Below are 56,820 nucleotides of genomic sequence, written 5' to 3' on the forward strand. Positions count from 1 at the left end.
GAAATCGCCGGGTCACAGGATATTGCCACCTCACCGACGCTTATCGCAGGCTATCACGTCTTTCATCGCCTCTGACTGCCAAGGCATCCACCATGTGCACTTCATTACTTGACCATACAACCCCAAGTAGTCTTGGTGTCATAAGGGTAATGTGTAACGATTCACCTATGTTTACGCTTGATTCAGTTCTCTTTACTTTATCCGATCATCATCAATACTAAAAGTTTTAACTTTATATGCTTGATGTGGAGTATGATCGGAATGGTTAATTATTTGTTGGAATTAAATAATTAACCCAGACTCATAGTTACGTTGTTAAATAATGTAATTAACTTCATCAGTTAATTGTAAGTTATCTACATAAAGTAGAAGTAAGAAATCTAATTTACTGGTGTTTAATTTGATTGCTTAGTTCTAATTTATTGTAAGTGGTGGAGTTAAGGAGAGTCGAACTCCTGACCTCCTGCGTGCAAGGCAGGCGCTCTACCAACTGAGCTATAACCCCATAAATGGTGGGTCTAATAAGACTTGAACTTATGACCCCCGCCTTATCAAGGCGGTGCTCTAACCAACTGAGCTATAGACCCAATTTAACTTACTTTACTAAGAACAACTTGTTGTGAATTCTTGCCAATCAGATAATCTCGTTAAGGAGGTGATCCAGCCGCAGGTTCCCCTACGGCTACCTTGTTACGACTTCACCCCAGTCATCGACCCCACCGTGGTGATCGCCCTCTTGCGTTAGGCTAACCACTTCTGGTGAGATCAACTCCCATGGTGTGACGGGCGGTGTGTACAAGGCCCGGGAACGTATTCACCGCAGCATTCTGATCTGCGATTACTAGCGATTCCGACTTCATGGAGTCGAGTTGCAGACTCCAATCCGGACTACGATTGGCTTTTTGAGATTAGCATCACATCGCTGTGTAGCAACCCTTTGTACCAACCATTGTAGCACGTGTGTAGCCCTGGTCGTAAGGGCCATGATGACTTGACGTCGTCCCCGCCTTCCTCCAGTTTGTCACTGGCAGTATCCTTAGAGTTCCCACCCGAAGTGCTGGTAACTAAGGAAAAGGGTTGCGCTCGTTGCGGGACTTAACCCAACATCTCACGACACGAGCTGACGACAGCCATGCAGCACCTGTATGTAGATTCCCGAAGGCACTCTCGCATCTCTGCAAGATTCCTACTATGTCAAGACCAGGTAAGGTTCTTCGCGTTGCATCGAATTAAACCACATGCTCCACCGCTTGTGCCCCGTCAATTCATTTGAGTTTTAACCTTGCGGCCGTACTCCCCAGGCGGTCTACTTATTGCGTTAACTGCGTCACTAAGTCTTCAAGAGACCCAACGACTGGTAGACATCGTTTACGGCGTGGACTACCAGGGTATCTAATCCTGTTTGCTACCCACGCTTTCGAACCTCAGTGTCAGTATGATGCCAGGAAGCTGCCTTCGCCATCGGTATTCCTCCAGATCTCTACGCATTTCACCGCTACACCTGGAATTCTACTTCCCTCTCACCTACTCTAGTCACCCAGTATCAGATGCAGTTCCCAGGTTAAGCCCGGGGCTTTCACATCTGACTTAAATGACCACCTACGCTCGCTTTACGCCCAGTAATTCCGATTAACGCTTGCACCCTCTGTATTACCGCGGCTGCTGGCACAGAGTTAGCCGGTGCTTATTCTGTGGGTAACGTCAGGGCTTGTGGGTATTAACCACAAGCTTTTCCTCCCCACTTAAAGTGCTTTACAACCAAAAGGCCTTCTTCACACACGCGGCATGGCTGGATCAGGCTTTCGCCCATTGTCCAATATTCCCCACTGCTGCCTCCCGTAGGAGTCTGGGCCGTGTCTCAGTCCCAGTGTGGCTGATCATCCTCTCAGACCAGCTACAGATCGTCGCCTTGGTAGGCCTTTACCCCACCAACTAGCTAATCCGACTTAGGCTCATCTATTAGCGAGAGCTAAAAGCCCCCTTTCTCTCGTAAGACGTATGCGGTATTAGCGTAAGTTTCCCTACGTTATCCCCCACTAATAGGCAGATTCCTAAGCATTACTCACCCGTTCGCCACTAATCCGTCTAGCAAGCTAGACTTCATCGTTCGACTTGCATGTGTTAAGCCTGCCGCCAGCGTTCAATCTGAGCCATGATCAAACTCTTCAGTTTAATCTGTTTTTTGCCTATTAACTTATTAAGATGATAAACATTTTAATTAGAAGTTAGGGCTTTTTGTTTTTGGCTCATTTATCGTGTACGTTATGTACTTACTAGCAATATTTGATATTTTAAAAATATCAGCTCATCGTGTAAATGAATTAACTTTGAGTATTTTTGCTTGATAAATGATAATTTTTGTATTATCTTGTATTAGCAAAAATCCACACAAGTTGTTCTTAGTATGTTTTTAAATAGTGATTCGTCTGTCGTCCAGCGAATGAGTGCGTATTATACGCTGTTTAAATTTAATGTCAAGCATTTTTTTTCAAAATTTTTAAAGTTTTTTATGATGTTGTTTTGACATCTTTTTATTAACTTTAAGTTATTGAAAGTAAACAAGTTTTTTATTAGCTTGTCTGCTTGAGTGGTGCGTATTATACAGGATAGTTTTGGGTTGTAAAGTCTTTTTGTAGTAATTTTTTAAAAATATTTATAAGATATTGATTTTTATAAATATTTAATCCCTTGTCTTGACATCAATCAACTCAATCTCAAACACCAAATCAGAATTGGGCGGAATCTTACCCACCGCACGCTCGCCATAGCCCAAAAAAGCAGGGACAATAAGCCGTCTTTTTCCGCCAACTCTCATCGGCTCGCACGCTGGCAAATCCACGCTCATACCCCATTTGGCAAGCAGTTTTTCACCAATCTGGCTCCCCAATACGCCCAAATCCCAGCCCTTAATCACACGTCCTGTCCCAATGACAGTCTCAAAGGCTTGCCCACGGCTGTGCGATGAGTCAAACTCACTACCGTCTGTGAGCGTGCCTGTGTAATGAGCCGTGATTAACGCCCCACGCTCGCACGCTTTGCCTGTACCGACAACAAGGTCAATGATTTCAAAATTCATGGTAATTCCTTAATAAGCTCAAACCGTGGCAAGGTCTTGCCGTCAATCGTTACGCTTTCACAAAACATAGCCAACGGGCGTACCCAGACCCCATAATCGCCATATAAGGCACGATAGACGACAAGCGTCTCTTCGGTCTCGGAATGGCGGGCGGTGTGTAGGACTTGGTAAAGGTTGCCTTTGTAATGGCGGTAGATGCCTGTTTTTATTGCATGGTCTATTTTTGTCATATAAATTACTTAAAATTTTCTAAATCACGGTATAGCATTTGTGTTATCTTGCTTTCGTCATAACCTAATATCACAAATGATTTCTTGATTCGCTCTAAGGCTAATAATGCCAATTCTTTTAACTCTGGATTGATTTTTCCCATAATCTTAATTTGACCAAATGCCGTTGCGATAATAACTTGGTCAAGTTGTGTAATAAAATCGCTGTCATTGTCTAGCAATTCTTTTAATGCGGTTTCTTGGGTATTTTCATGAGTAGGCGGAATATAATATTGATAACCCCAACTCATCATGACTTTGTAGGGAAATTCTAAAATATTTTTATCACCATGCTTTCTAATATACTCTTCTAAATCAGCAAAAGTATCCGCCCCTGCGTCATTGCCAAAAGGAGATTCTTCACCATAGCAAGATAAATATATCTCATCTTTAAAATGAGCGGTAAAATTGGGGTGGCTTGTTTTTTGATTTAAACCATATTCAATATCATCAAAATAAAGATGATTGATAAAGTCAAAATCCTTATCTAATACATAACCTTTTTTAATTTTACTATCAATGAGTTTTTGGGCTTGTTTTTGGCATTCTTGATTGTCATCAAATTCTTTGATTTGATACTTACCTGCTGTGCCAACCTTTCCAAAATTAACCGAAAGGTCTTCGCTAACATCATCATAATCAATTACCCAAAATTTATGGGATTTTTCATCTTTAAATACATACGCACGTTTCATAACAGTCCTTATTTATGTTTACCAATCTAAATATATAATATTTTGATATGGATAAATTTATCAAATTTTAGATAAGGGCGAATATGACTCACCCCTATCGATATGCAACATCTCTTTTAAGGGTTTTTAATTCACACTCACCCTAGCATACGCCTTTTTCCCTGCTTGTATCACCACCGTCTGCCCCACACTTAGGGCAAAACTTGCGTCCACGACTTGTCCGTCCACTTTGACCGCCCCACGAGAGAGCATATCTTTGGCTTGGGCGGAGTTCTTGGCAAGGCTGGCTTGATTGAGCACTTGGGTGATAAAGAGCTTGTCCGCACCGTCAAGAGACAGCGACACTTCGGGCAAATCAATGGGCAACTCCCCGTCCGCCAAGCGGTTGCCTGCCGAGCGGTGGGCGTTGTCGGCAGACTCTTTGTCATGAAAACGCTCAATCAGCTCATGGGCTAGGATTTTCTTTAATTCTTGGGGGTTGCGTCCGTTCGCCATTTCATCAAGCAAAGCATTCACTTCACTCATCGGCTTAAAGCTCAAAAGCTCAAAATAGCGAGCGATGAGCGTGTCGGGCATGGATAGGATTTTTTGGTACATCACGCCCGCAGGTTCGTCAATGCCAATGTAGTTACCAAGCGATTTGGACATTTTTTGTACACCGTCCAAGCCTTCCAAAAGGGGCATGGTCAGGCACACCTGTGGCTCTTTGCCGTAGCGACCTTGCAGGGTACGCCCCATAAGCACGTTAAAGGTCTGGTCAGTACCGCCAATCTCCACATCAGCTTCCATGGCAATGCTGTCATAGCCTTGCACAAGGGGGTATAAAAATTCATGAATGGCGATTGGGGTTTGGCTATTGTAGCGTTTTGAAAAATCATCACGTTCAAGCATACGAGACACGGTAAGCTGACTGGCGAGCTGGATCATATCCCCTGCACTCATTTTGCCAAACCAGTCCGAGTTAAACATAATGGTCGTTTTGTCTTTGTCTAGGATTTTAAAGACTTGCTTGGCGTAGGTTTCGGCATTTGCTTTGACTTGCTCTTCGGATAGCGGTGGGCGGGTGGCGTTTTTGCCAGACGGGTCGCCAATGCGAGCAGTATAGTCGCCAATCAAAAACAATACTTCATGTCCCAAATCCTGAAAATGACGCAATTTATTTAACACAACCGTATGTCCAAAATGCAAATCAGGAGCGGTAGGGTCCATGCCAAGTTTGATACGCAAGGGGCGACCTTTGGCGAGTTTTTTTAATAAATCTTCTTCGGAATAAATCTCAACCACACCACGTTTTAGAAGTTCAAGTTGTTCGGCAGGAGATAAGAAATTTGACATGAGACACCTTTTTATAAAAAATTGTGCTATTATAACAAACTAATTTTGATTAAAACACTTTGAATATTTATTTTACAAAAAAATAGTCCCAATTGGGACTATTTTTTGAGTATGGCGTATTAACCTTTGATTTTGTTAATGCTAACCACTCGGCAATCTTTGTGCATGATCTCGCTGGCAGGGTCTTGAATGCTTGCCAAACCTACTCTGTGGTAATTACCAAGCGTTAGAGCATCCACACCGAGTGTGTAGCTGTCTTCTTGACCAAAGAAAGTACCTGACACGTCTGAACGGGCAAGATTGATGGGCATGAAGCGATTTTTGCCACCAACAACTGCCTCAGCATAAGTTGGTTGGCTTTGCTCATTAAAGCCATATTTGACTGTCAATCTACCACCTGTGGCACAGGTATAATTTACTTGACGCACTTTTGTGGTATCTCTGACGGCTTGTTTGTGGTCTAAGATATCACTTGCGTGCGAAACAGTAGCAACCAATGCTAGGGCAGGAACAAGAGCCTTTAAAAATTTCATGATTTCTCCTTGGAAAATGAAAAGTGTCTAATAAAATCACCTTAGATGTTAGGTGTCCTAAGTTGATTGCATTAATATATCATCAGCTCATTTAGAATAATACATTATAATAGTAAAGAATTGTTAAAAATTTGATAACATCATTGCTTTTTTAGCGTCTATTCAATGAATTTTATCGTTTTTGACATATTTTGTTACATTTTAAAACCCAATCACATACTTTAAAGTTTGGTATGATGGATATTTTACAACCCATGTTAACCAAATAATCAGTTCAACCTAAGGATAAACATGATCTGTAATACCGCCTTTGACGTGGATTTGGCAGACCGCTACTATATTGGCATGATGAGCGGAACAAGTCTTGATGCCCTAGATGCTGTGCTGTGCGACTTTGACGGTGATACGCCCAAAATTATTGCCACTCATAGTAAGCCCTTTTGTAACAAATTGCGGGCGATTTTATTGGCACTGTGTACGCCAAATGGCATATCACACCTTGATATGGGTGAATTTGACCGATTTAGCGAGCTTGATTTTTGGGGTTTGGCAAGCCATCTGTATGGTGAATTTGCCAGTGAGATTGTCAATGAACTGCTTGCCAAAACCGAGCTGACAAGCGATGACATCACCGCCATTGGCTGTCATGGGCAGACGGTGCGACATCGTCCCGAGTGGCGGTTTAGCCTGCAACTGCTTGACCCCAATATCCTAGCTGAACGCACAGGCATTGCGGTGGTGTCAGACTTTCGTAGACGAGACATGGCGGTGGGCGGTCAAGGAGCTCCCTTAGTCCCCGCCTTTCATCAAGCCATTTTTGGACAAGATGAGACAGCCGATGACAGTCAAACCGTGATTTTAAATTTGGGCGGGATTGCCAATATCACCGTACTGGGCGATGACGTAACAGGCTATGACACAGGCGTGGCGAACCTGCTTATGGACGGCTGGATATGCCGTCATCAGGGGGTCGGCTATGACAAACATGGCGACTGGGCAAAATCAGGGGCGGTGGATTTTGCCTTGCTTGACAAGCTCATGACTCACCCCTTTTTGGCACAATCCGCCCCCAAATCCACAGGGCGAGAAGCCTTTAATATGGCGTGGCTTGATGAGATGTTGGCAGATTTTGACATCACGCCTGTGGACGTGCAAGCGACTTTGTGCGAGTTTACCGCCCTATCGGCAAGCCGTGAGATTGCCAAATTTTCCAAAACCCACAACACGCTCTACATCTGCGGTGGCGGTGCGTATAACACTCATCTACTGGCACGGCTTGGTTATCATCTGCCGAACTTTATCATACATAGCACCGACACGGTGGGTATCAGTCCCACTTGGGTGGAAGCGGTTGCCTTTGCGTGGCTGGCTCGCCAAAATATGCTCATGCAAACAGGCAACCTGCCTGCCGTAACAGGGGCAGAAAAAGGCGTGGTATTGGGCGTGGTGTGTTTTGGGTGATATGGTATTTTACAAATTAAGGAGAATTTTTATGACAAGATTATCATTGCTGTGTTTTATGACACTGGGTATCTTATGCCAATCATGCAGTGCCGAGACCCAAACGCACTTTTCACAAAAAATCGCTGACTTTGGCGATACGGTGACTTACACCGCCACAACTTATAAAAATGACGTGGTGAGCTATGTCGCCCACAAAGTTGATGATTTTGAATACAATCCCAATCAAGGCAGTAGCACCATCGTCAGTGATGAGATAATCATCAGCGATGGTGATTTGTTATTTGGTCATGGCGATGACACCGCCACCCCAAACAAAGACGGACTTATCAACATCGTGGCGGTGGGCGATATCATGATCGGGTCGTCCTTTCCCAATGTGGGCTTTTTACCACCCAATGACGGACGTGATAGCTTTAAATACGTCAAACCCCACCTAAAAGGCGATGTGGTCTTTGGCAACTTAGAAGGGGTACTACTAGACGAAGGCAACTCCACCAAATGCCCTAACACGCCTGCCATAGACCCCGAGACAGGTCAGCCCAAACCCATGACCTGCTATGCCTTTCGTATGCCAACCCGCTACGCCAAAATCATCAAGGACGCAGGGTTTAATGTGTTAAGCCTTGCCAATAACCACACAGGCGACTTTGGCGATGTCGGACGCACCAGTACCAAAAACACGCTCGCTGATGTCGGTATCTACTATGCTGGACTGCTGTCCAAGCCCACGACCACATTCACCAAAAATGGCGTAAAATACGGCATGGTCGCCTTTGCCCCAAACATCGGTACGCTCTCTATCAATGACTTAGAGACCGCCAAACGCTATGTCAAAGAGCTGGATAAAAAAGTGGACATCGTCATCGTCTCGTTTCATGGCGGTGCCGAAGGGGCAAATCATGTGCGTGTTCCCAAAACCACCGAGATGTATCTAAATGAAAATCGTGGCGATGTCTATAAATTCTCGCACAGTCTCATTGATGTGGGGGCGGACATCGTCATCGGGCATGGCCCCCACGTAACTCGGGCGGTAGAAGTTTATAAAGACCGCTTTATCGCGTACAGTTTGGGGAATTTTAATACTTATGGGGTGTTTAATGTGCGTGGACTAAACGGTATTGCCCCCATTGTCAATGTCACCATGCAAACTGACGGCAAATTCGTCTCGGCAGATGTGGTGTCCATTTATCAGACCAAAGAAAATGGGCTGATGATAGATAAAAATAACCGTGCCTTTGGTGAATTAAAACGCTTAACCGAACTTGATTTTCCTAATAGCGGTTTGGTATTTCGTGATAATAAGATTACTCGCTCATCAAAATAAGGCGTGATTAATCATATCATGACCCTAACGGGCTTAATATTCGCCATACGCTTTGAAAGGCTTACTTTGGACAGCCTTTGACAATTTTACAAGGCGTGCTCAGCACGCCCCTACACCCTTATATTATTGAGCTTGTAATGATTTGCCATACACTAAATGGCAAATTTGATTTTTAATTTAAAAATAACCATAAAAATGGGCAATCTCCCGCCCATTTTTATTGCCGTCTTTGCAGTAGATAAATCCCCACGCCAGCACTAATAATAATCGGCAATAACGCCATAAAAAACGGGGAAAGCCCTGTCGCCAATGCCACAAACCCTGTCAAATCGGTCAAATAGCTAAATAACAGCCCTGTCAATAACGCCATGACAATCCGCAAGCCAAGCCCTTGCGAACGCAACGACCCAAACACAAAGGACGACGCCACCAGCACCAATGACAGCACAGTAAAGGGGGATAAGAGCTTTTGCCAAAAGGCGACTTCGTGGCGTAACGAGCGTTTGCCTTGATGACTCATGAGCTGATGATGAGCGTATAGGTCGGTCAAGGACAAATCTTCGGCTTCTTTGGTCAAAAGATGAACATCACTCGGAGCAAGGGGCAGTGATAAGGTCTTGTGCGTGTCAAAACTGCGAGAGACACCCGTATCGCCTACGGTCAGCTGTGCCACGTCAGTCAGTTGCCACTGATAATCATCGCCTGCCTGCTCGTGGAACGCGCCACTGCCTGCACGGGTCGCCCCCGTCAGATTCGCCCCTTTATCCAGATAGTAACGTTTGGTTGCCCCCAGTTTGCCGTCCGAGTCAGCATAACTGATATAGACAATCTCTTGCCCTTGCTCGGTGTCATTCACTGCCCAGTAGCCATTGACCGTAAAGAGCTTATCGGTCGTGGCGGTATGCGTGGCTATCTGCGACGCTTTTTGGTTGGTTGTGGGCAGGATAAATTGATTGACCGCCAATGAGATGACCACAAATAAAAACGCTGGCAACATCGCATACCCGATAATGCGGTACACGCTCACCCCAGACGCTCGCATGACCACAAGCTCGCTGTTGCCCGCCAGCAGTCCAAGCCCTATCACCGCCCCCAGTAATGCCCCCGTGGGGATAAACTGCACCAAAAAATAAGGCGAACGGTATAAAATAAAGCGTAACGCGTCAAGATACGTATAAGTCTCGGATAAGTTTTCAAGCTCGGACAGATAGGCAAAGATGATTTGCAATAGCCACAAGCCCACCACCGCTCCCATCATGGCAAACAGTGCCGAGCGGATGACATAACGGGGTAAAATCCATGCTTTCATGACACCCCCTGCCCTGACTGCTGATGACCTTGGCGACTGATACGATTTCGGCGAAGCTGTGCCATGACACGGTCATGATAATTTAGATACAAGGCAAAGGCGATGAACAGCACCAATGCCACAGGATAGATGTACACGCCAATCTTGCCTTTGGCAATACTCTCTTTTAGAGAAATCAAAATCAGCACGTTCGCCACGAAAATAAACATCGCAGGGATGAGTTTGAGCCATCTGCCTTGACGGGGTCGCACGGTCGCAAGCGGTGTGGCAAGTAGCACAGCGATAATCATCAAAAAAGGCAACGACAGACGATAACCGAGCTCAGCACGCACCTGCTGTGGGCTAAACGTATTTTTTAGGGTTATCTCGCCTTGCACCCCACGCACGCCCAAAAGCTCGCTTGTGGCAATGCCTTCTATCTTCATCGGGCGTCCTTGGCTCTCGCTTTTGCCCGTCAGATGAATGCGATACCGCCCAAAGCCCACTTGGCTGTACTGACGACTGGCGGTATCCACTTCATAACGTCGCCCTTCGTGCAAATCAAGCACCACCGAGCCATCATGCGTAGCGGTCGGCACTTGGGTTGCGGATTTGGCTAGGATAATGGTGTCTTTGTCGGATAGTAGCTCGCTTGGGATTTTGCTCGTGTCTAGGTTATCAGCGTGTAGCGGGTCGCCCTGCTCTATGGCTCTCTGCGTGGTTGGTGTGCTTGGGTTATCTGCCTGCTTACCATCATTCATCTGAATGACGATGACGTCTTTTAAAAACTCACGCTCATCGCCCACTTCGCCCACATACAGATGATAGTCGCCACTACTGATGAACTCTTTGGTGCGAATCAAATCAAAAATCTCCACCACCGACTGCTCTTGCCAAATGTTGGTCGCCTTTGCCACGCCCCACGGCTTACCGATGAGCGTGATAAAACCCTGCATGACAAACACCACCACCACCAACGGCAAAATCCGCCTTGACACCGCCCCACGACTTATCCCACCTGCGTTTAGTACCGCCATCTCATGGTCGGCATACAGTCGCCCAAACACCAGCATAAGCCCGATAAAAAAGGACAAAGGAAAAATCAATTCCAAAAAATAAGGTAAGTTATAGCCGATGAGCGTCCACAGCACCCCAACATCAAGCCCCCCTTCGGCAGCCATACCAAAATAACGTATCAGGCGACCACCCAAGAGCATGACCACCAAAAACCCCAAAACAAGGGCGGTTGTTGTGGCAACTTGGCGTATCATGTAAGTGCGTAAAATCACGGTGTGTTTTTCTTAAAATATAAACCGTCTATTATATCAAATTTTATTCTGTTTAAAAATGAAAAACCACCTTATTTGGTGGCTAACTATCAACCCGTCAGTCGGGCAAATCACCAACATCATCGTACACCAACGGCGTAATGACATCGCCACCTAAGGTAATCTTGCCAAATTTATCGTCTTTTTTGGCAATCAAAACCCCATCATCAAATACCAACCCTTGATAATTAAAATCCACAACCACACCACCACGCCCATCTATCACGCCATAGCGGCAATACCCTAACAGTTCATCACTCACAAACCCTGCCAAAAAAGGTGAGCAATCCTTGATAGCCACATACAGTCCCTGCTCATCAATGGGCGATAACATGGCATAATCAAAGTCAATTACCGTCTGATTTTGCCGATTGATGACGCCCACCTTGACATCATCGTTCACATATTTTAGTGCTACCTCTTCATTACTATCAGCAAAACACCCCAATTCTAGATAAGCTACATCAATAACAACCTTACCCGACTTATCCAAACAACCTTGCATGCCCTTAAACGGATGTCCGCTTGGGTGATTTTTTGAGATCCTCACTAGCCCACCATGAAAATCCCAAACCATGTCATACTCCGACACATCAATAACAACCCTATCTATTTTGTCAATAAAGTAACTGTCATCGCCCAAACTGACATTGGCAACCCCCTCACTAAATTGACGGGCATAATCATATTTCAAGGGAACAACAAGCCTGCCTGTCTTGTCAATAAATCCAAATCGGCTCAGATTAGGAGATGTGTCATCATATACACTAACCCTAGCCAATCCTTCTGAAAAACAGCTCACGTACTCATAATGCCCTTTTAACACAGTATCAACCAACTCATCTCTTTTATCGCAGTTGTTGACATTGGGACTATTTACCACATCGGGCACATCTGCCCACACCAGATTTGCGACAAGTGACAATGCCAACAGACCAGTAATTATAATAACATTTGAGATTTTCATGGTTTTTGAATCCTAAGACTTACTTTATTGGTGATGTTGGCTTAAAAACTATCCTCAGGCACAAACACCTGCCCCACCATCAACCGCCGTGCCGAACGGCTCATGGATACCTTACGAGCGAGCCATTTACCATTTACACACTCGGACTGACCGCCCACCGTGAGCGTGCCTGATGGGTGTCCAAAGCACACCTCATTTAGCTCTTGACCGCCTGCCACGTCATTAACAAGCGTGCCAACGATTGTGCCTGCCGTGCCGATTGCCACAGACGCTGTTCCCATCATGGCGTGGTGCAACTGCCCCATGCTCATCGCTCGCACCAGTAGATGAATGTCGTCCGCCTTGACGGTTTTGCCACTTGATGAAACATAGTCGGCAGGGGGTGCAACCCAAGCGATTTTTGGGGTGTGCTGGCGTGTTTGGGCTTCATCAATGTGGCTGATTAAACCCATTTGTACCGCTCCATAGGCTCGGATTTTTTCTAATTTGGCTAAAATCTCGCCATTGGAATTAATGTCTTTTTGCAATTCCGTACCTGTAAAACCCAAATCAGACGCTCTTAAAAATATCGTGGGAATGCCAGCGTTAATAAAGGTAACGTCAAATTCGCCCACATCAGGCACGCTAAGTCTGTCCTTTAAATTGCCTGTAGGGAACATCTCGCCGTCATCGTCCACAGGGTCAATAAATTCTATCTTAACTTCACTGGCGGGGAAGGTTACGCCGTCAAGCTCAAAATCGCCTGTTTCTTGGACTTGTCCGTCCTTGATAGGAATGTGGGCGATAATGGTTTTGCCAATGTTTTGCTGATAAATCTTGACCGTGCAAATGCCGTTATCAGGGATTTTATCCGCCTGTACCAAGCCATTGGTAATGGCAAACGCCCCCACCGCCCCTGTCAAATTACCACAGTTGCCTGACCAATCAATCATCGCTTTATCAATCGCCACCTGCCCAAACAGATAATTGACATCGTGCGTGCCGTCCGTACATGGCGACAAAATCACGACTTTGGACGTGCTTGATGAACCATTGCCCATACCGTCAATCTGCTTGCCATAGGGGTCAGGACTGCCCACGACACGGAGTAAAAATGCGTCTCGTGCCTGCCCTGCCACTTGGCAAGGCTTTGGCAAATCCGCCAAATTAAAAAATATGCCTTTTGATGTGCCACCACGCATATAAGTGGCGGGGGTTGGGGTTTGCATTTTAAGTTCCTTATTCCTTTTGGTGTGGGGCGTAAGGTGCGTATTACGCACCGTTTTGGGGATTTTGATTTTCCATTGCAAAATAATCATTGATAAATTTGGCTGTATGGTTTTTTGTATTTTGCAAATGATAACCTTTGATGTGTACAGTTAATAGTCCTTGTAAATGATTGTCATTTAAACCTAAAAATTTTAGCAAATTTAAAAGATATATAAGTTCCAACAGATAGTTGAAAGCCAAAATATTGTAAGCTAATTTTTGACCCATTTGAAATTCATTGTTTGAGTGAATGAAGTGGTTTCTAAGTTTCACTATATTTGGAACAAGACTTTTAATTTTTGCAATATCAAATAATTTCATTTCAAGAATATCAGTTACTTCAAAAAGTTTTTCTAATCTTTCTTTTAAGATTATTTTTTTATTATCAATAGCTAACTTATGAAATCCTTCCAAAGCCTGTGTTAGCCATACAAAATGTGTATCAATATGCACATTTTTTGCCGATTTTTTATTAATATATAAATTCAAGCTATTTGATAAATGGTCAAAATTATCAAACCAAGTTTTAATAATGTCAATATTGTTTTCTTTAAGTTTAATAATGCTATCCAAACCAAAGCAGAAATCAGATTTTGAGACATCTTTTAACTCACTTATAAAAGGAGATGATGTATAATAAATAGGAGAAAAATAATTTTCCACATAACCGACCTGTACATTTGTTAAAGACGAAATTTTTCCTGCATCTATTAAAATAAAACCAATAAATTTATAAATTTTCTCAAATAAGAATTAAAAATTAGAGCAATTATCATTTAAAATACTAATTTGTATATATGGTTTTTCTATAATTGATGAAGTATAGTCATTTATTTGTTCATTATGTTTGGTTTGGTAGAGAAAATTTACAGATATTTCAAAATCTTGATTTGAAAATAATACAACATCATTTCTTATAGGAAATTCTAAAAAAACTTTTTTATTTTCATAGGAAATTTCATTTTCAATTACCTTAAAGTTATTTTTTACCCAAGTATATATATTATCAAATGAAAATTTAATAAATTTAGGTTTTGAAAAATCATAATTAGGCAAAGTGTCAAAAATAGATTTTCCTATTTGAAATAATACAAAATTATTTCCAACTGTTTGAATAAAGCAGTCAAGAAATACTGAAAATTTATTATTACAATCCCCATAAATAATAATATTTTCTTTTTGTTGCCAAAACTTATCTTGGAATTCTTTTAAATTAGCATAATCATCTACTTGAATTTTTAGCGTAGAATTTCCCCCATTTTTGACTGTTACAGTTCCAGAAAACTTTTTATTTTGCTCGTCTTTTAGCCAAAAATAGCCTTCTTGTGAAAAATCATCAACTCTCATTTCAGTTTCCTATATTTTAAAGACAAGGACAATTCTACCACAAAATTGCCTTGTCCTTATGCGATTTACAAATTTTTAGTTGTCCAAAAATTCCCCCGCAAATTGCTGTAACACCCCCCCCCCCGCCTTATAAGTTCTCACATCACTATCGCTATCAAGGCGACATAAAACAGGCACGCTTTCTACCTTGCCATTTTTGCGTTCTATGATTAGACTTAATTCCGAGCGAGCCGAGATTTCTCCTTGCACCGAATAGATTTCTGTACCGTCAAGGGCGAGCGTATGGCGATTAATACCGTCTTTAAATTGTAGCGGTAGCACACCCATACCAATCAGATTGGTGCGATGAATGCGTTCAAAACCTTCTGCGACAATCACTTCCACGCCAGCCAGTCGCACGCCTTTTGCCGCCCAGTCTCGGCTTGACCCTTGCCCATAGTCCGCCCCTGCAATAATGATTAAAGGCTGACCCCGCTCCATATAGGTCTCAATTGCTTCCCACATTCGCACAACCGTACCGTCTGGTTCAATGCGAGCCCAAGAGCCTTGACGCACCGTGCCGTCTTCGTTTCGCACCATTTCATTAAAGAGTTTGGGATTTGCCAAAGTCGCCCGTTGTGCGGTCAAATGGTCGCCCCTGTGCGTGGCATAGCTGTTAAAATCTTCTTCTGGCACGCCCATTTTGGCAAGGTACTCGCCTGCCGCCGAATTTTTGACAATGGCATTGGACGGCGACAAATGGTCGGTCGTGATATTATCAGGCAATATCGCCAAAGGTCGCAAGCCTGTCAGCGTCCGCTCCCCTGCTAACGCCCCTTCCCAGTAGGGCGGACGGCGGATATAGGTGGACATGGGTCGCCAGTCATAGAGCGGACTGGTTGCCTGTTTTGACTTATCCAAATCAAACATGGGGATATACACCTGCCGAAACTGCTCAGGTTTTACGCAGTTGGCGACAATCTCATCAATCTCATCATCGCTTGGGTAGATGTCTTTTAGGTACACAGGCTTGCCGTCATGATAGCCCAGCACGTCATTTTCAATGTCAAAACGTATCGTCCCTGCAATGGCATACGCCACAACCAACGGCGGACTTGCCAAAAAGGCTTGCTTGGCATAAGGGTGAATGCGTCCGTCAAAGTTACGGTTGCCTGATAGAATGGCTGTGGCGTATAGGTCTCGGTCTATGATTTCTTGCTGAATCTCTGGTCGCAACGCCCCACTCATGCCATTACAAGTCGTACAGGCAAAGCCAACAATACCAAAGCCCAACTTTTCAAGCTCAGGGAGTAACCCTGCTTCATTTAGATAAATTTCGGCAACCTTAGAACCGGGGGCAAAGGACGACTTCACCCACGGTTTACGAGTTAAGCCTAATTCATTTGCCTTTTTCGCCAAAAGCCCTGCGGCAACGGTATTTCTTGGGTTAGAAGTATTGGTACAGCTTGTAATGGCGGCGATAATCACCGCACCGTCAGGCATCAGACCGTCATCACGCTCTTCTACCGTCCCTGCGATGCCTTTTTGTTTTAGCTCGCTCGTTGCCACTTTGGCGTGTGGATTACTTGGGCCTGCGATATTGCGAGTTACGCTTGACAAATCAAACGTCAGCACTCGCCCATACTCCGCCCCTGCCAAATCGTCCGCCCATAGCCCAACGGTTTTGGCATAATTTTCCACCAATTTGACCTGCTCGCTCTCACGTCCTGTCAAGGTCAGATAATCCAGCGTGTTTTGGTCAATATAAAACAGCCCTGCGGTCGCCCCATATTCTGGAGTCATGTTGGCAATGGTCGCTCTATCGCCCACCGACAGACTGCTCGCCCCTTCCCCAAAAAACTCCAAATACGCCCCCACCACTCTCTCAGCTCGCAAAAACTCAGTCAAGGCAAGCACAATATCAGTCGCACTAATCCCTGCCTGTCTTTTGCCTGTCAAATGCACGCCCACGATGTCAGGTGTTCGCATCATGGACGGCAAGCCGAGCATCACGCATTCGGCTTCAAGACCGCCCACGCCCACCGAAATCACGCCCAATGCGTCCGTGTGCGGTGTGTGGCTATCCGTCCCAACGCAAGTATCAGGGAACGCTATGCCGTCTCGTGCTTGCACCACAGGCGACATTTTTTCAAGGTTGATTTGGTGCATAATGCCGTTGCCAGCAGGGATAACGTCCACGTTTTTGAAGGCGGTTTTTGTCCATTCTATAAAGTGAAAACGGTCGTCATTACGTCTGTCTTCTATCGCACGGTTTTTGGCGAAAGCATCAGGGTCATCGCCCCCATGCTCCACCGCCAGCGAATGGTCCACGATAAGCTGAGTTTGTACCACAGGATTGACTTTGGACGGGTCGCCCCCTTGCTCGGCAATGGCATCACGAAGTCCTGCCAAATCCACCAATGCCGTCTGCCCCAAAATATCATGGCACACCACACGGGCAGGATACCACGGAAAATCCAGCTCTTGTTTGTTATCAATAAGTTGCCCCAAATAATCGCCCAATTGTGGGGCATCGTGGCAGTTTCGCACGAGCTGTTCGGCAAGCACTTTGGCGGTGTAGGGCAAGCGTTCATAAGCATTGGGGCGAATGTCGTTAATCGCTTGTTCTACATCATAATAATGTAGCTCGGTATTGGCTAAGGGTTTACGGTAGTTTTTCATTGCTAAGTTTCCTTTTCTTTGGCTGTGAAAAATTAAATAATAAACGCTATTTTGGGTTTTGGGTAAGGGTTATGCCTTGATAAAATTGGCGTTATGAACCCAAATACCGTCTTTACCAACAAAATAAGTATGATAGTCTTCTACTTCTAAATTATATATAGAAGCTTTGAATTTATTGTAAGTATGTGAAAGCAAGTTATTAAATGGATTTTGATTACTACAAGAAATTTTTGGAAAATCATCAACATAAATATATTCTCCGTTATAAGTCTCTTCTAGGCTTTCTCCATTAAGATCACTAATATAGAATGTTTTTAAACCTTCTGATGAACTTATTACAATACCTTGATCCCATTCATCATTAAAGTCTTTATTGTGAACCAAACCAACTACATCTCTTGTTTTAGTAGCTACTTCAAAAACTTCAACAGCTCCAATCAAATACGCATTTATGTCTTGGGATTTAAAGCTAAGTTTTGAACCTATTTGTAAATCAATGGTTGAAGTCCATTTATTATCGGATTGAACCCATACCAAATGATTGTCTGTTAAATAGATTGATTTGATTATTAAAGGCTCTGTTTCGGCAATATAGGAAATTTGTGTAATTGCGTTTTCCCTTAAACAAACAGTTTTTAAAACACACTTATATTCCGTTGGAGTGTCTTTATCGCCCAATTCAGGACGAGATAACACCATATCACCCACTTTAATCTCTTGAATTGGCACTAATCCTTTATCGGTATGTACCAAATTACCAGCAGGAAAACCTTGATTTGACATTATGACTGTCCTATTTTTAAAGAAATATTGATTAAAAAAAGCATTATAATCGTAAGCGTAAGGTGTGTATTACGCACCGTTCTGAATTAAATCTATTTTATAGCCTTTTTTGAATACAAAATATCCATAGATAAGTCAATGCTAGGATATTTATCTTGTAATTCATTGAGTAGCGATATAAAACTTTCATCTTGAAACTCTTCTGATAGGTCTTCAAATATCTCGGATATCCAATAAACTTCTTCTTGTGAAATCATCTTCAAATAAGCAAAAGTTAACTCTTTGTTTTTAGTGAGAATTTTTATCATTTCATACCAAATTTCATAGATTATAGGGTCATTCAGCATTAATGCTTTTTTCTTTGCAATTAAAAGATTTATATCATTTTGTATTTGTTGCATTATGTCTATTACTCCTAAGGTTGTCTAGATTGTTAAATAAAATCCAAATAATAATCATCAAAATGTTCTAATCTTGGTTCATCACAAAATTCAACAATTCTTTCTCCATTTGGAAAATAAGAATATTCCTTGCACATTCCACCAATATCATTATCAAATTTAAATAATTCATAAAACGCCAATTCGCCATTTGGATAAAACCAATCACAGCGAGACAATTCGTCTTTAATAATCCAACCACCACTTTGTGAATGTAGTTTGACAAATTCGCCATTCACTTTTTTATAATCTGTCCAACCACTGTCGTGTTTTTCATTATCACGAAAATGATATTCACGATAAGCAATAATTTTGGTTGGGTCTTTACCAAATAGCACATCACAAATATTTCTGCCAGTCTTATCATATTCAGAAATTAAATCTTGAATAATGTTATTATTCAAATCCAAAATTGTAACCCTAATTGCCACATCATCGGCATTGCGATAATAAACGACTTTATGATTTCCATTATCACAAATTTCTAAATTTAACATTAATATTCCAAATTTTAAAAACAAAGGCACATTTTCCCAATTAAAAATATGCCCTTGTTTTATTTAATTACCGCTCATTCATCGGCACAAATGCCAAATCCTCAGGGCCTGTATAATTGGCACTTGGGCGGATAATCTTACCGTCCGCACGCTGTTCTAGGATATGAGCCGACCAGCCTGCCGTGCGTGCGATGACAAAGAGTGGGGTAAACATCGCCGTTGGCACGCCCATTTTTTGGTAGGACACGGCAGAGAACCAATCCAGATTTGGGAACATTTTTTTCTCGTTCCACATTAAGGTCTCCAACCGCTCGGCAATGTCAAACAGTCGCATATCGCCTGTTTCTTCGGATAGGTCTTTGGCGACTTGCTTGATGACGACATTGCGTGGGTCGCTAATGGTATAAACAGGGTGTCCAAAACCGATGATAATCTCTTTTTTGGCGATACGTTCACGAATGTCCGTCTCGGCATCGTCAGCGTTGCGATAGCGTTTTTGAATGTCATACGTCACTTCGTTGGCTCCGCCATGTTTTGGGCCTTTTAACGCTCCGATAGCTCCGCTAATGCACGAATACATATCCGACCCTGTCCCTGCAATCACACGACTGGTAAACGTGGACGCATTAAACTCATGCTCGGCGTACAAAATCAGCGAAATGTGCATTGCCTTGACATGATACGCCGTGGGGCGTTTGCCGTGCAACAGGTGCAAGAAATGACCGCCAATGCTGTCTTCTTCGCTCTCCACGCTAATGCGTTTGCCATTGTGGCTGTATTGATACCAATACAAAAGCATAGAGCCAAAGCAGGCGATGAGCTTATCGGCAATATCACGAGCTTCACTGGCAGGCATACTCTCACGCTCTGGGTGTACACAGCCAAGCATGGATACGCCCGTACGCAACACGTCCATAGGGTGCGTGTGAGCAGGTAGGCTCTCTAACACTTCAATCACACGGATTGGCAAGCCACGCAAGGTTTTGAGTTTTTGCTTATAGGCGATGAGCTCAAATTTGTTTGGCAAATGTCCATGAATGAGCAAATGGGCAACTTCTTCGTATTCGCAATTATTTGCCAAATCCAAAATATCATAACCACGATAATGCAAATCATTACCTGATTTGCCGACCGTACATAGGGCGGTATTGCCTGCCACTTGTCCGCTTAGGGCAACTGATTTTTTGGGTTTAAAGCCGTCCACTTTGGGTAGTGCATTTTCGGTCATTGCAATGTTTCCTTTCGTCCTTAATGGGTCAAATGATAATTTATTGCTAAATTATCGCTATTTTGGATAATGACTTTAATAAGTGATTATCCTATCAAATATCCTTTTCATACTTGATTGGGATATTTAAATTTTTTAAAAGTTTTAGGGTTTGGGTAAGGTATGTAATACACACCGTTTTACAATTAAGTGTTGAAAAATTGATAAAAATGTAGGTATTGTTCTCTAATTATACCTTTTGGATATTTTGTAAGGGGCAAATCACATTACCCTGTGTAAAGTATTGAATTTTGGGCGAATGTAATTCTCTCCTACACATTTATATCGTAAAAATACCTTTATGGAACAATACCAAATGTAATGTCCAATAAGTCAGTACAATGACAAAAGTAATTTTATGAAAATAATTGGATATTTGCTCATATTTGTTCAATTTTTCTGGTGAAAATTGTTGTTTGGAAAAATAAGTTCTTATCCATTTTTTACCGCAAATCATAAAGATTAGTCCTATTATTACAGTAGAGAAAAGCATGGTGAGAAATAAATAATCATCAATGTTATTTTTGATTTCAATTTTTATAAATCCCATTCTTGAAAGTATGCCAAATAAATGCAAAACAAAGTACAATAAATACGTTGGCATACTTGATAGATGTTTATAGGATTTTTTGAAATCTAAATTTTGCTTATCGCTCATTACCTTACCAATTTGCAATATTTCACCTTAACGGTGCGTCATACGCACCTTACGCACCAAATAAAACCTATTTTTTAAACGCATTATCCAAATAATCTTCAAAGGCATGATAATTAATGCGTTCGTATAGCTCGGCACGGGTTTGCATCATATCCACGACATTTTTTTGCGTGCCGTCCGCTCGCAGGGCAGTATAAACCGTCTCCGCCGCCTTATTCATCGCCCGAAATGCCGATAGCGGATACAATGCCAAACTCACGTCCACGCTGGCAAGTTCATCGGTCGTATAAAGGGGCGTTGAGCCAAATTCGGTAATGTTAGCAAGGATTGGCACGCCTGCACTATCGGCAAACTGCTTGTACATGGCAAGGTCAGTAATCGCCTCTGGAAAGAGCATATCCGCCCCTGCTTCCACATAGGCACAGGCACGGTCTATCGCACTCTGTAAGCCTTCTACGGCAAGGGCATCGGTGCGAGCCATGATGACAAAATTCTCATCGGTACGAGCGTCCACCGCCGATTTAATCCTATCCACCATTTCTGCGGTGCTAACGACTGCTTTGTTTGGGCGGTGTCCACAGCGTTTTGCACCGACTTGGTCTTCAATGTGCATGGCTGCCGCCCCAAATTTGATGAGCGATTTGGTCGTGCGAGCCATGTTAAAGGCACTCGCCCCAAACCCTGTGTCAGCGTCCACCAATAGCGGTAAATCGCACACATCGGTAATACGGCGAACATCGGTCAAAACATCGTCAAGGTTACTAATGCCTAAATCAGGCAAGCCAAGCGAACCCGCCGCCACGCCACCGCCTGACAGATAAATGGCTTTAAAGCCTGCTCGTTTGGCAAGTAGGGCATGGTTGGCGTTAATCGTACCAACGACTTGTAGGGGTTTTTCATCTTTGACGGCTTGGCGGAAGGTAAGACCTGCGGACATCTTTGTTACTCCATGTTAAGCAAATTGATTATCTAAATACACTTGAAGTTGATTTTTTAAGTAAGTTTGAAATTCCGAGTATTCCATTCGTTGCGGATTCCACAAACCATAATATGCACCATAACGACTATCATAGCCACCAATACTCAGGACTTCACTGAACCGACCCCCAAATCTTAGACATAAGATTAAAGGTTAGGTTGTTGCAAGTGGTTGTATTAACCCTAATTGGACTAAGTTTCTGTACTTAACAGGACTTAGTCCTTTTAATTTGCTCTTTATTCTATCATGATTGTAGTAGTGTATGTACTCATCAATCACTTGTTTAAGTTCATCTGTTGATGTAAATGTGGTTGTCTCATAAAATATCTCTTGTTTTAGCGTACCAAAGAAGCTCTCTATCACAGCATTATCCAAACAATTGCCTTTTCTTGACATGCTTTGGGTTAAGCCTTGTTCTTTTAGGGTTTGTTGATACTGGTGCATTTGATAGTGCCAGCCTTGGTCTGAATGAATGATGGGTTTGTCATCCATCTTTTCTTGGCTTAGCTTGGATAGGGCATCATTTAACATCTCTTTGACCAACTCATACGTTGGTCTGTCCTTCATCGTATAACTGACAATCTCACCATTAAACAAGTCGATGATGGGCGATAGGTAGAGTTTTCTTTGAATGACACTGCCATCATTTGCCTTGTCTTGTACTTTAAACTCTGTGATGTCTGTTGCCCACTTTTGATTGGGTTTGTCTGCTTTAAAGTCTCTTTTGAGTATATTGTCCTGAATGGTATCTTTGCCCATTGTGCCTTTGTAAGTATTAAACTTACGTTGACGACGAACCAATGCTTTGAGTCCAAGTTTAGCCATCAGTCGTTGCACTCGTTTATGATTAATGACCATGCCTTTTTGGGCAAGCTGATTGTTAAGCTCTGATGTGATTCTACGATAACCATACCTGCCCTTGTGTTGGTGGTAGATGTGGTTAATGTGTTCTTTTAAGTCAAGGTCTTTGTCAGGCTTTGTACTTTGACGAATGTGGTAATAAAACACACTTCTTGGCAAGTTTGACACTGCCAATAAGTCAGCAAGTTTGTGCTTATGCCTTAATTCTTGGATGATCAGGACTTGTTCTTTGTTTGTACTGATTGTTCCTTTTGACGAATTAAGGCATCTAGCTTTTTTAGATAGTCATTCTCTGCTCTAAGATAGGCAAGTTCATCAAGCAAATCATCCACACTTTTTTCGTGGTCTTGTTTGGTTTTCCAAGTTGATTTGGTTTTATTAGCGTTGTGTTTGTTTGACATTGCTTTTTTGCCTTTGGGTTTGGGTATTAGTCCCATTATACCAAAGGCTTGGTAGGACTTTAACCAAGTTGACAGTAAAGAAGGTTGTGGCAGATTAAGCTCTATGGCAAGTTGTGTAAGCGATTTGCCCTGTTGTATGGCTTGAACGGCATTAAGCTTAAAATCTGTGTCATAGACAGCCTTTGTGTGTCGTCTTTTTATGCCATCAATGCCATGTGCTTGATAGAGTTTAACCCATAGCTCTACGGTTGTGTGGTTTAGATTAAAGTGTTTGGCGGTTTGTTTGTAGCCATGATGATTAAGATAATACCCAATCACAGACAGTTTAAAGTCGGTTGTGTATTTTGCCATAAAAAGCACCCCAAAGGTTAGTGTGTCTAACTTTTGGGGTGCGGTTCACACCTGTGTAACCATTATTTTTTAATACATCCAAATAATATTCTTTCCAATGACCCATTGGAAAGCCATTTAGAATTTCATCAAATTCTGTTACACAACCAACATTTTCCAACTTCTTTATTGCATCTAAAATATTTTCTTGGCTGTTAGCCAAGGGAACTTCTAATGAATCAAATGTTATTGATGGCATTTCTTTCTCCTAATTTAAATTTAAAAACTTTTTAAAAAACACATTTATATCAATTCACTAGAGTGTATTGGACATTGATAGCATTTAATTATCAACACTTGATAAAAACTTGATGATTTAATCAACTTCTTCATAAAAAGTGGCTAAATCCTATTTTCTCAGTTTTTATTGCTAATACAAAAGTTCACACGCCCTAGTATACCCACAAAAAATCCATTTGTCTTTATCTTATATTTTTTAATTTTTATAAAATATTTTATTAAAAATACTAATATTATGCAAAAACTGCATACTATCTGCCAAAAATCACATAATATACACCTGTTTTATTAATTTTTTGCATAGTTATTTATTAAATCAAGAATAATTCTTATTAATTTGACATATTTTGTTACAAATTTATCATCATACACAGCATGAATGGCGTTTAGTAGGGCTGATATGTGGGGGTGTTGGGCGGTAGTAAGCGTATTCAGATAAATGGGCGAGACGGCATGGTCGGCTAGGGGCAGATAGGCGATTTGATGACTGCGGACGGTGCTTAGGCTCTCAGGGACAAGCGTCATGCCCTCACCTGCTGACACAAGTCCTAGGGCGATTTGGATGTCTCGGGCTTTTGGCGTGTTTTTGGGGTATAGATGATACTGATGAAACAGGTGCAAAATCGGGTCTTGGGTGTAGTTCGGGGCGAGCGTCATGGGCGTGCGATGATACAAAATGATGGACTCGCCCACCAATTGCGACAGGCTTATCGGCACCTCCATGTCCGCCAAAAGGTGCGTGTGCAGCATGGCAACCACGAGTTTTTCTTGTCTTAAAAATCGCTGATGAACAAAATGGTCTTGATACAAAAACCGCCCAAAGCCCACATCAATCTGCCCTGATTGTAAGGCCTGAGGCTGTTCTTCCGAGCCGATTTCTACAAGCCTAACATCAAGCTCTGGGACGTTTTGTTTTAGCATTGCCACGATGGTCGGCAATCGCCCATACAGGATGGACGCCACAAAGCCGATGGTCAGTACGTTTGGCTTGGGCTGATAGAAATTTTGGGTCATGCTGATGGTTTGGGTCATGTCGGCAAGGCTTATCGCCATGCGTTCATAAAAAAATGCCCCTGCGTCCGTCAATCTCATCGGGCGATGATGACGCTCAAACAACGCCACGCTAAGCTCTTCTTCTAGCTTGGCAATATGCCGAGACAAGGTCGGCTGTGAGATACCAAGAGCTTGGGCGGATTGGGAGACATTGCCCGATTGTGCCAACTTAACAAAGGCATTTAGCTGTAATAACGTCATATTCATAACACACTCCCTAGCGATGGGTCATTGTATCACATCATACCAAACGATGGAAAATGCGTGATGATATTTTAAATTTTTGGATTTATTATAATTTTCAATAAGTTTTATAAAACAAAAACTCTGATTTATCGCCACGGACAATTTGTGCAACAAAGGTTTCACACACCCCCCAAAATATGCTAAAATTTAAACAATCCTTTCCCCACTCACAAACAAGGAGTTTGTATGTCTGTATCTACCCTAAACCTAAGCGTCAGCGACAAGCTTAGCCCCAAAAAAACCAAAACCCAGCCCCATTTGGTCGTCTTTGCCGACAGCGACGCCAAGATTTTGGGCAACCTTGACAGCGGTCACTTAGACCGTGCCAACGCACTCATCAAAGCCAGTGGCTTTAAAGGCTCGGTCGGCGAGAGCGTGACGGATTACGGCATTGATGACGGGCATGTCATCAGCGTGATTGGCACAGGCTCGCTGGACAAACTTGCCAACCAAATGCCAAAACTGGGCAAAGCCACCTTTAACACCATCAAAAACAGCAAATCTGCGGTCGTGGCATGGGGCGATGTCATTTGCCAGAAGCACTTTGGACAGTTTGTTAATGCCCTACTGCATGCCGAATACCGCTTTGAACCCTACAAATCCAAAAAAGGCGACAAAATCACCCTATCTGCTGTTGAATTTATCAACACCAAAGACGCCAAAGCCGACTACGAAAACGCCCTAGCCATCGCCACTGCCACGCACATCGGGCAGAGCTTGGCTCGTGATGTCGCCAATGACGCCCCCAACATCATGACCCCTGCCGAGCTTGCCAAAGTTGCCGAAAAACTGGGCAAAGACTACAAAGACGTGGTCAGCGTGAGTGTGCTTGGCGAAAAAGAGATGAAAAAACTGGGCATGGGCTGTTTCTTGGCAGTCTCACAAGGCTCTGATAACGAAGGCAAACTGGCAATCATCGAATACCACGGCAAATCAGGCAAGAAAAAGAGCAAACTAAAAGACCCCATCGCCCTAGTCGGCAAAGGCATTACCTTTGATACAGGCGGTATCTCACTAAAACCATCAGCAGGCATGGATGAGATGAAATACGACATGGGCGGAGCAGCTGCCATGCTTGGCACCATCAAAGCGGTGTGTGAAGCTCGCCTGCCACTGGACATGGTCGTGGTGCTTGCCTGTGCCGAGAACATGCCATCGGGCAAAGCAACTCGCCCATCAGACATCGTGACTGCCATGAACGGCATGAGCGTTGAGATTCTAAACACCGATGCCGAAGGTCGTCTGGTGCTGTGTGACGCCCTGTGCTACGTCCAAGACAACTACAAGCCACGCACCATCATCGATGCGGCGACCTTGACAGGGGCGTGCGTGATTGCCTTGGGTTCGGTGCGTTCAGGACTGTATTGTAATGACGAAGACACGCTGTTCGCCCTAGAAGAAGCAGGCGAGTACACAGGCGACCTAGTATGGCAAATGCCCCTAGATGATGCCTATGACGAACAGCTAAAATCTACCTTTGCAGATATCCAAAACATCGGCGGACGTGAAGGCGGTTCTATCACGGCAGCGTGCTTCTTGCAACGCTTTATCAAAGAAGGTCAGGCATGGGCTCACTTAGACATCGCAGGCACAGCGTGGTCAGGTGGCGATAACAAAGGAGCAAGCGGTCGCCCTGTTCCCATGCTCATGCGTTACTTAGTGGGACAAGCGGGCTAACCCCAACAAATCATCACGCAAAACGACCATCTGTGTATGGTCGTTTTTTAACCTTTGAGAATTATTAGCGAAAGGAAAATTCATTAACACTTTTATTACAAAAAGTGGTATAGTTATCACATTTTGTAATCTTATCATCTTGTGATTTGACAAGTGTTTATTAATAAGGAATGATTCATGCGACAACTTGTGAATGCATACATGCGAGTGGGACTTGTGCCACTTATTTTGATTGCCTTGGTATTGGGCGTGTTGATTGGCAGTGTTGCCAAAGATGTTGGCATGTCGCTTGGGGTGCTGGGCGATGTGTTTGTCGGAGCCTTAAAAGCAGTCGCCCCGATACTGGTATTTGCCTTGGTACTCTCTGCCGTGGCAGGGTTTAAGAGCAGTAGTGACGCTCGGGTCAAGCCTGTCATGCTACTATATGTGGTGGGAACATTTACCGCCGCTTTGACTGCCGTACTGGCAAGTTTTGCCTTTCCCATTGAGCTTGTGGGTCTAACCGACATGCAAGCGGTAGAACAGTCCGCCCCCCAATCTTTACGTGAAGTCCTAAAAAACCTACTCATGAATCTGGTCGCCAACCCCGTGACCGCCCTTAGTAATGCCAACTATTTGGGTATTTTGACATGGTCGGTGCTGATTGGTCTGGGGCTACGTCATGCGTCCGAAACCACCAAGACGGTCGTACATGACATCTCAAATGCCGTCTCAGCGGTGGTAAAATGGATTGTGGCGATTGCCCCATTTGGTATCTTGGGATTGGTCTCTAAGACCGTGGCAGAGACAGGTTTTGACGGTCTGGCAAGCTACGCCAAACTACTTATCGTACTGGTCGGTGCCATGCTGTTTATCGCTTTGGTGGTAAACCCCATCATCGTCTTTGTCAAGACTCGTAAAAACCCCTACCCGCTCGTTATCGCCTGTCTGCGTGAATCAGGGGTGACAGCATTTTTTACCCGTTCATCTGCCGCCAACATTCCCGTGAACATGAACCTTGCCAAAAAACTTGGGCTAAACGAAGACACCTATTCGCTCACCATTCCACTGGGGGCAACCATCAACATGGCGGGAGCTGCCATCACCATCAACATCTTGACACTTGCCGCCGCTCATACCCTTGGCGTGGAAGTGAGCTTCTTTCAAGCCCTACTGCTTGCCATCGTCGGAGCGGTGAGTGCTTGTGGTGCCTCAGGTGTGGCAGGTGGTTCACTACTGCTCATCCCGTTGGCGTGCGGACTGTTTAACATCTCTAACGACATCGCCATGCAGGTCGTCGCCATCGGCTTTATCATCGGTGTGGTGCAAGACTCAGCAGAGACTGCCCTTAACTCATCAACGGACGTGCTATTTACCGCCGCCTCCGACCCTAAATATGCGTATAAGGGTTAAAAGATTCAAAGGACAAAAGGAGAAATGATGAAAAAATTATTATCAACTCTCATCATGGCAGGGGTACTGGTCGGTTGTGCCAGTACACCTACTACCGACTCCGTTGCCATGCCATCTCTACTGGTCATGCCCAACACCAAAAAGACCAACGAGCCACTCAGCCCTGATACCTATGTGGACGGTGTAGGCATGCTTCATTTTAAGGATTATCATGATAAAGTGGTGTATCAGGACAAGATTTATCTGCTTGATAGCTATGTTATCCCCTTAGAACAGCCCTTTTATATCCATGTACGCACAGCAGACGGCACGCCCATCATGCCCGATACAGCAACCAAGGTGGCAACCGACTATATCGCCCCCAAAGGTTGTACCGAGCCGTTGGTTCGCCGTGCAGACCTAGATAAAAGCACCAATGACAAGAGCGAATGGATTATTGGCGTGGCGTGCTAATTTCTTTTTTAGTCAAAAACAAAATCGGACACTAAGTCCGATTTTTTGTTGCACAACGCTAGCTATCTTTTGGCTTAAACCCTGCTGGGCGTTCATAGTCGCCATTGTCTAAGAATAGTTCACGCTGTTCGGCGATGAATTTTTTGGCGTCTTTATCTACCATGCTTAGGTGTTTTTCGTTGATGAGCATGGTTTGTAGTTCTAGCCATTCGCTCCATGCCTTTTGTGAAACGGTGTTTTGTAGCTCTTCGCCTTTGGCATTGGGAAAGGGGGGGTTGGGCATTTTTGGTAGATTTTCTTGGTATTTGCGACAAAAAACCAAATTGGCTTTGGGGTTAAAGATTTCCATGATTTTTTCCAAAGTAAAAAGGATGTTATAGCAAATGTGGGGGCGGATTTGGGGTTGTCAAGGGGTGTCATGGATAAATTACACCCCTTGATAAGGGCTAAACCCCTTCAAAAATCAGCCCAATTTGCCAATCACGCCTTAACAGGCCATTTAAGTCCAAAATCACGGCGTTTGATTTTAACCATGTCGCCATTACCCCTATGCCACACCACACCTTCGACCACATGGGTTTCAAACCATGCTTTTAAGCCGTCAAAATCTCTTGGCGGTTCGTCATCAAATCGCCAATCGCCATGTTTGACAAGCTCATGCTTGGGGCGGTTGTGTGGATTGCCTTGCACTTTTGGACCGATAGGCTCATAAGTGCCGTCCGCTCCGTCAAAATCGGCAAAGGCTTCATTATGCCAACGGTCAGCAGGGTTGTCGCTTTGCACCGCTACCCAGCCTGGCCAATGCCCTGTAACGCTGTCAGGCTCTTGGGCGGGGATAAAGCCGTCTGGCGGGGTTTTGCCTTTTTTGGCATCATAGCGTTTGTAGAGTTTGCCGTCTTGGACGAGCGTGGACGTGCCGTCTATTTTGACCGTTGCCACGCCTTCGCCTTGCACAACCCATTCGGCTCCTGCCGCCACGTCATCATAGACTTGGCGAGTGCCTTCATAATCTCTTTTAAATAGACTTCTTTCCAAATCCTGATTTTTATGGATTTTTAAAAACTTCAACCCCAATACTTATAAGGGTTTATTTTTAGTTTGGAAAGAGATTTAATAAAGAAATGACTTTTTTCATAAAAAACTCCAATAAAAAAACCACCCAAAAATTTGAGTGGTTCTAAGTTAAACGTACACGCACGACCTAACTTGCCACTCCTAGTTTGGGGTAGCAAATGCAAATGGTTGCAGATAAAGTGTGTGCTTTATCTGTCAAAACAGTAGGTAAAAAGGGTAATTGTGTCATTGTGCGATAATTACAAAAATAAAAATCTATGGTAAATGAAAAGTTGGGGGTTGTCAAGGGGTATGCTTCACACCAATCAATTTTAACTACCAAACCACCATTAAATCATAACTGGCACAATGCCCGTCAGAGCTGATAAACGCAAGGTCATTGGCGATTGCGTGAGAGATTAGCATTCTATCAAAAGGGTCTTTATGATAAAAAGGTAGGTTTTGTAAAATTTTTATCGTATCCCATGTCATGTCTAATTTGACAATGTTTTTTTGCACCAATAGTTTTTCAAAAATATCTTGCCAATTGTCATCAATGATAAGTTTACCAATGCTTGCTTTGATGGCAATCTCATTCATGCTAAGCAGGCTATAATATAGGGGATTGTTGGGATTTTGAATGATTTGTTTGGCTTTATTGGATAATTTATCAGGCTCGCTCAATAGCCATATAATCGCTTGGGTGTCTAATAAATAACCACGCATCACATATAATCCCCAAATTCATCTAACGGCTCATTAAAATCGTCCGCCATATAGCTTACCAAGCCTTCTGCTCCGCCAAGCGTGCGTTGTTTGGATTGTTTTTGGTCAAGGAATTGGCGAAAGGCTTGTAATATGGATTGTTCATTTAATAGCCCAATTTCACGAGCTTGTTTGGATAAATCATCAGGAATATGCAGGGTAAGTGTTGTCATGGCTTGTCCTTATTAAAATATCACCCCAATTTTAGCACATCTTTTTGATGATGAATATGCCAAATTGGGGTAATGGTTTAATCAGCTTAATCAACCTTTAATCTTCCCACGCCCCGCTCAATCGCCTTCACTACCTGCTCTGGGGCAGTACCCCCGATATGATTACGGGCATTTAGCGAGCCTTCTAGGGTTAGGCAGTCAAAGACATCATCGCCAATGAGCGGACTAAACGCCTTTAACTCATCAAGGCTAAGTTCACTCAAATCCACGCCTTTTGCCACGCCAAGTGCCACCGCACTCCCAACCACTTCATGAGCATCACGAAACGGCAAGCCTTTTTTGACCAAATAATCCGCCAAATCAGTCGCTGTGGCATAGCCTTTCATCGTGGCGGTACGCATATTTTCTGCGTTTGGCGTGATGTTTGGGAGCATATCGGCAAAGGCGATGAGCGAGCCTGTCAGCGTATCCACACAGTCAAAGAGTGGTTCTTTATCTTCTTGATTGTCCTTATTGTACGCTAGGGGCTGATTTTTCATGAGCGTAAGCAGGGTGGTGAGCTGTCCGAACACACGAGCGGTCTTGCCACGCACAAGCTCTGGCACGTCAGGATTTTTCTTTTGGGGCATGATAGACGACCCCGTGCAAAAGCGGTCAGGAATATGAATAAAGCCAAACTGTGCCGACATCCACAAAATCAGCTCTTCACTCATGCGAGATAGGTGCATCATCAAAATGCTGGCGTTGGCGGTAAATTCAATGGCAAAATCACGGTCAGACACCGCATCGAGCGAGTTTTCACAAATGCCGTCAAAGCCAAGCAGGCGAGCGGTGATGGTGCGGTCAATGGGGTAAGTCGTCCCTGCCAAGGCCGCCGAGCCTAGGGGCATTTGGTTAATGCGAGTGCGAGTTTGGGCAAAACGCTCGCTATCACGGCAAAGCATCTCAAACCACGCCATGACATGATGAGCAAAACTCACAGGTTGGGCGGTCTGCAAATGCGTAAAGCCGGGCATGATGGTCGTGGTGTGTTTGCTTGCCAAATCTAGCAGACCATTTTGTAATTTGCCAATCAAGGCGATGATTTTGTCGGTCTCATCTCTTAGATATAGGCGAATGTCGGTCGCCACTTGGTCATTACGGCTACGCCCTGTGTGCAGTTTTTTGCCGACATCGCCAATCAAGGCGGTCAAGCGACTCTCCACATTCATATGAACGTCTTCTAGCTCCACACGCCATTCAAATTCACCACGCTCAATCTCACCTTTGATTTGGGTCAGTCCGTCCACGATTTGACGGCTCTCATCGGCGGTGATGATACCGCACTGCCCAAGCATGGTGGCATGGGCGATAGAGCCTTGTATGTCTTGATTTGCCATGCGTTTGTCAAAATTGACCGAAGCGGTAAATTCGGCAACAAAACGGTCGGTGGCTTCGCTAAAGCGTCCGCCCCACATTTGGGCAGTTTGGGTAGTAGTCATGATAATGCCTTATTGATGAAAATAAGGCGTATCTTAACAATGAATGCAGTAGAGTACAAGCGGTTTTGCTGTTTTATGGCATTATTTGTGCTAAGTGTGGCTTATCACTGCTTGGAGATAGACTCAGGTGAATTATTTTTGCGATAGCGAATGGAAGCTATCACCGACGCCACGATAAAGGCAACCCCGATAAGTCCCGTGATAATCTCTGGCACATGAAATTTCATCGAGATGAGCATAATAATCGCCAACGCCCCAATGGCATAATGAGCCCCGTGTTCTAGGTACACAAACTCATCCAGCGTGCCTTTTTCAACCAAGAAAATCGTCATCGAACGCACAAACATCGCCCCAATGGCAAGACCAATCATGATGATGACCACGTCATTGGTAATGGCAAACGCCCCAATCACCCCGTCAAAACTAAATGACGCATCCAGCACTTCTAGATATAAAAAGCCTGCGATACCGCCTTTGGCAATCGCCCCTGCCACTTCGTTGCCGTCCACTTTGTCATCGTCATCATCACCTTCTAAGAAAGTGGATAGCACGTTTACGCCCATATAAATAAGAATGCCCCACACGCCTGCCATAAGAACAGCAGGTTCATGTACTTCATCTACCCACGACAAAGATGTCATCAAAATCACAATCGCCACAAACACGCTCATGGCATCGACTTTGCCAAATTTGGCAAGGCGTTTTTCAAGCCAGCCAAACCAATGAATGTCTTTGTCATCAAACACAAAGTTCAAAAAGACAAGGAGTAGGAACATACCACCAAACGCGGCAATCTCGGCATGGTGAGCCATGAGCTTGGCGGAGTATTCTGTGGGATTGTTCAGTGCCAAATCGACAACTTCTTTCATACCCATGTCTGCCGTTACCGCCACGATGACAATGGGAAACACCAGTCGCATACCAAACACAGCGATAAGCATACCCACGGTTAAAAACAGCATTTTCCAAAACTTATCCCAATGCTTTAAGACGGACGCATTGACCACCGCATTATCAAAGGACAATGAGATTTCCATCAGTGCCAGCACCATTGTAATAAACAGTGCCGAGAGCATGGCGGTTGTCCCACCATGCGTAAAGCCCCAGTACGCCGCCCCAATCAAGCAGACGATGGTAAAAAATATGTCAAAATAAAAATGTCTTAGGGTTTTCATCATGGATGAGATGTTCCTGTTTTATAACAAGAAAAGCGATAAATAATCATGCTTAATGAGCTTGATATTTACCACAGATTTGTAGGGGCGTGTTGAACACGCTCTTGGTTGGTACACTATCTTTATAGGTGCGTAGAGCCAGCTCTCTACATTCATACATCATAGATTTGTGGTAATTTTAAAGTTTTGTAGCCATATCGGCCTTATCTAGCTGTTGGTAATTTTGTGATATTTGGCAAGTAGCTCATCTTCGCTCTCGTCATAATCAGGGTCTTTGGGAATGCAGTCCACAGGACAGATGTCCACGCATTGGGGTGTGTCATAATGCCCCACGCATTCGGTGCATAGGTCGGGATTGATGATATAGATGTCATCCCCTGCGGATATGGCTTCATTGGGGCAGACAGGCTCACACACATCGCAGTTGATACAGTCAGTTGTGATTTTGAGTGCCATGCTTAGTAATCCTTACCCCATGCCACGAGCATGGTTTTGGCATCCAAATCCACATTAAGGACGATGTCGCTGTGCCACGGAATCAGCCTTTCTTCACCATCGACACTCACTTTTGTGGGTTTGACTGAAATAATAGCATGAGCGGATGTCTCAAACATCTCTTTGATAACGCCCAAATTGTCGCCTTCTTCGTTGATGACCGTTAGCCCCACCAAATCCGACCAGTAATACTCATCGTCATCTAACGTAGGCAAATTTGATTTATCTACCCAAATGCTCACGCCATTCATGGTCTCTGCCACGTTACGGTCAGGCACTTCCTTAAAACTTGCCACCAACCCTGCCCCCTGCTCTCGCCAGTCACTAACCGTCAAAGGACGAAAACCAAGTGCTGTTTTCATGTACCAATGGGGCATGTCAAAGATGTCCGAGCGGTTGTCAGTCAAGCTAAATACCCACAGCCAGCCCTTAATGCCATAAGGCTTTTTTAGGGTGGCGATTTGGATGAGCGTGTCGGGATTGGGCGATGTTGTCATGGCGTTTTAAATAATTAATAAAAATAAATGCTTGCAAGGCAAATAAAAGTTTTGACTTATTTTAAAATCAGTAAAGAGATAAATAAAAATCGGTCTGCATGACACTCATCAATCAATGATAAGAGACACACAAACCGACACAAGATGTCAGCGATTACGCTTTGTTGCTAGCCTTAACCAGTTGAGCAACACGGTCAGAAGGCTGAGCCCCTTTACCAATCCACGCATTATAAGCGTCTTGGTCAATGCGAAACGCTTCTTCTTGACCACGAGCCAGTGGGTTAAAGAAACCAATACGCTCAATGTGGCGACCGTCACGAGACGCACGCTTGTCGGCAACAACGATTTGGTAGAATGGGCGTTTTTTTGAACCGCCACGAGCTAGACGAATAACAACCATGATAATTCTCTCTTGAATTCATTAAATGATAAAGTATTTGCAAGAAAAAACTGGTCGCCAAAAATGTGAGGATGAGCCGATGGCAAAACCAGATTTATAAAAAGACCCTAATTATACCAATTTTTACGCCATTTTCAAAGTAATTTTTTAAAAATTCTCATGTCATGGTGTAACGCCTGACGACATGGGCATAAATTGGTTTGGCAAAGTAATTTCCGACTTTATATACAAAACGTGTGTTAAAATAGAATCTATCGCACTTTTGTCCCATTTTTATGAAAAAAAATTACAAATACTGGCAACTTAAAATCAGACACACGCTAAATTCTAACACATGGCAGACGGTCAGCATGGTGATTTTTATCGTCTTTGCCAGTATCGCCCTATCGATTTGGCTCATTTGGCGAAGCCTGTACCTGCCTGAGATTAAGAATCACGCCAGTTATCTGGCAAGCGAGCTGACCTTTATTGACAACGCCAATCAGAGCTTTGCAGACGACCCTGACATGCTCAAATGGGTGCAAGACAACAGCCATGTACAAATCATCAGTGACCCGAGCGAGTTCCCTGTGGTCAATGACAAGATAGTGGCTGACTTTTTTACCGACATCTTTGCAGGGCAAGTCAGCCGAGAGCTTGGGCGTGAGGTCAAGGTCTATTTTAAATTTAAACCAACCCCGAAGCTGTGGATTTGGGACAGCAAATACCCCAACGTTTGGTTACGTGAACCTGTCATTCACTACTCGCAGTATAGTGCAGGGCTACTGGCAGGCTTTGTGTTTGGCTTGCCGATTTTGACCATTTTAGTGAGTCTGATTTTGGTGCGTCGCCTAAATCGCCCACTCAAAAAACTAGAACGCACCGCCAATGACTACATTCATCTAGGACATGCAACCGTGCTACCCGAGGTTGGCTCAAATGAGATTCGTAAAGTCAATACCGCCTTTAATCGCCTGTTTCACACCCTGCACCAAGCCCAAAAAGAACGCACCATCATGCTCGCTGGTATCAGTCATGACTTACGCACACCCCTAACTCGCATGCGACTGACTGCCGAGATGTTGCCTGATGAATTTTTTCGAGAAGGGCTGGTGTATGACATCGAAGACATGGACGCCATTTTGGAGCAGTTCATGTCATTTATGAAAGATGGTTCGGATGAAGCGGTGCGGGCGACCAATTTGGAGCTGATTTTCCATGAAATCAGCGTGCAGTTTAATGACGTGCGTTTTGTCTATGACAATCGAGTCGCCGAAGATGTCATGGTGCGTCCTTTATCCATGAAGCGTCTGATTGTCAATTTGGTCAATAATGCGGTGCGTTATGGGCGTGAACCCATCCATTTGGGGGCGGTGATTGGCTATCAAGAGTCTGATGATTTGACCGCCAACACCCTTAAAAAAAGAATACTCACCATCAGCGTGCGTGATGAGGGCGAGGGCGTGGCGGAGAGTGAACTGCAACGCATCATGCAGCCTTTTGAGCGTGGTGAGACAGCACGGACGACCCAAGGCAGTGGACTGGGGCTTGCCATCGTCAGTCGTATCGCTCACTTGCACCAAGGCGAGGTCATCGCTCGCAATCATGACAATGGCGGGCTAGAAGTCCTTGTGCACATTCCTTTGGTGGATACTGTACCAAACACAACCGATACACCATCAGACAACCCGACAAAGCATGATGTCAATCAAAGTAATCATCAAACCAAGTAAACTGCGTTGTGTTTATTATTTTTCACCAATCTCAGGGGGCAGCTGATTGGTCGTATCGGCAAAGCTGACGGGAGCGACAAGACTGGCTTTGGCTTGCTCAACATTCTTATCGGTGCTAGGCACCAACAGAAAATAACCCAGCAGAGCCGCATTAGCAAGCACCAATAATCCAAAAAGATAAGGCATATTCACATCCTGATAAAGTTTGTGATTTATTTTAGCATAACTTTCCTAGGGCGTGTTGAACTTTTATATTTGCAATGAAAAATAGGAAAAATCGCCCGTTTTTCAAGGAAGAATCCGCAGTTGATATTAAAATATCAACAAGGATTTTGACGCAGAAAAACAAGATTTAGCCATTTTTCATGCAAAAACAGTCGTTTATTTTTATCAATTTTTAAAATGTAAATAGTGTTATAAAGGTTCGGCACGCCCTAACCACGCCAGTTATCTGCATTTATCGCTATTCGTCTGTGCCGATGAGTTTTTTCTCACTTTTTGCCCCTGTCAGCTCATCTGCCACGATGACCACGCCCACCTGTTTGACGGGCCATTCCATGGTAAATCTCGCCCCGTGCAAACTTGGGCTTTCATCCACACTCATGTTGCCACTAAACCAAAACGCAATCCGTGAGACAATGGACAGTCCAAGCCCATAGCCACCTGACGCACGGGTACGACTGTCATCAAGGCGAGCAAAAGGAATGAACACTTTTTCACGGTCAGCTTCGGGAATCCCATGCCCATCATCTTCGACGGTGACAAATGCCATGCCTTTTTTGACCCCTGCACTGATGATGATGGTGCTTTTGGCATAACGCAGGGCATTGCCTGCTAAGTTTTGTACCACACGGTGTAGATAACGCCTGTCCGCCATCGCTGTCACTTTTTGGGCGGGGGGCTTGATTTGAACCGAGATGGGCTTACCCAAAGCATTGGTCTCACGCTCGATTTGTTCAAGGAGCTCTTTTAAGCACACCATTTCCCAATCCATCTTGGGCGAGCCTTCTTCGAGCTTGGCATAAGTCAAAATTTCATCAATGAGTTCATTTAAAGAAGCGATGTCTTCATCAATATACTGCTTTTGCATCTGCCGAGAGTCATAATCATCGTCATCAGCAAGCATATCCACCGCAAAACGAATGCGCGCCACGGGTGTTCTTAGTTCATGCGAGACAGCTCTGGTCAGCTCACGTTGGGACTCGATGAGTCTTTTGATGTGGCGAGTCATGGTGTTAAAGGTTGATGACAGACGGGCAATATCATCATACCCTGCCACCTGCACCATGGTGTCGAGCTTGCCTTCGGCAACTTTATTAACCCCCATTTGTAACAGTTGCAAACGTCGCTCCAATGGGAAAATCAGGGCATATACACCAAAACTAACCAACAAAAGACAAATTAGGATGATACTGATGATGACATCCAAAGAGAAAAAATTAAACAAAGGCACGGTCACCACCAGCACTTCGTTAGGAATGGTTGATGCCATCATGACCGATAGGTGCGGTCTTTGATTTTCATTGTCAAAACTCAGTACTGCCTTGCCGGCACTTAGTCGGTCAAATTGCTCCCGATCCAAGCCCAAGGTCGGTAAAGGCAACAATGCCATAGAATAGCCAAATTTTTGACTTAGGCGGGCAAGATGTGCTTGCTTATCTGCCAAGGACGGGTAATGTTGCAATTCATCTAACAAAAATCCCATAACAGCATGGATTTGACGCTCATTAATGCGGTCAAGTTCAGCAGAGAGCACACTGCCATCATTATCTATGGCGTGATACACCGTTGAATGACGTGAAATCTCATCATAACGAACCACCGACTTGCCTTCTTTTAGTCTTTTTAACTCACGACCTTTGAGTTCAAGACTATCCATTGGCACAATGTGTATCTCCGAGCCAAATTCCCGACCAACCGCCATAAGCCAAGGCTCTTTTTCTTCCACGGAACGTCTATCATAGGACGCTGTCCCCAAATAAAAAGCGACCGTGGCGATAGATTCTCGATAAGACTGCAAACGCTGCTGATTAATCGCTTGCATGAGAAAATAACCAAAAAAAGCGACCAAAAAGCAGATGAGCAAAAGCCCTGCATAAATACGAAAAAAGATACTGCGTTCGGTGATGGATGAGATTGCCATATCATTGACTTATCATGAGTAAAAATAAAAAGCCAGCGATGTGGCTGGCTTTATTGTAGCATAGCTTGGATATTGACCGATATTAAGATTACAATTAATTGCCTTCTTTAACAAACAGATAACCTTTGCTACGCACGGTTTTGATGCGCTTGGGATTTTCTGGGTCATCGCCAATTTTTGGACGAATACGAGAAATGCGTACGTCAATCGAGCGGTCTTGACCGTCATATTCAATACCACGAAGTCGCTCAAAAATATCTTCACGAGACAAGATACGACCAGCATTTGATGCAAGCAGCCACAACAAATCATACTCAGCACTGGTGAAATCAACCAACTCATCGTTTAGAGTTACCGAACGACCACCATTGTCAATGACCAGATCACCAAACTCCAGACGCTGTGGTGTATCATCTGTCGGTGCGGTGTCAGAACGACGTAGTAAGGCACGGATACGAGCTAACAATACTCGGGGCTGAGCAGGTTTTGCCACATAATCATCCGCTCCCATCTCCAAGCCTAACACTTGATCCATGTCTTCGGTGCGTGCTGTTAACATTAAAATCGGCTGAGCATAGTGTGGACGCACTTCACGGCACACCGTCAGACCATCGCTACCTGGCAACATGACATCGAGCACCACCAAATCAGGCTGTTCACTAATAATGCGACGAATCGCACGAGTGCCATCAGTTTCAATCGCCACGTCCAAACCATTGCGTCTGAGATAGTCTTGCGTTAGCATGGCAAGGCGTTCATCATCTTCAACAATCAGAATTCGGGGAATGTCTTCTTTTTCTGGGGTTGTCGTTGTCATATATTATCCTTGAATACATCAAAATCAGGCAATGCCATCAATCAATTAAATCTGCTTAATGGACGTGCTTATTCTAACAAATTTTTGAGCAATAAGCACGATTTTTCATCAATAATCAAGCACGATTTTTGTACTTTTGAATGGCTTGTAGCTGTGCTAGTGATTCTGCCAATGCTGTTAGGGCAGCGGTCGTATCAATATTGGCACTTTGGTTTGCCAAGGCTTGCTCGGCATTACGACGAGCTTCGGCAATTTTTGCTTCATCCAAATTACTGGCACGTTCTGCCGAGTCAGCAAGCACGGTCACAACCTTGGGTTGAACTTCCAACACGCCACCTTGGACATAAATCACTTCATCTGTGCCATCGGCTGATTTTAGGTGCAAAGGACCTGGTTTTAGCAAGGTGATGATTGGCGTGTGACCCGCCAAAATACCAAGTTCACCGTCGATACCCGAAGCCACAAGCACGCTAATGTCGCCTGAGTAAAGCTCTTCTCTGGCACTGACCACTCGGCATGTAAATGTTGCCATAATGACTCCTATCTTATTTTATATCATCTTTTGTCAGTGATAAACAGTTAAGATTGGAGTGCTCCAATCTTAACTTTGGGACATTAAGCAGCTTTTAGCTTATCAGCTTTGGCAATCACTTCATCAATACCACCAACCATATAGAAGGCTTGTTCTGGCAAGTGGTCATACTCACCACTGATGATAGACTTAAAGCCAGCGATGGTATCACGCAGTGCTACATACTTACCAGGTGCCCCTGTAAATACCTCTGCTACGTGGAAAGGCTGTGATAGGAAACGCTGAATCTTACGAGCACGATAAACAACCAGCTTATCTTCTTCTGACAACTCATCCATACCTAAGATGGCGATGATGTCTTTTAGTTCTTTATAACGTTGTAGCACTTCTTGTACGCCACGAGCGACATTATAATGTTCATCACCGATAACTTGCGGGTCAAGCTGACGCGATGTTGAGTCTAGCGGGTCAACCGCAGGGTAGATACCTTGTGAAGCGATGTCACGGCTAAGTACGACCGTTGCGTCCAAGTGAGCAAAGGTAGTCGCAGGCGATGGGTCAGTCAAGTCGTCCGCAGGAACGTAAACGGCTTGTACAGAAGTAATCGAACCTGACTGAGTAGAAGTAATACGTTCTTGCAACGCACCCATCTCTTCGGCAAGTGTCGGCTGATAGCCTACCGCAGAAGGCATACGACCTAGAAGTGCTGATACTTCGGTACCTGCTAGGGTATAACGATAGATGTTGTCAACGAACAGTAGAACGTCACGACCTTTGCCAGTGGCTTCGTCTTTTTCATCACGGAAGTACTCTGCCATGGTCAAACCAGTCAAAGCAACACGCAAACGGTTCCCTGGTGGCTCGTTCATCTGACCGTACACCATCGCAACTTTTGATTTGGTAAAGTCTTCGGTATTAACAACGCCAGCTTCTTGCATTTCATGATAGAAGTCGTTACCTTCACGAGTACGCTCACCCACACCTGCAAACACTGATAGACCTGAATGTTTTAGGGCGATGTTGTTAATAAGCTCCATCATGTTAACGGTCTTACCAACACCAGCACCACCAAACAGACCAACTTTACCACCTTTTGCAAACGGGCAAAGCAAGTCAATAACCTTAATACCAGTTTCTAGTAGCTCTGTTGAGTTAGATTGCTCATCATAGCTTGGGGCTTCACGGTGAATGGACCATTTTTGCTCAGCATTCACAGGACCTGCTTCATCGATTGGGCGACCCAATACGTCCATGATACGTCCTAGTGTTGCTGTACCCACAGGCACAGAGATGGGTGCACCTGTATTAGAAACAGGCAAACCACGTTTTAGACCTTCGGTAGAACCCATGGCAATGGTACGTACCACACCATCACCTAACTGTTGTTGGACTTCCAAGGTAGTTTCCGTGCCATCAACATGAAGTGCGTCAAAGATTTGGGGGACTTCACCACGGCTAAACTCAACGTCAATTACCGCACCGATAATCTGCACAATACGACCGCTCATTGCGTTCTCCTAATTTTTATATTCAGCTAAACTGACTTATGAAACAGCGGCAGCACCACCAACGATTTCCGAAATCTCTCGGGTAATCGCTGCTTGTCTGAGCTTGTTATAAACCAATTGTAAATCTTTAATTAAATTACCAGCATTATCTGTCGCCGCTTTCATCGCTACCATACGAGCAGATTGCTCTGATGCAATGTTTTCAAGGACGGCTTGATAAACCAATGATTCAATATAGCGTACCATCAAACTGTCAATCAACGTCTTTGTGTCAGGCTCATAGATATAGTCCCAACCGTGACTAATACCCTCATCATCGGACAAAGTCCCCTCAGGTAAGGGAACAAGTTGAGTAATTGATGGTTTTTGGGTCATGGCATTGATGAACTGATTGTACACCAAATAGATTCTATCTAATTTGCCATTTTGGTAATCATCAAGCATGGTCTGTACAGGACTGCTGATGTGTTCATAGCTTGGGCTATCGCCATAATCGGTAACTACCGATGTGACATTACCACCGAAGTTTTTGAAAAAGCCAACACCTTTTGAGCCAATGGCTGCAAACTCAACTTCAACAGACTGCTCTTGGTAAGTTTTGACTGACTTTAATAAACTTTTAAACAGGTTGATGTTTAGACCACCTGCCAAACCACGGTCAGAAGTAACCACGATAAAGCCCACACGGTTCACAGGGCGACTGACCATATAAGGATGCTTATAATCGGACTGTGCTTGCACAAGGTGTGAAATCACACGGTGCATACTTTCAGCATAAGGGCGACCCATGCCCATGCGTTCTTGAGCCCGACGCATTTTACTGGCAGCAACCATCTGCATGGCACGTGTGATTTTCTGAGTGCTTTTAATACTGGTTACTTTTGCACGTATTTCTTTTAAGCTTGCCATAATTATTCCAAAACTGGACTCAGTTTAAATGGGTATATGGTGCATCAATGATACACCATATTGCTCTTAGTAGCTACGAGATGCTTTGAAAGCTTCAATCCCTGCTTTTAGACGACTCTCGATGTCATCATTATAATTGGCAGTCTCATCAATCTCACTCATGAGAACATCATGTTCGCCACGAAGGAAGCTTAACAAACCTTGCTCAAAAGCACCAATTTTTTCAACAGGTACGTCAGCAAGATAGCCTTCGTTTGATGCATAGATAACCGCCGCTTGGTCAGCGATAGACATCGGTGCGTATTGTTTTTGCTTCATCAGCTCAGTCACACGCTGACCGTGTTCTAGTTGCTGTTTGGTTGCGTCATCCAAATCCGATGCAAACTGAGCAAAGGCAGCCAACTCACGATACTGTGCCAAGGCTGTACGGATACCGCCTGAGAGCTTTTTGATGATTTTAGTTTGGGCTGCACCACCCACACGAGATACCGAGATACCAGCGTTTACCGCAGGGCGAATACCTGAGTTAAATAGGTTAGATTCTAAGAAAATCTGACCGTCAGTAATCGAAATCACGTTGGTAGGTACGAACGCTGATACGTCCCCTGCTTGGGTTTCAATGATCGGCAGGGCAGTCAATGAACCAGTTTTACCTTTGACTTCGCCATTGGTGAACGCTTCTACATAGTCCGCATTGACACGAGATGCACGTTCTAACAGACGTGAGTGCAAGTAGAATACATCCCCTGGGTAGGCTTCACGTCCTGGTGGACGGCGTAGTAGTAGCGAGATTTGACGATAGGCAACTGCTTGCTTAGACAAATCATCATAGATGATAAGTGCGTCTTGACCGCGGTCACGGAAGTACTCACCCATGGTACAGCCAGAATATGGGGCGATGTATTGTAGTGCCGCAGGCTCTGATGCTGATGCAACCACAACGGTGGTATAAGCCAATGCACCTGACTCTTCTAGTTTACGCACCACGTTAGCGATGGTTGAGCGTTTTTGACCAACAGCGACATACACACATTTGATGCCAGAGTCTTTTTGGGCAATGATGGCGTCGATTGCCATGGCGGTCTTACCTGTTTGGCGGTCGCCAATGATAAGCTCACGCTGACCACGTCCGATTGGAATCATGGTATCAACCGCTTTATAACCTGTCATAACAGGCTCATCAACCGATTGACGAGCGATAACGCCAGGGGCGATTTTTTCAACTTTATCAGTTAGCTTGGCATTGATAGGACCTTTGCCATCAATAGGATTACCCAAAGCGTCAACCACACGACCCAACAGTTCAGGACCTACGGGTACTTCTAGGATACGACCTGTGCAGTATGCTTTTTGTCCTTCTTGTAGGGGCAAATAGTCGCCCAAAACGACCGCACCGACTGAGTCTTGTTCTAAGTTTAGTGCCATGCCATAGACATTGCCCTCAAACTCAATCATCTCGCCATACATGGCTTCTTCTAGACCATGAATTTTTACAATACCATCAGAGACACTGACGATAACGCCTTCAGTTTTAGCAGTTGCGCTTACGTCAAGGTCTTGAATACGTTGCTTAATCAGATTGCTGATTTCAGCTGGATTCAATTGTTGCATTGCCTTGTTTCCTATAATTTAGACAGCCACAGTTTATGCTGTTAGCTGAGTCTTTAATTGTTTTAACTTGCCACGCACCGAGCCATCAGTAAACTTATCGCCCACTTTAATGGTCGCACCCCCTAACAGTGAACTATCCACAGCCTCGTGTAAAATCACGATAGAACCTGTTGAGATAGCCAAAGATTCTTGTAGGGATTTGCGTTGGGCTTCAGTTAGTGGGTAGGCTGATGTTACGTAAGCGTCAACCTGTTTTAGCTCTTGTGATTTTAGCTTGCTGTAATGAGCATGAATCTCAGGAAGCAAAGACAGTCTATCATTATCAGACAGCTGGCTGACAAAGTTTGTCAATGCCTTATTGGCTGTCAGATGCTTACTTCCTGCTAATACTTCTGCCGCCGCACTCACGTCCACACCCTGCGACGCCGCTGTCTGCAACGTTTGGGCAAGTGGCGAGTTACTCGGTCTTTGACTGGTGTAGATGTCCATCAGCACCGAAGTTTTTTGACTGGCGGGAATGGCTGGATTGTGTAGCAAACCAATAAATGCGTCATCACGCACAATATCCGATGCCATCAACAAGAAGTCTTCCCATTCGTTAATCGCATTTTGCTCTTTAGCATAGTCAAACGCAGCCTTTGCGTAAGGTCTTGCCAAGGTAGATAATTCAGCCATGAGTTCCTCTAATTACAGCTTGGTTGCCAGTTGTGCTAGCATGCTGGCATGTTTTTGTTCATCAACTTTTTCTTCTAGAATCTTTTCAGCACCAAGTACTGCAAGAGTCGCAACTTGTGAACGTAGCTGTTCACGAGTTTGGGCAATTTGTTGGTCAACCGTTTGTTGGGCTGCACCAATAATACGCTCACTTTCAAGACGGGCTGTGACTTTGGCGTCTTCAATCATTTGATTGGCAGTTTTGTTAGCACGTTCAATGATAGAAGCAGCCTCAGCTTTGGCACTTGCAAACTCTGCTTGGACTTGTGACTCAGCAGATGCAAGGTCAGCTTTTGCTTTTTCGGCGGCGTTTAAGCCTTCTTCGATTTTACGTTGACGCTCGTTAATCGCTCCGATGAGTGGTGGCCATACGAATTTCATGCAGAACCACACGAAAAACGCAAACGCAATCATCTGACCGATAATGGTGGAATTAATATTCATCCAATCACCTCATTTGTTAGTGAAAGTCAGGTGATAGCCAATTGCTGTCGGCAAGTAAACTGCCGACAAGAATGGACCTAGACTGACCGCTTCAACTTATGCGAATGGGTTGGCGAATAGTAGAAGCATGGCAATACCAACACCAATCATCGGCACGGCGTCAAGAAGACCTGCCACGATGAACATTTTGGTTTGAAGTTGTGAGCCAAGCTCAGGCTGACGAGCAGTACTTTCTAGGAACTTACCGCCTAGGATAGCAAAACCAATACCAGTTGCCAAAGCACCTGCACCGATTAGAAGAGCCACAGCAAGAAGCGTGTACTGAGCGATTACTGGATCCATGATGTCTCCTTAATGACCTATTTGAAGGGTTAGAATAAAAAGTGTCAATTAATGTTCTGATGTTTGTGAGATGAGCGACAGATAAACAATCGTCAACATCATAAACACGAACGCCTGTAAAGTGATAACTAGAATATGGAAGATTGCCCAAGCCAAATGTAGCGGTACACCCAAGCCTTTGACAAACAAGCTCTCAGACATGTACATAAGTGCAATCAGAATAAAGATAAGCTCACCGGCATACATGTTACCAAACAGTCGCAGACCTAGCGAAATGGGTTTGGCAAGCAGGGTTACTGTCTCTAAAACTAGGTTGACAGGGATTAAAATCGCCTGCAAGATTGGGTTTTTGGCACTAAATGGGTGCAAGGTAAACTCACCAATAAATCCGCCCACGCCTTTGTATTTAAGACCAAAGCCAATGATGAGCAGTAGCACACAAAATGCCATACCGAGCGTGATGTTCGGGTCGGTAGTTGGTACAATCTTAAAGTAAACATGGTGCGGGTCATGACCCATCAGACTGCCAATCCACTGTGCGGTACCAGGGATGAAATCAACAGGAATCAAATCCATCAAGTTCATCAAGAAAATCCACACAAAAATCGTCAATGACAAAGGTGCAATCAGCTTTGACGGGCCTTTGTAAGATTCACGGACGCTATTGTCCACGAAATCAACAATCATCTCAATGAAGGCTTGTAGCTTGGTAGGTACGCCTGATGTCGCCTTACGCCCAACCATCCAAAACAGCCAACAAAAGAAAGCACCCAAACCAACCGACCAAAGCATGGAATCCAAATGAATGGCTTTAAAGCCCATCTCTGCGGCTTCTTGGGCGGTGTGTGCCACTTTCCAACCATGTTCTGGATGATAACCATACGTCCAGTTGGTTAAATGGTGAGCAATATATTCTGAAGAATCCGCTGCCATAATAAGCTCTTATTTTTAACTTGGTTAATCAGAACGTGTGAAAAATTCATCACGCAATCCATCAATTTGCAAGGTGTTGAATTCTCAACACGCTCTAAAATGACACAATAAAAAATTGCTGGTTCAACTTATCCCATAAATATCAATCAGCAATTTTAAATCATTCATTTAAAGTACATTATTGTCAATCATTTCATACAAATCACTGAAAATAGCATACTTGTAAATTTATGAAATTTTTATCGAAATGTTTGTAGGGTGTGTTGACCGTTGGTATTTGCAATGAAAAATGAGAAAAATCGCACGTTTTTCAAGGAAAAAGTGAAGTTTGATAGTCGTTCTATCAAACGAGCTTTTGACGAAGAAAAACAAGATTTAGCCATTTTTCATGCAAAAATTGGTTGAAGTCATTAAACTTTATCACATTGTATAAAATGTTATCAATGTTCAACACGCCCTAAGCAATCCGAAGTATAATACCCTACTTTGGTAGTTCTTGTAAAGGGTAAATATGAGTTTTCTTACAGAATTTTTTCAATTTTTGGCAAAAAAATGAGCATTAAATTTAAAAAATCTAACTATTTTTAAAAATTAATTGATAATCTAAATACGCCACATTACCATAACATGCACAACTTGTAGAGCAAAATAACTCAAAATCACCAAAAACGCCCCAATCGGCTTCGCCAACATAAAAATCAGGGCAAAACCTATCAGCGTGATGAACCATTTTATCATCTGCCCCAGATACATGTTGAGCATGATAACACGCCCTGCTCTCGCGCCTGTCGTGCGGTAGGCAATGAGTGTAAACGCACACTGGGCGATGTAGCTAAGCAGTCCGCCCGATGCCATGCTTTTGGTGGCGTGAGCAACGCCCAATGTTTCAAGAATAAAGCCCACACCGATGAGTATCAATACCGCCCATGCTTGGCGAAACTGCAAGCGATACACACGGGCTTGCTGATGACGCTGGGCAGGCTTGCTCATGATGCTCTCAAAAACAAAGTGAAAAATCGTAAGGTTCTGTATTATAAAAAGTTTTTAAAAAACTTACAAGATTTTATCGGCATTTTTTCATCAGTAAAAAGTGATAATATCATTTATTTTTATGATAAATGTAGCATGGGGCTTTTGTTGGCTTTATCGGTTTTAAGAAAATAAAATACAACTTTGGTTGTATGCCTAACGAACTGAATATTTGCCACGGGTTTGTAGGGACTGGCTCCGCACATCCTTTAATATTGTCATTTTTATAGGCGTGCTCAGCACGCCCCTACATCCAAACATTATTATGCTTGTAGTAATTTTAAAGTTTCTTAGGTATAGCAGGTTTGATAGACAAAAAAGGCAATGCTCATCACATCGCCTTTATATACGCCCTATCCGCCAATTTACTTTTGGTCGATACACGCATAAATCTCATTGACGGTCGCCTGCCATACGTCCACAAAATCGGTGCCGTCTGACATGTCTTCTTGCTTGATAAGCGTGCCGACATTGCCAAGTTTGTTTTTAATGCCGTCCGAAATCGCCCCTTGCGACAGTAGGCACATATAAGGCGATGGACGGTTATTATTTAAAATGCGAAATTGGCTGGCTTTGGGGGAGAGATGATGGTCGGGGGTCAATGCCCCTGCAAAATGTAGATTTGCCGAGCGTTCAAGGTAGGCAAACGAATCATGATACGCCCAATACGCCCGCTTGCGGTCTTTTGATACCTGTGCCACCGCCTTATCCATGGCTTGATGGAACGCCTTGACGTTATTGGCGTACAATCCCTTATGCTCAGGGTTGGCGTGCGAATGCACCACCGCCAACGCTCGCACAATAGCTTTGGCATTCTCTGGGTCTAGCCAAATGTGCGGGTCAAACGTATCTGCTCGGGGCGTGCCGTCAAGCTGTCGCATGGGCAAGCGATAAAACGCCTTCATCTTAAATAGCGAAATGGCGTTCGGGGCGTTGTCTAAGGTCTTAACGAGATTTTGTTCCAGTTCATGCCCAAACCACACCACATAGGTGCTATCGCCCACCAGTTTTACCTTGCTTGGCGACAGACTGCCGTGATGACCGACATCGCCTGCCGATAGTAGCATTTGGGCGGGTTCTGCTCCCTGTGTTACTGCATTGGACAATAACAACAATGGATAATTACTCACCGTAACCGTGCCTGCATGGGCGGTCGCAGACAGTAGAGCGGGCAAGGCAAATAGGCTTAGTCTGGTAAGGGAGAATTTAGAAAATAACATGGCAACCTTTTAAATTAAATAAATTTATTTGGGAAAATATAAAAAATGGTACAAAACTTGCATAAATTTGCGGTAATGTCTTGTAAGATTATATCATACATCATGGGTTTTTGTTATAATGTATCTAAATTAAGATTAAACAAGTATTTTTCTTAAAAATTACCAACGCAAACATCGCCCGTTTGATGATATGTTATATCAATGGCATTCATTAGTCATTTTAAAATCACCTAATTATTTTTATGGTAAAATAACGTATATTTTAAATGTAATTTTTATAATTTTGAACAACCAAAAGAGCCTATCATGACCGACCACGCCTGCCAATGCGACCACCACCATAACGTCCACGAACACCACGACCCCAAACAGCGTATGCTTGATGCCAAAGCCCACTGTGAAGCTCGTGGCGTGCGTTTTACGCCCTTGCGTGAAGAAGTGTACGGGCTGATTTTGGAAGCGGACAAGCCACTTGGGGCGTATGACCTTATCAGTGCCTTGCAGTCTGCTCGCCACTCATCAGGGGCAAAAAACAAGAATATCGCCCCACCGACCATTTACCGTTCGCTAGAATTTTTGCTTGCCGAAGGGCTGATTCATCAGTTAAGCTCCATGAATGCTTATGTGCCATGTTGCCACCCACGCTCTCAGCACGCCGCCGCCTTTTTAATTTGCCAACAATGCCAAAGCGTTGAAGAATGCTCTAACGTGCCTGTGGACGCCATTGTCAATTTTGCCAAAGATGATGCAGGGTTTGACATAGAACGCACAGTCATTGAACTAAAAGGCGTGTGTCGTGCCTGTCGCTAATACAGTCGCCAATACAGACGAGCTATTTCGCTTAGACAAGGTCAGCTTTCATGTCGGTCAAAACAAGATTTTAACGGACATATCGCTTAGCTTATCCAAAGGCGAAATGGTCAGTCTTATCGGCCCAAACGGAGCGGGCAAGTCCACGCTGGTCAAGCTCATTTTGGGCTTAAACAAACCCACGTCAGGCGACATCATCAAGCACAACAGCGTGATAAGTTACGTCCCCCAAAAGTTTAGCGTGCCGAGCATTTTACCGCTCCGTGTTAAAGATTTGCTCGCCCAAGCAAATACCAAACGCCTAACGCCTGATGAGCGTGATTTTGTCCTACAAAAGCTATCGCTTGCCCCCCTACTTGACCGCCAAATACACCACCTATCAGGGGGCGAGACTCAGCGTGTCCTTATGGCAAGGGCGTTGCTTGATAGACCCGACCTGCTCATCTTAGACGAACCCATGCAAGGGCTAGACCCCGATAGCGAAGAGTTACTTTATGATTTTATAGACAGCATGCCCCCATTTTTGGCGTGTGCCATGCTCATTGTGTCGCACGATTTGCACTGGGTCATGAAAGGCACTCGGCGTGTCGTCTGCCTAAACAAACACATCTGCTGTCAAGGTGTGCCGTCCGACATCGCTCATCTGCCTGAATTTGTTGCGTTATTTGGGCAATACCACAACACCCACCAAACCCCCTACATTCATCATCACGACCACTGTCAGCATACTCACTAACTATGAACGATTGGCTACCGATTATCGCCCCTGCTTGGCTTGCAGGCTCACTGCTCGCCCTACTGTCCGCCCCGCTTGGCTGTTTGGTGCTGTGGCGACGTATGGCGTTTTTTGCCGATACGCTCGCTCATGGGGCATTGCTTGGCGTGGCGATTGGGGCGTGGCTGTCTGTCCCTGCCGACATGGGCGTGGGCGTGGTTAGCATAGGCGTGGTCATCACGCTCATGTTTTTGCAAGACAAACGACTGCCGAGCGATGCCACGCTGTCGGTGCTTGCCGTGTCGCTGTTGTGTTTGGGGCTTTTAACGCTTACCCAGCTTACTCAGCAACAAGCCAACGTGCTAGGCTTTTTGTTTGGTAGCTTACTTGACATGGATTGGGGCGATTTGCCCCGTTTGACGGTCATGGTTGGGGCAGGGCTTGCCTTTTTGGCGTGGATTTGGCAAAAACAGGTCAAACTTGCCACATCAGAAGCCCTAGCGTCTATCGCAGGCATCAATCCTAAGACCGAACAGCTCTTTTTTATGGGACTTCTGGCGGGGTTTTGTGCCGTTGCCATTCAAGCGGTCGGCAGTTTGCTCATCACAGGGCTACTTATCCTACCTGCTCTTATCGCTCGTCTGCTTGCCCATTCGCCCACACAAATGGTCATCTTTGCCATGATAATCGCCCAAATCGCCGTAACCACAGGCGTGTGGGGAAGTGTGTGGCTTGACGTGCAAACAGGTCTTGCCATTGTCATGACGTTGGCGATTGGGTTTTTTGCGGTGTTTGGCGTGGGGAGGGTGTTGGGTAAGTCGTAAATTGGTAAATTGGTAAATTGGTGAAATTACCCTTTTTAATTAAAATTGAAATCTGTTTGACATTCTTTATTTATCATATTTTTAAAAGGCATTGTAGGGATAACTCACATTTTCCCTATGAATTTGAACAAAATAATATTTGAACAAATGGCAATCTGCCCCACTCATTTACATTTAACCATATTTTTAAACCCATTGCCCCATGACCTACCCCACCCACCTATCCGCCCCGTCTGATTTTATCATCGCTCAAATCAGCGATTTACATCTATCCACGCACGCCCCTACTAATACCGATAAATTTTTAAAAGTGTTGGACTTTGCCTTAACCTTTAAGCCCAATTTATTGTTACTCACAGGCGATTTGGTTAATGACGGCAATTTACCCCTTTATGATTGGCTGTTTGCTATACTGGATAAAACACACATTCCCTATCTGTGCTTGGCGGGCAATCATGACGTAACGCATGAGATAGGGCATGATTTGCCTTTTGATAAACGCACATTTGCCCCCATTGCCAAAGATAACAGACTCATTGACACCCACCGCCTTGTCATAGAGCTACCCCACGCTACTTGGCAACTCTTGGCGGTCAATTCTGCCGTAGGCGGTCATATCTATGGGCGACTTGATGATGACAAACTTACCTTTTTAAAGACTCATCTAGCCCACGCCATGCCCACCCTTATCGCCCTGCACCACCACCCCACCCCTGTCGGCTCGGCATGGATAGATGAGCATATTTTAAAAAATGGCGATGAGTTTTGGGCAATATTGAACGCTCATGCCATCGATACCGCCAACCGCCCCCATGTTCTCTGTGGACACGTTCATCAGGCACATATCTTGCAACAAAACGGCGGAACGCTCTATACCTGCCCTGCCACGTCTCGCCAATTTGCCCCGTACCGAGATGATTTTGGTATTGATGATGTGGCGAGCGGTTTTCGTTTGCTACAATTACATAACAATCGTACGCTAGACACATGGGTCAAAAGGCTGGATAATAGCGGGTTTTAAAAATAAGGCTAGTCCTTAATTTTTTTATGGAATTACTTGAAAAATCCAAACATATCCCCATTTAGGACGCAATTTTTTGAGTGTTAATTTTTTCATGCTTGGTCAAATTGACCGTTTTTAAAGGATAAACGCATGGCAAACGCCACTTTCACCCCCTACACCCCTGCCAAAGACGAAGAATATATGTCGGACGCTCAGTTGGAGCATTTTCGTGCGATTTTGGTAAACTGGAAAACCGAACTGCTTGCCGAAGCCGAACGCACCAAAGACTACATTAACGAAGAGACAGGGGCAATGGCGGACATCAATGACCGTGCCACCCAAGAAGAAGAGTTTGCCCTAGCTCTACGCACCCGAGACCGTGAGCGTAAACTGGTGCGTAAGATTGATAAATCACTTGCCGAGATTGATACAGGCGATTATGGGTTTTGTGAGACGTGTGGCACGGAGATTGGGCTAAAACGCCTAGAAGCCCGCCCCACCGCCACGCAATGCATTGACTGCAAAACCATGTCCGAGATGAAAGAAAAGCAAAATCACGGACACTAAGCCTGCCATGAACCCACGCCCCATTATCGGTCGCTTTGCCCCGTCCCCGACTGGGGCGTTGCATTTGGGGTCGCTGTGTACTGCTTTGGCAAGCTATTGTCATATCAAATCATTGGGCGGACAGTGGCTTGTGCGGATTGAAGACGTGGATTTTGAGCGGTGCAAGCCTGATTATGCCACGTCTATCTTGACTGATTTGGATAATTTAGGACTACACTCGGACGGCGAAATCCTATTTCAGTCCAAACGGACGGATATTTATGATGAGTATTTAAGTTACTTGTCAAATATCACTTATCATTGTACCTGCTCTCGCAAGGACTTGTCCGCCCTATCCATACCTGCGTTGAGCTTTTATGACGTTAATATCAAAGATTTACACCTTGCTCCGATTTATCCCCGTCTTTGCCTACACAAAAATTTAACCGACAACAAAATCCGCCTATGCCTGCCTGACGTGCTGACTGCTTTTTTTGACGGCATACAAGGCGTGATATGGGACAATCCTGCCAAAAGTCTCGGCGATGTGGTTGTCAAACGCCAAAATGGCATGATAAACTACATACTCGCCTGCACCATTGATGACGGCTTGCAAGGGATAACGCACGTCATGCGGGGGCTTGACATTATGCCGATGACAGTCGCCCAGCTTTTTATCGCCAAAGCGCGCCGACTGCCCACCCCTCACTATTTTTATCATCTGCCCCTGCTTGTCAATGCTGACGGGCAAAAACTCTCCAAACAAAACCTTGCCACCCCGATAGATACCACCACGCCTGATAAAGTGAGTGATTTACTCTTTACTGCTTTAACCTTGCTTGGGCAAAATCCGCCAACAGAGCTACAAAAAGAGACGCCCGACACGATACTCATGTGGGCGGTTAGGCATTGGGATAATGGCGTGTTACAAGGGGCAACATTGGGGGCGGTTTAAACACCCCAACCCTTTTAATACTCTCTGTTTTTATTTTCCAGATAAATTCGCTCGCTTTCTTTGTCCGCCTTTAAAATCATGGCAATCATGATAAGTGCCATCAGCATGGACGAACCGCCAAAGCTATAAAATGGCAAGGTCAAGCCCTTGGTTGGCATAAGCCCCATGTTCATGCCTGCATTAATCAGCACTTGCCCAAAAATCACCACGCCAAAGCCAAATACCATGTAGCTAAGACGCAGTTGGCGACGTTTTAGGGCGGTATGGCTGATTCTCATAATCGTCGCCACAATCAGCACTTCAAGCAGTAACACAAACGCCACCCCCAAAAAACCCAACTCTTCGCCTGTGATGGCTAGGATAAAGTCGGTATGGGCTTCGGGCAGGTGCGATAGTTTTTGCACACTGTTGCCATAACCCACCCCATCAAACTCACCCCGTCCAAAGGCTATCAGACTGCGAGACAGCTGATAATCGGTGTCCTGCACGTCATCAAACGGATCCCAAAACGACATGAGTCGCTCTTTACGATAATCCGATGACAGCAGTCCATAGACCAAAGCTGGCACGAACACCGCCGACACCAACGCCACATAATGCGGCAATGGCACCCCGCTGACAAACAAAATAATACTCGCCGTGGCGATAATCACCGCCACCGAACCATAGTCAGGTTGCCACAAAATCAGGGCAATCATCGGCAAATACCACACCGTCAGTCGCCACCCTGCAATCAGGCTGCCCCGCACTTCTGCCGACCGTCTGACCACATAGTCAGCAATGATAAGTACCATCAGCAGTTTGACAAATTCGGACGTCTGGAAATTGAATACCCCAAAGTCAAGCCACCGCTGTGAACCATTAATGACCGTCCCCGTTGCCAACGTCACTATCAACAGCAGTAGTGCCGCAAGCCATGCCAGCACCAGTAGCCCAATCTCAAAATACCATTTGAGTGGCAAGCGATAGACAATCATACTCACCACCAAACCGATGGCAATATAAGTCGCTTGTGAATAAAAAAAAGTCATGGGCGACAAACCTTTGGTCATCGCAAACGGCACCGACGCTGACGCCATCATCAAAAGACTCATGGACAGCAACAAAAACAGGCTCGTCATCAACACCGTCCGAGCAGACGGTACATAAGGCGATGTGGCTATCGTCTTGGAAATGTTAAAAAAACTCATGACAGGGCAATGCTTGGGAAAATTTGGGGCTATATTATAAACCAAATCCCTGCTAAATGCTTGATTATTTGGCAAAAATTTGGGGAAATCAGAAAGGCTTGGGCAAAAGTTGCGTAGGGTTTGGGTAGGGTTTTGAATAAGGTTTGATATTGCCTAGGGCGTGTTGAACTTTTGTATTTGCAATGAAAAATAGGGGAAATCGCCCGTTTTTCAAGGAAAAAACGCAGGCTGATAGTCATTCTATCAGACAAGTTTTTGACGATGGAAAACCAGATTTAGCCATTTTTCATGCAAAAACATTACTTCATTTCTAAAATATTTCTATATTGTAAATAGTGTTATAAAGGTTCAACACGCCCTAAATTATAAGGTAAAAAATATACCACAAATTCAAATAATGTCTGGCGTAGGGGCGTGCTGAGCACGCCTTATACACTCTACAAAATGAAAAAGTGTGACGGTTTCCGTTCGTGGTGAGCCTGTCGAACCATGACGGGAACCGCACGCACTATAAAGCCTGCAACAAACATCAAATTGGCAGGTGTATTCTCACTTGATATCAGCCAAGATTAAAGTAAATTTATAAAAACCCAATCACGCCAACGCTTTGACACATGCCACAAACCGCTCGCCACGCTCATTATAGCTCTTAAATTGGTCTAGGCTTGCACACGCAGGCGACAATAGCACGACTTTGGCGGAGCTTTGACTGGCAAGCTCCACCGCTTTGTCAAGCGTACCTGCCTGTGTCATTTTGCTTGCCAAATCAGGGCTGTTTGCCAACGTTTTTTCTATCAAGCCCGCATCTTGTCCGATAAGATAAATGCTATGGGCAAACTGCTCGGCAAAAGGGGCAAGCTCGGCAAAATCCTGCCCCTTGCCCTGACCGCCCAAAATCAAGGCAAGCGAGTGCTCGCCATACACCGCCCCAAGCCCGTCAATGGCGGAGAGTGTCGCCCCAATATTCGTGCCTTTTGAGTCGTTAAAATACACCTTGCCATTCACGTCCGCCACATATTCACAGCGGTGTGGCAAGCCCTTAAATGTCCGTAGCACGTCAAGCATGGCACTCATGTCAAGCCCCACCGCACTGCCCAAGGCTAAGGCGGATAGGGCATTTAGCAGGTTGTGTTTACCCTTAATCAAAATTTCATCAGATGAGATGAGCTTGTCGCCATTATGACACAGCCAAATACTTTCGCCATTTTCGCCATTGTCATCACGCTCGCCTTTTAGACAAAAGTCCGCCGAAAAGCCTTCGCCAATCCCCCCTGACGTACTTATCATCTGGGCGTGTTTGGGCAAATGAGCGATACAAGTGCGAGCAAGCTCCTTATCGTCCAGCCACACCACGGCATTTTTGGCGTTATCAAAAATGCGTAATTTTTGGGCAAGATACCCTGCCATGTCGCCATGACGGTCTAGGTGGTCGGCAGATAAATTCAAAATGGTCGCCACGTCCGCCCCAAGCCCGCCCATCATTTCAAGTTGAAAGCTCGAAAATTCAAGCACCACCATGTCCATGCCGTCAATGTTTAATAAATCAAGAGCAGGCGTGCCGATGTTACCGCCCACGCCCACCGTTTTGCCTGACTTTTGTGCCATAAGTCCGACCAGCGTGGTTACGGTGGATTTGGCGTTGGAACCTGTAATGGCAATGATGGGCGTGTGCGTGCCGTTGTCCGCATCTCGCTTTTTTAGATTTTCAACGAACACTTGTACATCGCTCACCACGCTCACGCCCTGCTCTATGGCTTGGGCTATGGCGGGCGTGGTGGGGTCGATACCAGGGCTGATGACGACTTTGTCCGAAGCGAGCAAAACATCGGCATGAATACCGCCAAAATAAGTCGCCACACCGCTTGGCAATTTGTCCGCCAACGGGGGAAAATTACCGTCTGTTACGGCAACCGTATGCCCTTGATTTACCAAAAATTGAACCGCAGACAGCC

General features: G+C 44.6%; 59 protein-coding genes, 2 tRNA genes and 2 rRNA genes (2 of these 63 only partly in view). 13 read left to right on the plus strand and 50 right to left on the minus strand.

Annotated features, from left to right (window positions below; all coding sequences use genetic code 11):
* From AAHK14_RS02465 to AAHK14_RS02505, 9 genes are all read right to left on the minus strand, one after another.
* Positions 1-114, minus strand: a 23S ribosomal RNA gene (locus AAHK14_RS02465) (it extends 3,044 nt beyond the left edge of the window).
* Between the two features lie 315 nt (positions 115-429).
* Positions 430-505: transfer RNA gene (locus AAHK14_RS02470), tRNA-Ala, on the minus strand.
* A 5-nt stretch (positions 506-510) separates the two neighbouring features.
* Positions 511-587, minus strand: a tRNA-Ile gene (locus AAHK14_RS02475).
* A 61-nt stretch (positions 588-648) separates the two neighbouring features.
* A 16S ribosomal RNA gene (locus AAHK14_RS02480) occupies positions 649-2,172 on the minus strand.
* Together the 16S and 23S rRNA genes with 2 tRNA genes alongside form the textbook arrangement of a ribosomal RNA operon.
* A gap of 508 nt (positions 2,173-2,680) precedes the next feature.
* A complete protein-coding gene (locus AAHK14_RS02485; RefSeq protein WP_065255001.1) occupies positions 2,681-3,082 on the minus strand; it encodes an FKBP-type peptidyl-prolyl cis-trans isomerase in 402 nt (133 codons plus the stop codon).
* Complete coding sequence (locus AAHK14_RS02490; protein WP_065255002.1) at positions 3,073-3,306, minus strand: DUF1653 domain-containing protein; 234 nt, start codon at positions 3,304-3,306, stop codon at positions 3,073-3,075. Before AAHK14_RS02490 ends, AAHK14_RS02485 begins: the two co-directional genes overlap by 10 nt.
* 5 nt (positions 3,307-3,311) lie before the next feature.
* Positions 3,312-4,040 carry a WGR domain-containing protein gene (locus AAHK14_RS02495; protein ID WP_065255003.1) on the minus strand — a complete coding sequence of 243 codons (729 nt, stop codon included), beginning with the start codon at positions 4,038-4,040 and terminating at the stop codon, positions 3,312-3,314.
* 126 nt (positions 4,041-4,166) lie between these two features.
* Positions 4,167-5,375 carry a tyrosine--tRNA ligase gene (gene tyrS / locus AAHK14_RS02500; protein ID WP_065255004.1) on the minus strand — a complete coding sequence of 403 codons (1,209 nt, stop codon included), beginning with the start codon at positions 5,373-5,375 and terminating at the stop codon, positions 4,167-4,169.
* A gap of 119 nt (positions 5,376-5,494) precedes the next feature.
* The gene (locus tag AAHK14_RS02505; RefSeq protein WP_065255005.1) at positions 5,495-5,908 is read right to left on the minus strand and encodes a hypothetical protein; all 414 of its coding nucleotides are present in this window, start codon (positions 5,906-5,908) and stop codon (positions 5,495-5,497) included.
* Between the two features lie 291 nt (positions 5,909-6,199).
* On the opposite strand from AAHK14_RS02505, the gene AAHK14_RS02510 reads away from it, so the two are divergent.
* Both AAHK14_RS02510 and AAHK14_RS02515 read left to right on the plus strand, forming a co-directional pair.
* The gene (locus AAHK14_RS02510; RefSeq protein WP_065255006.1) at positions 6,200-7,369 is read left to right on the plus strand and encodes an anhydro-N-acetylmuramic acid kinase; all 1,170 of its coding nucleotides are present in this window, start codon (positions 6,200-6,202) and stop codon (positions 7,367-7,369) included.
* A 31-nt stretch (positions 7,370-7,400) separates the two neighbouring features.
* Positions 7,401-8,696: a CapA family protein gene (locus AAHK14_RS02515; RefSeq protein ID WP_065255007.1), complete on the plus strand. Its 1,296-nt coding sequence runs from the start codon at positions 7,401-7,403 to the stop codon at positions 8,694-8,696.
* A gap of 217 nt (positions 8,697-8,913) precedes the next feature.
* Here the strand turns inward: AAHK14_RS02515 and lptG are convergent, their stop codons facing one another.
* The 17 genes from lptG to AAHK14_RS02600 all read right to left on the minus strand — a co-directional run bounded on the left by lptG (position 8,914) and on the right by AAHK14_RS02600 (position 25,311).
* Positions 8,914-10,005 (minus strand): LPS export ABC transporter permease LptG, encoded by a 1,092-nt coding sequence (gene lptG, locus AAHK14_RS02520; RefSeq protein WP_062499210.1) that lies wholly within the window; start codon positions 10,003-10,005, stop codon positions 8,914-8,916.
* Positions 10,002-11,273, minus strand: a complete 1,272-nt coding sequence (gene lptF, locus AAHK14_RS02525) for an LPS export ABC transporter permease LptF (protein WP_346818222.1) — start codon at positions 11,271-11,273, stop codon at positions 10,002-10,004. Before lptF ends, lptG begins: the two co-directional genes overlap by 4 nt.
* A 97-nt stretch (positions 11,274-11,370) precedes the next feature.
* Positions 11,371-12,279, minus strand: a complete 909-nt coding sequence (locus AAHK14_RS02530) for a WG repeat-containing protein (RefSeq protein WP_065255009.1) — start codon at positions 12,277-12,279, stop codon at positions 11,371-11,373.
* A gap of 41 nt (positions 12,280-12,320) precedes the next feature.
* On the minus strand, positions 12,321-13,487 hold the full coding sequence (prpF, locus tag AAHK14_RS02535) for a 2-methylaconitate cis-trans isomerase PrpF (RefSeq protein WP_065255010.1): 1,167 nt from the start codon (positions 13,485-13,487) through the stop codon (positions 12,321-12,323).
* A gap of 43 nt (positions 13,488-13,530) precedes the next feature.
* Positions 13,531-14,190: a HEPN domain-containing protein gene (locus AAHK14_RS02540; RefSeq protein ID WP_194092716.1), complete on the minus strand. Its 660-nt coding sequence runs from the start codon at positions 14,188-14,190 to the stop codon at positions 13,531-13,533.
* A 90-nt stretch (positions 14,191-14,280) separates the two neighbouring features.
* Entirely contained in the window at positions 14,281-14,874 is a 594-nt protein-coding gene (locus AAHK14_RS02545; protein WP_194092715.1) for a hypothetical protein, read from the minus strand.
* A 75-nt stretch (positions 14,875-14,949) separates the two neighbouring features.
* Positions 14,950-17,535 (minus strand): Fe/S-dependent 2-methylisocitrate dehydratase AcnD, encoded by a 2,586-nt coding sequence (acnD, locus tag AAHK14_RS02550; RefSeq protein ID WP_194092714.1) that lies wholly within the window; start codon positions 17,533-17,535, stop codon positions 14,950-14,952.
* A gap of 69 nt (positions 17,536-17,604) precedes the next feature.
* Entirely contained in the window at positions 17,605-18,318 is a 714-nt protein-coding gene (locus AAHK14_RS02555) for a polymorphic toxin-type HINT domain-containing protein (RefSeq protein WP_065255013.1), read from the minus strand.
* A gap of 92 nt (positions 18,319-18,410) precedes the next feature.
* Complete coding sequence (locus tag AAHK14_RS02560) at positions 18,411-18,719, minus strand: hypothetical protein (RefSeq protein WP_083108255.1); 309 nt, start codon at positions 18,717-18,719, stop codon at positions 18,411-18,413.
* Positions 18,720-18,751: 32 nt separating this feature from the next.
* Complete coding sequence (locus AAHK14_RS02565; RefSeq protein ID WP_065255015.1) at positions 18,752-19,255, minus strand: hypothetical protein; 504 nt, start codon at positions 19,253-19,255, stop codon at positions 18,752-18,754.
* 67 nt (positions 19,256-19,322) lie between these two features.
* Positions 19,323-20,483 carry a 2-methylcitrate synthase gene (gene prpC / locus AAHK14_RS02570; protein WP_065255016.1) on the minus strand — a complete coding sequence of 387 codons (1,161 nt, stop codon included), beginning with the start codon at positions 20,481-20,483 and terminating at the stop codon, positions 19,323-19,325.
* 319 nt (positions 20,484-20,802) lie between these two features.
* A complete protein-coding gene (locus tag AAHK14_RS02575; RefSeq protein ID WP_065255017.1) occupies positions 20,803-21,180 on the minus strand; it encodes a hypothetical protein in 378 nt (125 codons plus the stop codon).
* Positions 21,181-21,247: 67 nt separating this feature from the next.
* On the minus strand, positions 21,248-22,117 hold the full coding sequence (gene prpB / locus AAHK14_RS02580) for a methylisocitrate lyase (RefSeq protein WP_065255018.1): 870 nt from the start codon (positions 22,115-22,117) through the stop codon (positions 21,248-21,250).
* A gap of 195 nt (positions 22,118-22,312) precedes the next feature.
* Entirely contained in the window at positions 22,313-23,263 is a 951-nt protein-coding gene (locus AAHK14_RS02585; RefSeq protein WP_115246899.1) for an IS3 family transposase, read from the minus strand.
* The gene (locus AAHK14_RS02590) at positions 23,236-23,772 is read right to left on the minus strand and encodes a helix-turn-helix domain-containing protein (RefSeq protein ID WP_065256690.1); all 537 of its coding nucleotides are present in this window, start codon (positions 23,770-23,772) and stop codon (positions 23,236-23,238) included. Before AAHK14_RS02590 ends, AAHK14_RS02585 begins: the two co-directional genes overlap by 28 nt.
* A complete protein-coding gene (locus AAHK14_RS02595) occupies positions 23,747-24,010 on the minus strand; it encodes a hypothetical protein (protein WP_346818223.1) in 264 nt (87 codons plus the stop codon). Before AAHK14_RS02595 ends, AAHK14_RS02590 begins: the two co-directional genes overlap by 26 nt.
* Positions 24,011-24,339: 329 nt before the next feature.
* Positions 24,340-25,311: a LysR family transcriptional regulator gene (locus AAHK14_RS02600; RefSeq protein ID WP_197035871.1), complete on the minus strand. Its 972-nt coding sequence runs from the start codon at positions 25,309-25,311 to the stop codon at positions 24,340-24,342.
* A 225-nt stretch (positions 25,312-25,536) separates the two neighbouring features.
* Between AAHK14_RS02600 and AAHK14_RS02605 the strand changes: the two genes are divergently transcribed.
* From AAHK14_RS02605 to AAHK14_RS02615, 3 genes are all read left to right on the plus strand, one after another.
* Positions 25,537-27,027: a leucyl aminopeptidase gene (locus AAHK14_RS02605; protein WP_065255020.1), complete on the plus strand. Its 1,491-nt coding sequence runs from the start codon at positions 25,537-25,539 to the stop codon at positions 27,025-27,027.
* A gap of 177 nt (positions 27,028-27,204) precedes the next feature.
* Positions 27,205-28,419 carry a serine/threonine transporter SstT gene (gene sstT, locus AAHK14_RS02610; protein WP_065255021.1) on the plus strand — a complete coding sequence of 405 codons (1,215 nt, stop codon included), beginning with the start codon at positions 27,205-27,207 and terminating at the stop codon, positions 28,417-28,419.
* A gap of 27 nt (positions 28,420-28,446) precedes the next feature.
* Positions 28,447-28,872: a hypothetical protein gene (locus tag AAHK14_RS02615; protein ID WP_065255022.1), complete on the plus strand. Its 426-nt coding sequence runs from the start codon at positions 28,447-28,449 to the stop codon at positions 28,870-28,872.
* A 58-nt stretch (positions 28,873-28,930) separates the two neighbouring features.
* On the opposite strand, the gene AAHK14_RS02620 is transcribed toward AAHK14_RS02615, so the two are convergent.
* The 9 genes from AAHK14_RS02620 to rpsP all read right to left on the minus strand — a co-directional run bounded on the left by AAHK14_RS02620 (position 28,931) and on the right by rpsP (position 34,911).
* On the minus strand, positions 28,931-29,221 hold the full coding sequence (locus tag AAHK14_RS02620; RefSeq protein WP_062499797.1) for an oxidative damage protection protein: 291 nt from the start codon (positions 29,219-29,221) through the stop codon (positions 28,931-28,933).
* A 131-nt stretch (positions 29,222-29,352) separates the two neighbouring features.
* Positions 29,353-29,907 (minus strand): DUF5565 family protein, encoded by a 555-nt coding sequence (locus tag AAHK14_RS02625; protein WP_065255054.1) that lies wholly within the window; start codon positions 29,905-29,907, stop codon positions 29,353-29,355.
* A gap of 354 nt (positions 29,908-30,261) precedes the next feature.
* On the minus strand, positions 30,262-30,651 hold the full coding sequence (locus AAHK14_RS02630) for a type II toxin-antitoxin system VapC family toxin (RefSeq protein WP_065255023.1): 390 nt from the start codon (positions 30,649-30,651) through the stop codon (positions 30,262-30,264).
* A complete protein-coding gene (locus AAHK14_RS02635) occupies positions 30,651-30,863 on the minus strand; it encodes a hypothetical protein (protein ID WP_062499788.1) in 213 nt (70 codons plus the stop codon). The genes AAHK14_RS02630 and AAHK14_RS02635 overlap by 1 nt, the downstream gene beginning before the upstream one ends.
* 86 nt (positions 30,864-30,949) lie before the next feature.
* Positions 30,950-32,320: an argininosuccinate lyase gene (gene argH / locus AAHK14_RS02640; protein ID WP_172823642.1), complete on the minus strand. Its 1,371-nt coding sequence runs from the start codon at positions 32,318-32,320 to the stop codon at positions 30,950-30,952.
* 128 nt (positions 32,321-32,448) lie between these two features.
* The gene (locus AAHK14_RS02645) at positions 32,449-33,519 is read right to left on the minus strand and encodes a DUF475 domain-containing protein (protein ID WP_065255025.1); all 1,071 of its coding nucleotides are present in this window, start codon (positions 33,517-33,519) and stop codon (positions 32,449-32,451) included.
* Positions 33,520-33,726: 207 nt separating this feature from the next.
* Positions 33,727-33,975: a YfhL family 4Fe-4S dicluster ferredoxin gene (locus AAHK14_RS02650; RefSeq protein WP_065255026.1), complete on the minus strand. Its 249-nt coding sequence runs from the start codon at positions 33,973-33,975 to the stop codon at positions 33,727-33,729.
* A 2-nt stretch (positions 33,976-33,977) separates the two neighbouring features.
* A complete protein-coding gene (gene rimM / locus AAHK14_RS02655; RefSeq protein ID WP_065255027.1) occupies positions 33,978-34,511 on the minus strand; it encodes a ribosome maturation factor RimM in 534 nt (177 codons plus the stop codon).
* Positions 34,512-34,665: 154 nt separating this feature from the next.
* On the minus strand, positions 34,666-34,911 hold the full coding sequence (rpsP, locus tag AAHK14_RS02660; protein ID WP_029102950.1) for a 30S ribosomal protein S16: 246 nt from the start codon (positions 34,909-34,911) through the stop codon (positions 34,666-34,668).
* 275 nt (positions 34,912-35,186) lie between these two features.
* Between rpsP and AAHK14_RS02665 the strand changes: the two genes are divergently transcribed.
* Positions 35,187-36,623 (plus strand): ATP-binding protein, encoded by a 1,437-nt coding sequence (locus tag AAHK14_RS02665; protein ID WP_065255028.1) that lies wholly within the window; start codon positions 35,187-35,189, stop codon positions 36,621-36,623.
* Positions 36,624-36,638: 15 nt separating this feature from the next.
* Here the strand turns inward: AAHK14_RS02665 and AAHK14_RS02670 are convergent, their stop codons facing one another.
* From AAHK14_RS02670 to atpB, 11 genes are all read right to left on the minus strand, one after another.
* Positions 36,639-36,809 carry a hypothetical protein gene (locus AAHK14_RS02670; RefSeq protein WP_156064967.1) on the minus strand — a complete coding sequence of 57 codons (171 nt, stop codon included), beginning with the start codon at positions 36,807-36,809 and terminating at the stop codon, positions 36,639-36,641.
* A 277-nt stretch (positions 36,810-37,086) separates the two neighbouring features.
* Complete coding sequence (locus tag AAHK14_RS02675; protein ID WP_065255029.1) at positions 37,087-38,766, minus strand: ATP-binding protein; 1,680 nt, start codon at positions 38,764-38,766, stop codon at positions 37,087-37,089.
* Positions 38,767-38,860: 94 nt separating this feature from the next.
* Positions 38,861-39,583 (minus strand): response regulator, encoded by a 723-nt coding sequence (locus AAHK14_RS02680; RefSeq protein ID WP_065255030.1) that lies wholly within the window; start codon positions 39,581-39,583, stop codon positions 38,861-38,863.
* A 115-nt stretch (positions 39,584-39,698) separates the two neighbouring features.
* Positions 39,699-40,115 carry a F0F1 ATP synthase subunit epsilon gene (locus tag AAHK14_RS02685; RefSeq protein ID WP_065255031.1) on the minus strand — a complete coding sequence of 139 codons (417 nt, stop codon included), beginning with the start codon at positions 40,113-40,115 and terminating at the stop codon, positions 39,699-39,701.
* An 83-nt stretch (positions 40,116-40,198) separates the two neighbouring features.
* Complete coding sequence (gene atpD, locus AAHK14_RS02690) at positions 40,199-41,623, minus strand: F0F1 ATP synthase subunit beta (RefSeq protein WP_065255032.1); 1,425 nt, start codon at positions 41,621-41,623, stop codon at positions 40,199-40,201.
* Between the two features lie 36 nt (positions 41,624-41,659).
* Positions 41,660-42,532 carry a F0F1 ATP synthase subunit gamma gene (atpG, locus tag AAHK14_RS02695; RefSeq protein WP_062499204.1) on the minus strand — a complete coding sequence of 291 codons (873 nt, stop codon included), beginning with the start codon at positions 42,530-42,532 and terminating at the stop codon, positions 41,660-41,662.
* A gap of 66 nt (positions 42,533-42,598) precedes the next feature.
* Positions 42,599-44,143: a F0F1 ATP synthase subunit alpha gene (gene atpA, locus AAHK14_RS02700; RefSeq protein WP_065255033.1), complete on the minus strand. Its 1,545-nt coding sequence runs from the start codon at positions 44,141-44,143 to the stop codon at positions 42,599-42,601.
* A 33-nt stretch (positions 44,144-44,176) separates the two neighbouring features.
* Complete coding sequence (locus tag AAHK14_RS02705) at positions 44,177-44,818, minus strand: F0F1 ATP synthase subunit delta (protein WP_065255034.1); 642 nt, start codon at positions 44,816-44,818, stop codon at positions 44,177-44,179.
* Between the two features lie 12 nt (positions 44,819-44,830).
* The gene (locus AAHK14_RS02710; RefSeq protein WP_029102940.1) at positions 44,831-45,301 is read right to left on the minus strand and encodes a F0F1 ATP synthase subunit B; all 471 of its coding nucleotides are present in this window, start codon (positions 45,299-45,301) and stop codon (positions 44,831-44,833) included.
* 96 nt (positions 45,302-45,397) lie between these two features.
* The gene (gene atpE / locus AAHK14_RS02715) at positions 45,398-45,643 is read right to left on the minus strand and encodes a F0F1 ATP synthase subunit C (protein WP_003658962.1); all 246 of its coding nucleotides are present in this window, start codon (positions 45,641-45,643) and stop codon (positions 45,398-45,400) included.
* Between the two features lie 48 nt (positions 45,644-45,691).
* Complete coding sequence (atpB, locus tag AAHK14_RS02720) at positions 45,692-46,576, minus strand: F0F1 ATP synthase subunit A (protein WP_065255035.1); 885 nt, start codon at positions 46,574-46,576, stop codon at positions 45,692-45,694.
* Between the two features lie 282 nt (positions 46,577-46,858).
* On the opposite strand from atpB, the gene AAHK14_RS02725 reads away from it, so the two are divergent.
* Positions 46,859-46,981, plus strand: a complete 123-nt coding sequence (locus tag AAHK14_RS02725; RefSeq protein ID WP_255518626.1) for a hypothetical protein — start codon at positions 46,859-46,861, stop codon at positions 46,979-46,981.
* 198 nt (positions 46,982-47,179) lie between these two features.
* Here the strand turns inward: AAHK14_RS02725 and AAHK14_RS02730 are convergent, their stop codons facing one another.
* A complete protein-coding gene (locus AAHK14_RS02730) occupies positions 47,180-47,566 on the minus strand; it encodes an ATP synthase subunit I (RefSeq protein WP_065255036.1) in 387 nt (128 codons plus the stop codon).
* A 404-nt stretch (positions 47,567-47,970) separates the two neighbouring features.
* Positions 47,971-48,825 (minus strand): metal ABC transporter substrate-binding protein, encoded by an 855-nt coding sequence (locus AAHK14_RS02735; RefSeq protein ID WP_065255038.1) that lies wholly within the window; start codon positions 48,823-48,825, stop codon positions 47,971-47,973.
* Positions 48,826-49,131: 306 nt separating this feature from the next.
* Here AAHK14_RS02735 and AAHK14_RS02740 point away from each other — a divergent pair, with 306 nt between their 5' ends.
* From AAHK14_RS02740 to gluQRS, 6 genes are all read left to right on the plus strand, one after another.
* On the plus strand, positions 49,132-49,635 hold the full coding sequence (locus tag AAHK14_RS02740) for a Fur family transcriptional regulator (RefSeq protein ID WP_065255039.1): 504 nt from the start codon (positions 49,132-49,134) through the stop codon (positions 49,633-49,635).
* Entirely contained in the window at positions 49,622-50,371 is a 750-nt protein-coding gene (locus AAHK14_RS02745) for a metal ABC transporter ATP-binding protein (RefSeq protein ID WP_065255040.1), read from the plus strand. The genes AAHK14_RS02740 and AAHK14_RS02745 overlap by 14 nt, the downstream gene beginning before the upstream one ends.
* A gap of 2 nt (positions 50,372-50,373) precedes the next feature.
* Positions 50,374-51,174 carry a metal ABC transporter permease gene (locus AAHK14_RS02750; protein WP_065255041.1) on the plus strand — a complete coding sequence of 267 codons (801 nt, stop codon included), beginning with the start codon at positions 50,374-50,376 and terminating at the stop codon, positions 51,172-51,174.
* Positions 51,175-51,376: 202 nt separating this feature from the next.
* Complete coding sequence (locus tag AAHK14_RS02755) at positions 51,377-52,195, plus strand: metallophosphoesterase (protein WP_194092621.1); 819 nt, start codon at positions 51,377-51,379, stop codon at positions 52,193-52,195.
* A 132-nt stretch (positions 52,196-52,327) separates the two neighbouring features.
* A complete protein-coding gene (gene dksA, locus AAHK14_RS02760; RefSeq protein WP_065255043.1) occupies positions 52,328-52,744 on the plus strand; it encodes an RNA polymerase-binding protein DksA in 417 nt (138 codons plus the stop codon).
* Positions 52,745-52,751: 7 nt separating this feature from the next.
* On the plus strand, positions 52,752-53,678 hold the full coding sequence (gene gluQRS, locus AAHK14_RS02765) for a tRNA glutamyl-Q(34) synthetase GluQRS (protein ID WP_065255044.1): 927 nt from the start codon (positions 52,752-52,754) through the stop codon (positions 53,676-53,678).
* A 14-nt stretch (positions 53,679-53,692) separates the two neighbouring features.
* Here gluQRS and AAHK14_RS02770 read toward each other — a convergent pair whose 3' ends face one another.
* Entirely contained in the window at positions 53,693-54,868 is a 1,176-nt protein-coding gene (locus AAHK14_RS02770; RefSeq protein ID WP_065255045.1) for a putative peptidoglycan glycosyltransferase FtsW, read from the minus strand.
* A 594-nt stretch (positions 54,869-55,462) separates the two neighbouring features.
* Positions 55,463-56,820: the 3' portion of a UDP-N-acetylmuramoyl-L-alanine--D-glutamate ligase gene (gene murD / locus AAHK14_RS02775; protein ID WP_065255046.1), read on the minus strand. 37 nt of this gene lie beyond the right edge of the window; only the last 1,358 of its 1,395 coding nucleotides appear in the window; the start codon falls outside the window, past its right edge — the gene reads right to left on this strand; it ends in the stop codon at positions 55,463-55,465.

It is taken from the genome of Moraxella sp. K1664 (assembly GCF_039693965.1).
Taxonomy (GTDB): Bacteria; Pseudomonadota; Gammaproteobacteria; order Pseudomonadales; family Moraxellaceae; genus Moraxella.

Excerpts from the sequence above, each read along its gene's own strand:
- AAHK14_RS02545 (WP_194092715.1), bottom strand. The coding sequence starts at position 14,874 with ATGAGAGTTGATGATTTTTCACAAGAAGGCTATTTTTGGCTAAAAGAC.
- AAHK14_RS02615 (WP_065255022.1), top strand. The coding sequence starts at position 28,447 with ATGAAAAAATTATTATCAACTCTCATCATGGCAGGGGTACTGGTCGGT.
- AAHK14_RS02770 (WP_065255045.1), bottom strand. The coding sequence starts at position 54,868 with ATGAGTTTTTTTAACATTTCCAAGACGATAGCCACATCGCCTTATGTA.
- AAHK14_RS02630 (WP_065255023.1), bottom strand. The coding sequence starts at position 30,651 with ATGCGTGGTTATTTATTAGACACCCAAGCGATTATATGGCTATTGAGC.
- AAHK14_RS02590 (WP_065256690.1), bottom strand. The coding sequence starts at position 23,772 with ATGGCAAAATACACAACCGACTTTAAACTGTCTGTGATTGGGTATTAT.
- AAHK14_RS02705 (WP_065255034.1), bottom strand. The coding sequence starts at position 44,818 with ATGGCTGAATTATCTACCTTGGCAAGACCTTACGCAAAGGCTGCGTTT.
- atpB (WP_065255035.1), bottom strand. The coding sequence starts at position 46,576 with ATGGCAGCGGATTCTTCAGAATATATTGCTCACCATTTAACCAACTGG.
- AAHK14_RS02740 (WP_065255039.1), top strand. The coding sequence starts at position 49,132 with ATGACCGACCACGCCTGCCAATGCGACCACCACCATAACGTCCACGAA.
- AAHK14_RS02515 (WP_065255007.1), top strand. The coding sequence starts at position 7,401 with ATGACAAGATTATCATTGCTGTGTTTTATGACACTGGGTATCTTATGC.
- AAHK14_RS02620 (WP_062499797.1), bottom strand. The coding sequence starts at position 29,221 with ATGGAAATCTTTAACCCCAAAGCCAATTTGGTTTTTTGTCGCAAATAC.
- sstT (WP_065255021.1), top strand. The coding sequence starts at position 27,205 with ATGCGACAACTTGTGAATGCATACATGCGAGTGGGACTTGTGCCACTT.
- argH (WP_172823642.1), bottom strand. The coding sequence starts at position 32,320 with ATGTGGGGCGGACGCTTTAGCGAAGCCACCGACCGTTTTGTTGCCGAA.
- AAHK14_RS02645 (WP_065255025.1), bottom strand. The coding sequence starts at position 33,519 with ATGAAAACCCTAAGACATTTTTATTTTGACATATTTTTTACCATCGTC.
- lptG (WP_062499210.1), bottom strand. The coding sequence starts at position 10,005 with ATGAAAGCATGGATTTTACCCCGTTATGTCATCCGCTCGGCACTGTTT.
- AAHK14_RS02665 (WP_065255028.1), top strand. The coding sequence starts at position 35,187 with ATGAAAAAAAATTACAAATACTGGCAACTTAAAATCAGACACACGCTA.
- AAHK14_RS02635 (WP_062499788.1), bottom strand. The coding sequence starts at position 30,863 with ATGACAACACTTACCCTGCATATTCCTGATGATTTATCCAAACAAGCT.
- AAHK14_RS02575 (WP_065255017.1), bottom strand. The coding sequence starts at position 21,180 with ATGAGCGATAAGCAAAATTTAGATTTCAAAAAATCCTATAAACATCTA.
- AAHK14_RS02505 (WP_065255005.1), bottom strand. The coding sequence starts at position 5,908 with ATGAAATTTTTAAAGGCTCTTGTTCCTGCCCTAGCATTGGTTGCTACT.
- AAHK14_RS02510 (WP_065255006.1), top strand. The coding sequence starts at position 6,200 with ATGATCTGTAATACCGCCTTTGACGTGGATTTGGCAGACCGCTACTAT.
- AAHK14_RS02530 (WP_065255009.1), bottom strand. The coding sequence starts at position 12,279 with ATGAAAATCTCAAATGTTATTATAATTACTGGTCTGTTGGCATTGTCA.
- gluQRS (WP_065255044.1), top strand. The coding sequence starts at position 52,752 with ATGAACCCACGCCCCATTATCGGTCGCTTTGCCCCGTCCCCGACTGGG.
- AAHK14_RS02670 (WP_156064967.1), bottom strand. The coding sequence starts at position 36,809 with ATGCCTTATCTTTTTGGATTATTGGTGCTTGCTAATGCGGCTCTGCTG.
- AAHK14_RS02595 (WP_346818223.1), bottom strand. The coding sequence starts at position 24,010 with ATGCCATCAATAACATTTGATTCATTAGAAGTTCCCTTGGCTAACAGC.
- AAHK14_RS02755 (WP_194092621.1), top strand. The coding sequence starts at position 51,377 with ATGACCTACCCCACCCACCTATCCGCCCCGTCTGATTTTATCATCGCT.
- rpsP (WP_029102950.1), bottom strand. The coding sequence starts at position 34,911 with ATGGTTGTTATTCGTCTAGCTCGTGGCGGTTCAAAAAAACGCCCATTC.
- AAHK14_RS02565 (WP_065255015.1), bottom strand. The coding sequence starts at position 19,255 with ATGTTAAATTTAGAAATTTGTGATAATGGAAATCATAAAGTCGTTTAT.
- AAHK14_RS02495 (WP_065255003.1), bottom strand. The coding sequence starts at position 4,040 with ATGAAACGTGCGTATGTATTTAAAGATGAAAAATCCCATAAATTTTGG.
- acnD (WP_194092714.1), bottom strand. The coding sequence starts at position 17,535 with ATGAAAAACTACCGTAAACCCTTAGCCAATACCGAGCTACATTATTAT.
- atpD (WP_065255032.1), bottom strand. The coding sequence starts at position 41,623 with ATGAGCGGTCGTATTGTGCAGATTATCGGTGCGGTAATTGACGTTGAG.
- AAHK14_RS02685 (WP_065255031.1), bottom strand. The coding sequence starts at position 40,115 with ATGGCAACATTTACATGCCGAGTGGTCAGTGCCAGAGAAGAGCTTTAC.
- AAHK14_RS02555 (WP_065255013.1), bottom strand. The coding sequence starts at position 18,318 with ATGTCAAATCAAGGTTTTCCTGCTGGTAATTTGGTACATACCGATAAA.
- tyrS (WP_065255004.1), bottom strand. The coding sequence starts at position 5,375 with ATGTCAAATTTCTTATCTCCTGCCGAACAACTTGAACTTCTAAAACGT.
- AAHK14_RS02600 (WP_197035871.1), bottom strand. The coding sequence starts at position 25,311 with ATGAATATGACGTTATTACAGCTAAATGCCTTTGTTAAGTTGGCACAA.
- AAHK14_RS02680 (WP_065255030.1), bottom strand. The coding sequence starts at position 39,583 with ATGACAACGACAACCCCAGAAAAAGAAGACATTCCCCGAATTCTGATT.
- AAHK14_RS02650 (WP_065255026.1), bottom strand. The coding sequence starts at position 33,975 with ATGGCACTCAAAATCACAACTGACTGTATCAACTGCGATGTGTGTGAG.
- AAHK14_RS02605 (WP_065255020.1), top strand. The coding sequence starts at position 25,537 with ATGTCTGTATCTACCCTAAACCTAAGCGTCAGCGACAAGCTTAGCCCC.
- AAHK14_RS02725 (WP_255518626.1), top strand. The coding sequence starts at position 46,859 with ATGAAAAATGAGAAAAATCGCACGTTTTTCAAGGAAAAAGTGAAGTTT.
- AAHK14_RS02490 (WP_065255002.1), bottom strand. The coding sequence starts at position 3,306 with ATGACAAAAATAGACCATGCAATAAAAACAGGCATCTACCGCCATTAC.
- prpB (WP_065255018.1), bottom strand. The coding sequence starts at position 22,117 with ATGTCCGCAGGTCTTACCTTCCGCCAAGCCGTCAAAGATGAAAAACCC.
- rimM (WP_065255027.1), bottom strand. The coding sequence starts at position 34,511 with ATGACAACATCGCCCAATCCCGACACGCTCATCCAAATCGCCACCCTA.
- atpA (WP_065255033.1), bottom strand. The coding sequence starts at position 44,143 with ATGCAACAATTGAATCCAGCTGAAATCAGCAATCTGATTAAGCAACGT.
- AAHK14_RS02710 (WP_029102940.1), bottom strand. The coding sequence starts at position 45,301 with ATGAATATTAATTCCACCATTATCGGTCAGATGATTGCGTTTGCGTTT.
- prpC (WP_065255016.1), bottom strand. The coding sequence starts at position 20,483 with ATGACCGAAAATGCACTACCCAAAGTGGACGGCTTTAAACCCAAAAAA.
- AAHK14_RS02730 (WP_065255036.1), bottom strand. The coding sequence starts at position 47,566 with ATGAGCAAGCCTGCCCAGCGTCATCAGCAAGCCCGTGTGTATCGCTTG.
- AAHK14_RS02560 (WP_083108255.1), bottom strand. The coding sequence starts at position 18,719 with ATGCAACAAATACAAAATGATATAAATCTTTTAATTGCAAAGAAAAAA.
- AAHK14_RS02735 (WP_065255038.1), bottom strand. The coding sequence starts at position 48,825 with ATGTTATTTTCTAAATTCTCCCTTACCAGACTAAGCCTATTTGCCTTG.
- dksA (WP_065255043.1), top strand. The coding sequence starts at position 52,328 with ATGGCAAACGCCACTTTCACCCCCTACACCCCTGCCAAAGACGAAGAA.
- AAHK14_RS02675 (WP_065255029.1), bottom strand. The coding sequence starts at position 38,766 with ATGGCAATCTCATCCATCACCGAACGCAGTATCTTTTTTCGTATTTAT.
- atpE (WP_003658962.1), bottom strand. The coding sequence starts at position 45,643 with ATGGATCCAGTAATCGCTCAGTACACGCTTCTTGCTGTGGCTCTTCTA.
- atpG (WP_062499204.1), bottom strand. The coding sequence starts at position 42,532 with ATGGCAAGCTTAAAAGAAATACGTGCAAAAGTAACCAGTATTAAAAGC.
- prpF (WP_065255010.1), bottom strand. The coding sequence starts at position 13,487 with ATGCAAACCCCAACCCCCGCCACTTATATGCGTGGTGGCACATCAAAA.
- AAHK14_RS02750 (WP_065255041.1), top strand. The coding sequence starts at position 50,374 with ATGAACGATTGGCTACCGATTATCGCCCCTGCTTGGCTTGCAGGCTCA.